A 54,943-nucleotide genomic window follows, 5' to 3' on the forward strand; every position below is an offset into this window, starting at 1 on the left:
TCGCCGAGGAACTGCTCGACGCCGACGTCCACGTGCGCGGGAACGAGATCACCCTCTCCGGCGCCCCCGCCGACGTCGCCTTCGCGGAACGCGTGTTCACCGAGCTCGTCACCCTCGCGAGCCGCGGTCAGGCCGTCGACACCAACACCGTCCGCCGCACCGTCGCCATGCTGAGCGCGAACACGGACGAGTCGCCCGCCGAGGTCCTGAGCCTCGACATCATCAGCCGCCGCGGCCGCACCATCCGGCCGAAGACGCTGAACCAGAAGCACTACGTCGACGCCATCGACAAGAACACGATCGTGTTCGGCATCGGCCCCGCGGGCACCGGCAAGACCTACCTCGCCATGGCCAAGGCCGTCCAGGCCCTGCAGGCCAAGCAGGTCAACCGCATCATCCTGACCCGCCCGGCCGTCGAGGCCGGCGAACGCCTCGGCTACCTGCCCGGCACCCTGTACGAGAAGATCGACCCGTACCTGCGCCCGCTCTACGACGCGCTGCACGACATGGTCGACCCGGAGTCGATCCCGCGCCTCACGCAGGCGGGCACGATCGAGGTCGCACCCCTCGCCTACATGAGGGGCCGTACCTTGAATGACGCGTTCATCATCCTCGACGAGGCGCAGAACACGACGCCCGAGCAGATGAAGATGTTCCTCACCCGCCTGGGCTTCGGCTCCAAGGTCGTCGTGACCGGTGACATCACCCAGGTCGACCTCCCCGGCGGCCAGCGCAGTGGTCTGAGGGTCGTCCAGGAGATCCTCGACGGCGTCGACGACGTGCACTTCTCCGTGCTGACCAGCCAGGACGTGGTGCGCCACCGCCTGGTCGGCGACATCGTCGACGCGTACGAGAAGTGGCAGGTCGACCAGGACGCGCTGGACCAGAACGGGCGGCACCAGGGACCCGGTGCACGGCGGGGGAACCAGCGGCGGGGACGATAGGCGCCGTGAGCATCGAGATCGCCAACGAGTCGGGCGTCGGGGTCGACGAGGGTTCCATCGTCTCCGCCGCCCGCTTCGCGCTGGACCGCATGGGCGTGAGCCCGCTGGCCGAGCTGTCCGTCCTGCTCGTCGAGCTGGACGTCATGGCCGACCTGCACGAGCGCTGGATGGACCTGCCCGGTCCCACGGACGTCATGGCCTTCCCCATGGACGAGCTGGACTCGGCCCGCAGGCCCGACGCGGCGGGGCTCGGTCCCGCGCTGCTCGGGGACATCGTGCTGTGCCCGGCGTTCGCCAAGGACCAGGCCAAGAAGGCGGGCCACGGCCTGCTGGACGAGCTGCACCTGCTGACCGTGCACGGCGTGCTGCACCTGCTCGGCTACGACCACGCCGAGCCGGCCGAGGAACGTGAGATGTTCACGTTGCAGAACCGCATCCTCGCGGACTTCCGCGCGGCGCGGGACGAGGCCGAGCGGGCCGCGCACCAGCGCAGTGCGGATGACAAGGTGCTCGGCGCCGTCGGTCTCGACGAGCAGAAGCCGCTGCAGCACCCCGAAGAAGACTGATCGCGCCAAGAGAGACTGAGAATGAGCGAGAGCCCTGCCGGTCTCCTGCTGCTGGCCGTCGTCCTCGTGCTCGCCGCGGGCCTGTTCGCGTGCGCTGACGCCGCGCTGGGCACCGTGTCGAGTGCGCGGGTGGAAGCACTGCAACGGCAGGGCCGGTGGGGGACCGGCCAGCTGTTGCAGGTGCTCAACGACCGGCCGCGGCACGTCAACCTGTTGCTGCTGCTGCGGCTGTTCTGCGAGCTGTCCGCGACGGTGCTGGTCACGGGCGTGTTCCTGCAGTACGTCGAGGAGGACTGGCTCGCGGCGCTGTACTCGTGCCTGAGCATGCTGGTCGTGTCGTACGTGCTGGTGGGTGTCGGGCCGCGCACGATCGGCCGTCAGCACCCGTACGGCGTGAGCTTGGCCGCGGCGGGCACGGTCCGCCAGCTCGGCCGGGTGCTGGGGCCGTTGTCGAAGCTGCTGATCCTGATCGGCAACGCGATCACGCCGGGCAAGGGGTTCCGCGAGGGCCCGTTCTCCTCCGAGGTGGAGCTGCGCGAGCTCGTCGACATGGCGCAGGAGCGCGGTGTGGTCGACGAGGGCGAGCGGGAGATGATCCACTCGGTGTTCGAGCTGGGTGACACGATCGCCCGCGAGATCATGGTGCCGCGCACCGAGATCGTGTGGATCGAGCAGGCCAAGTCGCTGCGGCAGGCGCTCGCGCTGTCGTTGCGCACCGGCTACACCCGCGTGCCGGTGATCGGGGAGAGCGTCGACGACATCCTGGGCGTGGTGAACCTCAAGGACCTGATGCGGGCGACGCTCGCGGAGGACGAGAACCCCGAGCACGTCGCCGAGCTGATGCGGCCGGTGAGCTTCATCCCGGACACGAAGCCGATCGCGGACCTGCTGCGGGAGATGCAGCTGTCGCGGCGGCACATGGCGATCGTGGTCGACGAGTACGGCGGCACGGCGGGGCTGCTGACGATCGAGGACATCCTCGAGGAGATCGTCGGCGAGATCACCGACGAGTCCGACACCGACGACCGTCCGCCGGTGGAGCACCTGCCCGACGGGACGGTGCGGGTGAGCGCGCGGCTGCCGGTCGACGACCTGGACGCGTTGTTCGGCACCGAGCTCGACGACCACGAGGTGGAGACCGTCGGCGGCCTGCTCGCGCAGCGCCTGGGCCGGGTGCCGCTGCCCGGCACGGAGGCGGAGATCGCCGGTCTGCGCATGCGGGCGGAGGGCGGCAAGGACGAACGCGGCCGCATCAGGGTCACCACGGTGCTGGTGCGCCCGCTGCCCAACCAGGAGGAGAAGGATGACTGACGCCGGTGTCGACGGCCTGGGTGCCGAGGACGCGAAGCTCGTCACGCTCGCGCGGTCGGTGCGTGCGCGCAACGGTGCGGCGGAGGGGGCCGCGGTCCGCGACCTGGACGGGCGCACCTACAACGCGTCCACGGTGTCGTTGCCGTCGTTGCGGCTCACCGCTCTGCAGGCGGCCGTCGCGGCTGCGGTGTCGAGCGGTGCGGAGGGCTTGGAGGCGGCGGTCGTGGTGACCGACGCGGGCGGTCTGGACGAGGCGTCCGTGGCGGCGGTGCGGGATCTCGCGGCAACTGCGCCGGTTTTTCGTGCAACTTCGGCCGGAGAGGTCGCGGACGTGGTGCGCTGACCCCGTGGGCGGGGGAGCCCGCCTGGTACGAGGGGGAAGTGCGGATGAGACGTTTGACCGCTTTGTTCAGCGTGCTCGCGATCGCCGCGGGCACGCTGTTCCTGTCCGGGCCGGTGGCGCACGCGGCCTGGAGCGACTGGACCGGGCACGGCGGGCAGGTGTACGGCACGCCCGCCGTCACGACGTGGGGTCCCGGCCGGCTCGACGTGTTCGCCGTGGGCACCGACTACGCGTTGCGGCACCGGGTGTACGAGAACGGCCGCTGGCACGACTGGGAGTCGCTCGGCGGCTACCTCACGACCTCGCCGTCCGCGGTGGCGTGGGGTCCCGGCCGCATCGACGTGGTGGCCGGTGACGCCGCGGGCGGGGTGCAGCGGCTGGTCTACGACGGCGTGTGGCGCCCGTGGGAGACGCTCGACACCGGCACGTACCGCTACGGCGCGGCGATCTCGTCGCGCGGTCCCGGCCGGCTCGACCTGTTCACCGTCGGCCGCGGCGGCGCCGGGGACACCGGTCTGCACGTGAAGAGCTTCGCCGACGGCACCTGGTCGGGCTGGACCGCGCTGGGCGGCGACCTGGCCTCGACGCCAGCGGCGGTGTCCTGGGACGCGAACCGGGTCGACGTGTTCGCCAAGGGCGCCGACAGCTCGCTGCACCACACGTGGGCCGACAACGGCGTGTGGGGGTCGTGGGAGTCGCTGGGCGGGGGCATCGACCAGGCACCGGGTGTCGCGTCGTGGGCGCCCGGCCGGCTCGACGTGTTCGCCCGCGGCACGGACAACTCGCTCTACCACAAGGCGTTCGACACGGTCTGGCACGCGTGGGAGTGGCACGGCGGGGTGCTGTCGTCCGGTGCCGCCGCGGTGTCGTGGGGCCCGAACCGCATCGACGCCTTCGTGACCGGCAACGACAGCGCGGTGCACCAGAAGGCCTGGTCCTGACGGTCGTGTGTGGCGTGGAATAGCAGATCCCGGGACCGGCGACAACCCCGTTGCCGGTCCCAGGGACAATGGCGGGATGGATGGTTACCGCTCCGGGTTCGCGTGCTTCGTCGGCCGCCCGAACGCAGGGAAGTCGACGCTGACGAACGCGCTGGTGGGCACGAAGGTCGCCATCACGTCGAGCAAGCCGCAGACGACCCGGCACACGATCCGCGGCATCGTGCACCGCGAGGACGGCCAGCTGGTGCTGGTGGACACGCCGGGGCTGCACCGGCCGCGCACGTTGCTGGGTCAGCGCCTGAACGACCTGGTGCGCGAGACGTGGTCGGAGGTCGACGTGGTCGGCTTCTGCGTGCCGGCCGACCAGAAGGTCGGGCCGGGCGACAAGTTCATCGCCGCCGAGCTGGAGAAGGTCGCGAAGCGCACGCCGGTGGTCGGCATCGTCACCAAGACCGACCTGGTGTCGCAGCAGCAGGTGGTGGAGCAGCTGCTCGCGTTGCAGAAGGTCATGGAGTTCGCCGAGATCATCCCGGTGTCGGCGGTCGACGGCTTCCAGGTCGACAAGCTCGGTGACCTGCTGCTGGGCAAGCTGCCGGAGGGCCCGCCGCTGTACCCGGACGGCGACCTGACCGACGAGCCGGAGCAGACGCTGGTCGGCGAGCTGATCCGCGAGGCCGCGCTGGAGGGCGTGCGCGACGAGCTGCCGCACTCCATCGCCGTGGTGGTCGAGGAGATGCTGCCGCGCGAGGGCCGCGACGACCTGATCGACATCCACGCGTTCGTGTTCGTGGAGCGGCCGTCGCAGAAGGCGATCATCCTGGGACACCGGGGTGAGCGGCTCAAGCAGGTCGGCACGGCCGCGCGCAAGCAGATCGAGGCGCTGCTGGGCACCCGCGTGTACCTGGACCTGCACATCAAGATCGCCAAGGACTGGCAGCGCGACCCGAAGCAGTTGCGCCGCCTGGGCTTCTGATGGCGAACCTGTACCGCGACACCGGGATCGTGCTGCGCGTGCAGAAGCTCGGTGAAGCGGACCGGATCATCACCTTCCTGACCCAGCGGCACGGCAAGCTGCGCGCCGTGGCCAAGGGCGTGCGCCGCACGACGTCGAAGTTCGGCGCGCGGCTGGAGCCGTTCTGCCACGTCGACGCGCAGTTCCACCCCGGCCGTTCGCTCGACATCGTCACGCAGGTGCAGACGCTCGACGCGTTCGGCGTGGGCATCGTGGACGACTACCAGCGCTACACGGCCGCGTGCGCGGTGCTGGAGACCGCCGACCGCCTCACCGCCGAAGAGGGCGAACCGGCCGTGCGGCTGTACCTGCTGGTCGCGGGCGCGCTGCGGGCGTTGGCGGCGGCTGAGCGCGATCCGTCGCTGGTCCTGGACGCGTTCCTGATGCGGGCGATGTCGTTCGCCGGGTGGGCGCCCGCGGTCAACGAGTGCGCGAAGTGCGGTGACCCCGGTCCGCACCGCGCGTTCAGCGTCCAGGCCGGTGGGTCGGTGTGCCCGAACTGCCGTCCGCCGGGGTCCGCGTCGCCGTCGAGCGACACGCTGTCGTTGCTGTCCGCGTTGCTGCACGGGCAGTGGGACGTGGTCGACGGGATTCCGCACCTGGCCCGCCGTGACGCGAGTGGGCTGGTCGCGGCGCACCTGCAGTGGCACCTGGAGCGGCAGCTGCGGTCGTTGCCGTTGGTCGAGCGCAAGGCCCGTGCCGACGAAGGCTAATGTGGCGCCTACCGACAACGGTTTTCGCCCGAGAGGATGCCTGGTCCAATGCTGCGTCGACGTCGTGCCGAGGCTGAGAAGCGCGTGCCGCGCCCGCCGGAGCCGCACCCGTCCGGCGCTGTGCCCCCGGCGATCCCGGCCGAGTTCGTGCCCAAGCACATCGCGATCGTCATGGACGGCAACGGCCGCTGGGCCAACCAGCGCGGCCTGTCCAGGGTCGAGGGCCACAAGCGCGGTGAGCAGGTCGTCGTCGAGGTCGCCAAGGGCGCGATCGAGATGGGTGTGAAGTGGCTGTCGTTGTACGCCTTCTCCACGGAGAACTGGCGCCGCAGCCCGGAAGAGGTCCGCTTCCTGATGGGCTTCTCCCGCGACGTGATCCACCACCGCACCGACGAGCTCGACGAGCTGGGCGTGCGGGTGCGCTGGGCGGGGCGCCGGCCGCGGTTGTGGCGCAGCGTCATCAAGGAGCTGGAGGTCGCGGAGGAGCGCACCCGCGACAACGACCGGCTGAACCTCGCGATGTGCATCAACTACGGTGGCCGCGCCGAGATCGGTGACGCCGCCCGCGAGATCGCGCGGCTGGTCGCCGCCGGGCAGCTCAACCCGGAGAAGGTCGACGAGAAGACCCTCGCCCGCTACCTGTACCAGCCCGAGATGCCGGACGTGGACCTGTTCATCCGGCCGTCCGGCGAGCAGCGCACCTCGAACTTCATGCTCTGGCAGTCCGCGTACGCCGAGCTGGTGTTCCAGGACATCCTCTGGCCCGACTTCGACCGCCGCGACCTGTGGCGCGCCTGCGAGAAGTTCGCCGAGCGCGACCGGCGCTTCGGTGGTGCGGTCGACAAGCCCGACTCGGAGGTCTCGTGAACGCCACAGGTGACGCCCTGGAGTCCGCCCGCAAGGCGCTGGAGCTGTTCCACGACGTCGCGGTCGACGACGACGGCGCGCTCAGCTTCCGCCACGGCGACGTGCCGTGCGCGGTGCAGGGCATGGAGCTGGCCGACGGCCTGACCGTTCTCTCGCTGACGTGCGTCGTCGCGTGGGACCTGCCGGCCGACGCCGCCGTCTGGGTGGCGGAACGCGCTGGTCAGGGCCTCTTCGGCACGCTCGGCGTGATCGCGTCCCAGCGCGGTGTCGACGTGATGCTGCGGTACGCGTTCCCGGCGGACGGGCTCAAGCCCGAGCCGCTGAGCACGCTGCTCATGCTCGTCGTCTCGACCGCGTCGCAGGTGCGCGGCGAGCTGCTGTCCCGCTTCTCCTAGCTTTTCAGAAAGGAACCCCTTCCATGGGTGGCGTGATCATTTACGAGCCGGAAGAGGACTCCGAGGTCAACGAGTTCCCGTGGACGGTGACGTTCGAGCCGTCCGGCGGGGAGGAGTGGGACTCCTTCATCTGCGGGCCCTACGAGCGCGACCACGCGGTGGCGCTGGCCGAGGCCGTGGCGCTCGACGACACCGAGGGCGGCGTGCTGGCCGTCGTCGCACCGATGCTGCCGGCGCTGAGCGCGGCCGACGTCATCGCGACGATCGAGGACCTGCGTGAAGCCGCGGCCGAGGAGGACGAGGCCGAGGACGACACCGTCAACGGCACCGCGGTCGACTTCGACGACGAGGAGCTCGTCGAGGAGGAGGCCGAGTTCGCGGAGCCGCCCTCGCCCGAGGAGATCCGCGCGGGCATGGAGCGCACCTACCGCAGGCTGCTGGACGCGGAATGACGATCACCGGCGAGATCCGCTCGCCGAAGCGCCGCTCCGGCCCGCCTCGGCTGAAGATCACGTCGTTGGAGGTGCTGTGCGGGGTGCTCGTCCTCGCACTGCTCTTCCAGTCCCGGCTCGTCGACCTGCTCGACGTGCCGAAGCTGCGCACCGCCTCGACGGTGTTCGTCGCCATCTGCGTGCAGGCCATGCCGTTCCTGGTGCTGGGCGTGCTGATCTCGGGCGCGATCGCGGCGTTCGTCCCGGCCTCGGTGCTGCGCAGGGCGCTGCCGTCGAAGACGGCGCTGGCGGTCCCGGTCGCGGGTGTCGCGGGCGTGGCGCTGCCGGGCTGCGAGTGCGCGTCGGTGCCGGTGGCGCGGCGGCTCATGCAGCAGGGCGTGGCACCCGCGGTGGCGCTGACGTTCCTGCTCGCGGCCCCCGCCGTGAACCCGATCGTGCTGGTCTCGACGGCGGTGGCGTTCAACGACACCCCGATGATGGTCGTCGCGCGGTTCGCCGGCTCGCTGCTCACGGCGATGGTCATGGGCTGGCTGTGGGTCCGCTTCGGCAAGGCCGAGTGGATCGCGGAGCGGGCGCTGGCCCGCATGAAGGACAACACCGGCGCCAACAGGTGGACCGTGTTCGCCGAGAGCGCGCGGCACGACCTGGTCGACGCCGGCGGGTTCCTCGTGCTCGGCGGCCTGTTCGCGGCGGCGTTCAAGACGTTCGTGCCGGTGGCCTGGATGGAGACCATCGGCGGCCAGATCGTGCTGGGCGTGCTGGTCATGGCGGTCCTGGCGGTCGTGCTGTCGCTGTGCTCGGAGGCCGACGCGTTCGTGGCCGTCGCGTTCTCCGCGCTGCCGCTGCTGCCGCGCCTGGTGTTCCTGGTCGTCGGCCCCGCCGTCGACGTGAAGCTGATCGCCCTGCAGGCGGGTGCGTTCGGCAGGTCCTTCGCCTTCCGCTTCGCACCCGCTACCTTCGTGGTGGCGATCTTGTGCGCGGTCCTGACCGGGGTGGTGCTGCTGTGAGGCGGGAAACCCAGAACATCCTGCTGGTCCTGCTCGGCGGTGCGCTGCTGAAGATCAGCTTCTCGGGCCTGTACCTGCGCTACGTGAAGCCGGGCCTGTTGCCCCTGCTGATCGCGGGCGGCGTGATCATGATCGGCCTGGCGCTGTTCGCGATCGTCCGCGACATCCGCGCGGCCAGGCCGGTCGAGGCCGCGGACCACGACCACGCCGAACTCGGTCACGAGCACTCGTCGCGTTCGACGTGGCTGTTGCTGCTGCCGGTGCTCGCCGTGTTCCTGATCTCGCCTCCCGCGCTGGGCGGTGACGTCGTGGGCTCTGCCGCCGACACCAACCAGACGCAGCGCGCCCGCAACCTGCTCGGCGAGCTGCCCTCCGGTGACGTCATCCCGCTGTCGATGACCGAGTTCATCACCCGCACGGCGTGGGACGAGTCCGGCACGCTCGACGGCCGCAAGGTCAAGCTCACCGGCTTCCTGACCCGCGCGGAGGGCTCGACGTACGTGGCCCGCATCGCGATCTCGTGCTGCGCCGCCGACGCCCGCCCGCTCAAGGTGAAGCTGCTCGGCGACGTGCCGGCGCTGCCCGACGAGCAGTGGGTCGAGGTGACCGGCCAGGTGGTGCCGAAGTCGGCGTCGGAGCAGACGTCGTGGGTGCCGAGCTTCACCGTCGAGTCGTCCGACCCGGTCGCCGAGCCAGCCGAGCCCTACGAGTCCTGACCGTCCGTTCCCGCGTGCACGCGGGGACCTTTCGTACTCCACAACGGTACGAAAGCTCCCCGCGTGCACTAAGCCGGTGGCCGAGTCGGCCGAGCCCTACGAGAGCTGAGCGGCCGTTCCCGAGTGCACGCGGGGACCTTTCGTACCCCACAACGGTACGAAAGCTCCCCGCGTGCACTGGGCCGGTGGGCTACTTGAGGCCCTTGGCGGTGCACTCCGCGCACGTCCCGAAGATCTCGACGGTGTGCGAGACCTCCGAGAAGCCGTTCTCCGCCGCCACCCGGTCCGCCCACTTCTCGACCGCGGGGCCCTCGACCTCGACGGTGCGGCCGCAGTGGCGGCACACCAGGTGATGGTGGTGGTGGGCGGAGCAGCGGCGGTAGATGGCCTCGCCGGTGTCCGTGCGCAGCACGTCGACCTGGCCCGCGTCGGCCAGCGACTGCAGGGTGCGGTAGACCGTGGTCAGGCCGATGCCCTCGCCGCGGCGGCGGAGCTCCTCGTGCAGTTCCTGGGCGCTGCGGAAGTCGTCGAGCTGGTCGAGCAGGTTCGAGACGGCCGTGCGCTGCTTGGTGGACCTGAGTCCGGTCACAACTTCTCCTCGACGTGCGTCACAGCGTCTACCACTATGTGCGCCAGGTGTTCGTCCACGAGCCGATAGACGACCTCGCGGCCATGCCGTTCGCCGTGCACCACGCCCGCTGACTTGAGCACGCGCAGGTGCTGGCTGATGAGCGGCTGAGCGACGCCCAGCGCCTCGACCAGCTCGTGCACGCAACGGTCGTGTTCCTGCAGTTGGAGCACGATGGCGATGCGCACGGGAGCGGCGAGTGCGCGGAGCAGGTCGCCGGCCGCGGCCAGGGTCTGCGCGGAGCGCGGTGGCAGCGGTGCGGGGGCCGCGCGTTCGGGGGAGTGCTCGCCGTGCAGCTGGACGGTCATGGCGGCACACCTCACCTGGTAGGGATTTTCAGAACCAATTCTAGTGCGATGAGGACGAGTACCAGCAGGACCACCACGCGCAACGTGCGGTGAGCTGGGGAAAGAACCTTCCAGGTGGCGGCCAGGAGGGCGACGGCACCGACGATCAGGACGCCCAGCAGCACCGCGCCGACCGTGCCGCCGACCAGGACGCCCGTGACGAACAGGGCGAGCACGGCGAGGAACGCCACCGCCGGGCGCACGCGGGCGAGCGGGCCGTCGCCGGGCAGGAGAGGGCGCTTGGAGTTCACCGTGCCATCCTTGCACCGTGCTGCTCGTGTGCCGGTTCCGCGTGTCCGACCCAGAGGCGTTCACCGCGCGGGTGAGACGCGCCCTCGAGCTCCTGACCGCCCAGCCGGGATGTCTCAGGGGCACATTGGCGCGGTCCACCGACGAGGACGACCGCTGGGTGCTCACGGTGGAGTTCGAGTCCGTGGTCGCCTACCGGCGGGCGATGTCGCCGTTCCCGGTGCGCGAGCACGTGGTGCCGTTGCTCTCCGAGGCGTTGACCGACGAGCCCGCGATGTACGAGCCGACGCTGACCAGCACCGGCGGTGCGGTCGAGGAGCACACGAGCCTGCTCGCCGAGGACGCGTTCACGGTGCGGCTGGGCGAGGCGGCGGGCCCGGCTACGCCTCGGCGATAGCCCGCATCTCCTCGACCCACTCGTCGTGCGAGTCGTGGGGGAGCAGCTCCAGCGCCCTGCGCGCCGCCGCCGCGGCCTCCTCGGTGCGGCCCAGCGCGTGCAGCGTCTTGGCCTTGCCGCTCTCCGCGTACGCCTCCGGCGTCTTCTCGAACGCCTCCAGCGCCTCGTCGAAGCGGCCGTTCTCGAAGTAGTACCAGCCCAGGTTGTTGTGCAGCGGACCCAGCCAGCGGCCCAGCTCCGGGTTGCCCCCGACCAGCTCCAGGCCCTGCTTCGTCCACTTCTCCGGGTCGTCGACCAGCGACGCCATGTGCGCGGCGTCCACGGCCAGCGACAGGTCACCGCGGGTCTTGGCGAGGATGAACGCCGCCACGAACAGCGGTTGCGCCGCCTGCGGGTCACCGGCGGAGCGGTGCAGCCGGCCGCGTTCGAGCAGCACCCGCACACGGCCGGTGGAGTCGGGTGCGATCAGCGCCTCCGCCTCGTCGACGAGCGCGTGACCTGCGGCGAAGTTCTCCCGCAAACCCTCGGCGCGGGCGAGCTGGGTCAGCACCTCCGCCCGCTCGTCGTCGGTGCGCACGTTCTCCAGGAACGCGCGGAACCGCGCCTCGGTGCCGTCGAGGTCGGCGAAGTCCCACAGCTCCCGCAGCCGGTCTTCCATTCGTGCAGGGTAAGGCTCCGGTCGCCCGTTCGGGGCGCGACGTGACGGGCTAGGCTGTGGCCCCCGATTCTCATTCCCCCGTTGGAGTTCGAAGTTGGCCGCCGATCGCATCGAGACCGTTGTCAGCCTCTGCAAGCGCAGGGGGTTCGTCTACCCGTGCGGGGAGATCTACGGCGGTACCCGCTCGGCGTGGGACTACGGCCCCCTGGGCGTGGAGCTCAAGGACAACATCAAGCGCCAGTGGTGGAACTTCATGGTCCGCGGCCGCGAGGACGTCGTCGGCCTGGACTCGTCGGTCATCCTGCCGCGTGACGTGTGGGTCGCCTCCGGTCACGTCGAGGCGTTCGTCGACCCGCTGATCGAGTGCGAGTCGTGCCACAAGCGGTTCCGCGCGGACACCCTGTCCGAGGAGTACGCCGAGCGCACCGGCAAGGAGGTCGCCGAGGGCGACGTCTCCGACGTGCCGTGCCCCAACTGCGGCGTGCGCGGCAAGTACACCGAGCCGAAGATGTTCAACGGCCTGCTCAAGACGCACCTCGGTCCGGTCGAGACCGAGGAGGGCCTGCACTACCTGCGCCCGGAGACCGCGCAGGGCATCTTCACGAACTTCCTGAACGTGCAGACGACCTCGCGCAAGAAGCCGCCGTTCGGCATCGGCCAGATCGGCAAGTCGTTCCGCAACGAGATCACGCCGGGCAACTTCATCTTCCGCACCCGCGAGTTCGAGCAGATGGAGATGGAGTTCTTCGTCGAGCCCGGCACGGACGAGGAGTGGCACCAGTACTGGATCGACGAGCGCACCCGCTGGTACACGGAACTGGGTGTGTCGAAGGAGAACCTGCGCCACTACGAGCACCCGAAGGAGAAGCTGTCGCACTACTCGAAGCGGACCGTCGACATCGAGTACCGCTTCCAGTTCGGCGGCCAGGAGTGGGGCGAGCTCGAGGGCATCGCCAACCGCACCGACTTCGACCTCACCACGCACTCCAACGCCTCGGGTGTCGACCTGTCGTACTTCGACCAGGCCACGAACTCGCGCTACAAGCCGTTCGTCATCGAGCCCGCGGCGGGTGTCGGCCGGCCGATGATGGCGTTCCTGCTGGAGGCCTACACCGAGGACGAGGCCCCGAACGCCAAGGGCGGTGTCGACAAGCGCGTCGTGCTGAAGCTCGACCGCAGGCTCGCACCGGTGAAGGTCGCCGTGCTGCCGTTGTCGCGCAACGCCGACCTCTCGCCGAAGGCCCGTGACCTCGCGACGGACCTGCGCCGCAACTGGAACGTCGACTTCGACGACGCGGGTGCCATCGGTCGCCGCTACCGCCGCCAGGACGAGATCGGCACGCCGTTCTGCGTGACGGTCGACTTCGACACGCTCACCGACCTCGCCGTGACGGTGAGGGAGCGGGACACGATGTCGCAGGAGCGGGTGGCGATGGACCAGCTGGAGTCGTACCTGGCCGCGCGCCTGGTCGGCTGCTGAGCCGCACACGGGTTCCGCAGAGCGGGTCGGGCGTCGAGCCCGGCCCGCTTTCGCGTTGTACGGGGGTGTTGTGCGCTCAGGCGGGCAACCGGAAACGGCGGGCCGGGTGGGTCGGGGCGGCGGTGAGCGCCGCTGACGCGGGTGGTTGACGTGCACGCCGTGCGCTGCGGGATCGTGCTCGTCCACCTGGTGGTGCGCGAGTGCACCGGGAAGCGGCCCTGGCCGGAACCGGAACGGCTCAGCCGTTGACGCCGAGCTTCGCGAGCAGCGCGGTGGTCACGGCGTCGATGGCTTGGCGCGCGGTGGTCCAGGACCCGGTCGGGCTCGTGGTGAGGACGGCGACGGCGTAGCGGTCGTCGAGCACGCCGGCGCTGTGCAGGTAGACGTCGCTGGGCAGGTAGTACATCCAGCCCTGCTTGGCGTACGCGCCGGTGCCGCCGAGCAGGCCGAACGCCTGGTCGAAGCCGTCGGCCGCGGTGGCGGGCGCCGCGGACAGAGCCGTGACGACCGCGTCGCGCACCGGCGAGCTGAGGACGTACCGGTAGAGCCGCACCATGTCGTCGGCCGTGATGACGACCTCGCCCCACTGCGACGGGTCGTCCGGCGCGTGCGTGCCGGTGAGTCCGGCGGCCGCGGCGACGCGACCGATGGCGCCCACGCCGTCGAACCTGGTCCAGAGCACGTCCATCGCGCTGTCGTCGCTCGCGCTCAACGCGCGATGTATCAGTTCGCGGTCCGCGTCGGTCACGGGCTGCTGGAGCGCGTCCACCGCCAGCAGCAGCTTCGACAACGACGCCGAGTAGAACTGCTGCTCGCCCTGCTGCTCGACGAGCTGACCCGTCTTCAGGTCGAGCACCGCGACGCCGACGTCAGACGCACCGCCCGCAGCTACCGCCGCCGATATGTCAGCTGCTGATATATCGGATATCGCCGACGAACCCGTATCCGATATATCGCCGGTAGCTCCGGAGTCCGGGCTGATATCCAGTACATCAGGTCCACGGAAAACTGATATATCGGATATCGGTTGGCCGTGGGCGAAGCAGGGCGCGGCGTCCGGGACCACGTAGACGGCCGCCGCGATGAGGACGATCAGCAGCCGGCGCACACCTCCAAGGTGTGCCTCACAGCAGGCGGGTGTCGAGCTTTTCCTCCTGTGCGGTTGCTGAAGAAACGTCCCTGGTCACGACGTACGCGCCGCTGCCGGGACGTTCCGCCACGGCCTCGACGAGCTCGGTGCCGCGGTAGAGCAGCCCGGCGCCGTCGTCGGTGCAGTAGGTCGTCGGCAGCACGCCCGCGGCCACCGCCTCGTGGACCTTGGGCCGGCGCTGCTCCTCGGAGTCGTAGTGCACGCCGTTGCCGTAGGGCAGCAGGCCGAGGCCGTTGGTGACGATGCGCAGGTCCGGTCCGAACGAGTCGGTCGCGCCGCCGGTGTGCCAGCAGATCGAGCCCGCGGAGACACCGCTGAGCACGACACCGGCCTCCCACGCCTTGCGGAACACCGGTCCGAGGCCGTGCACCTCCCACACCGCGAGCAGGTTCGCCACCGAACCGCCGCCCACCCACACGACGTCCTGCGCCAGCACGAACGACTCCAGGTCGTCGGTCGGCGGCATCGTGAACAGGTTGAGCACCGACACCTCGACGCCGGCGACGGCACCGGCCTCGACCACGTTGGCGTTCATCGCCCGCTGGTCGCCGCCCGCTGTCCCGACGTGGCAGAACCGCGGCTTGCGCCCCTGCACCCCGGACAGCTCCAGGGCGAAGTGGATCAGCTTGTTGAACTCGAGGTTGGTCCGGCGGCCGGAGCGGTAGCCCCCGGACGTCGCGAGGATGGTCGGCTGCTCAGCAGGCATGACGAAGATCCTCGCAGGGGCGTCAACGCGGGACCCCCGCCGTCTGGGAGCATGCTGGGTGTGCGGACGACCACCCTGAGACCACTCGCCAGGATTCGCCGGATCGTGTTGCGCCTCGTCTTCGGTGCGCTGGTCGTCGGGCTGCTGGTCGTGGGCGGCACGGCGGTCCGCGTGTGGCAGGTCGCGCGGGTGGACGACTGGACGAAGGCCGACATGGCGATCGTCCTGGGCGCCGCGCAGTACAACGGCGTGCCCTCCGACGTGCTCGAAGCCCGCCTGGGACACGCACTCGGGCTCTACCAGGAGGGCGTCGTCCGGTACATCGCCACCACCGGCGGCCGCCAGCCCGGCGACAACTTCACCGAGGGCCAGGTCGGCAAGCTGTGGCTGGTCGAGCGCGGGGTTCCCGAGGACCGGGTGCTGCAGGTCGGCGAGGGCGCGGACACGCTCGGCTCGCTGCGCGCCGTCGCGTCGGTCGCCAAGGAGCGCGACCTCAAGACCGCCGTGATCGTCAGCGACCCGTGGCACTCGCTGCGCGCCCGCACGATGGCCGAGGACGCCGGCCTGCGCGCGTGGACGTCGCCGACCAGGGTCGGCCCGAACGTGCAGACCCGCCAAGCGCAGCTGTTCTACATCAAGCGCGAGACCGGGGCGTTGCTGTACTACCGGCTGATGAAGGCGCACGCAGGCGTGTTCGACGAGCTCAAGCTCCCTAAGATCGGGTGATGGGATACACCGGCCACGACGCGGAGCGCCTGCTCGCGGAAGGACCCAAGAGCGCCGCGCTGCCGGGGGCCCGCACAGAAAAGCGCACCCCGTTCTCCCGCGACCGCGCCCGCGTCCTGCACTCCGCGGCGCTGCGCAGGCTCGCCGGCAAGACCCAGGTCGTCGGCCCTGGTGAGGGCTCCGAGGTCACCGGTGTGCCGCGGACCCGCCTGACGCACTCGCTGGAGGTCGCCCAGATCGGCCGCGGCATCGGCGAGGAGCTCGGCTGCGACCCGGACATCGTCGACACGGCCGGTCTCGCGCACGACATCGGCCACCCGCCGTTCGGGCACAACGGCGAGAGGGCGCTGAACGAGCTCGCGGGCCCGTGCGGTGGTTTTGAGGGGAACGCGCAGACGTTCCGCATCCTCGCCCGCCTCGAACCCAAGTCGCGGCACGGCCTCAACCTCACGCGCGCGGTGCTCGACGCGGCGACGAAGTACCCGTGGCCGCGCACGCCGGGCGTGGTGAAGTTCGGCGCGTACGACGACGACCTCGACGTGTTCGAGTGGATGCGCGCGGGCGCACCGGACCGGGCGAGGTGCATCGAGGCGCAGGTGATGGACTGGTCCGACGACGTCGCGTACTCGGTGCACGACGTCGAGGACGGCGTGCTGGCCCACCGCATCAGCCTCGCCGCGCTCGCCCGCCCCGACGAACGGGCCGCGATCGCCTCGCTGGCCGCGAAGACGTTCTCCGACGAGTCGGTCGCCACGCTGGAGGCCACCGCGCAGCAGCTCGTCGAGCTGCCCGTGATCGCGTACTTCACCGAACACGAGTACGACGGCTCGCTCGGCGCGCAGGTCGCGTTGAAGAACCTCACCAGCGAGCTGGTCGGCCGGTTCGCGAGCGCCGCCGTCACCGCGACCCGCGCCGTGCACGGCGACGGCCCGCTGACCAGGTACGGGGCCGCGCTGGAGGTCCCCGGCCAGGTCGCGGCCGAGGTGGCGCTGCTCAAGGCGATGGCCGTCCGCTACGTCATGAGCGACCCGGCCCGCCTGGCCATGCAGGCCGCGCAACGCGAGCTGATCACCGAGCTCGTCACCCGCCTGCTGCGGCGCCCGGAACTGCTCGACCCCGCGTTCCGCCCGGTGTTCGCCGCCGCCACCACCGACGCGGCCCGGCTGCGCGTCGTGGTCGACCAGGTCGCCCTGCTGACCGACGCGCAGGCCGTGGCCTGGCACCGCGCATCGGCGTAGCTTCGGGGGAACAGGAGACGGGTACCCACCGGGTCCGCGCACCTTGGAGGAGGGTCTTCGTGACCGATCAGGCCGACTTCGCACTGAACCTGCACCGCGTCGCCGTCCCTGATCCCGCCGAGACCGCCTGCTGGTCGCCGTTCTCCGTGGCCAGCGCGCTCGCGCTGGCCCGCGCGGCCGCCGCAGGGCCGACCCGCACCGAGCTCGACGCGCTGCTCGGGGACTTCTCCGACGCCGACTCGCTCGACGTGCCGGAGCTGTCCGTCGCGAACACCCTGTGGGCCGACGACGACCTGACGGTCGACCCGGCCTTCCCGCTGGCGGACTCGGTGCGCCGCACCGCGTTCTCCGACCCGCAGACCGTGCGCAAGCTCGTCAACACCGACGTCGCCGAGACCACCCGCGGCCTGATCCCCGAGCTGCTCGCCGCACCACCGCCCGCGGACGCCGCCGCGATCATCGTCAACGCCCTGTACCTCAAGACCGGCTGGCTGAACGCGTTCCCCGAGGCCGACACCGAGCAGCGCCCGTTCCACGCACCCGGCGGCGACGTCGACGTGCCGACCATGCGGGTCACCGAGAAGTTCCGCTACGCCCACCAGGGCGGCTGGCAGTCGATCGCGCTGCCCGCCGACTCCGGGATCGAGACCGTGGTCCTGCTGCCGGACACCTCGCTCGACCAGCCGCTCGACCCGTCCGTGCTCACCGCGGGCAGCCACGTGCGCCTCGAGCTCTCACTGCCCAAAGTGGACGTCCGGGCGCGGTTCAACCTCAAGGGAACGCTGCGGCGGCTCGGCGTCGAGCGCATGTTCACGCGCGAGGCCGACTTCTCCGGGCTCTCCCCGGACGAGCGGATGTTCGTCGACGACGTGGTGCACGAGGCGGTGCTGCGCCTGGACGAGGAAGGCCTCGAAGGCGCCGCGGCGACCGCGGTCACGTTCCGCACGGTGTCCTTCGAGATCCCGTCCGACCCGGTCGTGGTGACCGTCGACCGGCCGTTCCTGCTCGCCGTCCGCAACGCGCGGTCCGGCGCCGTCTACTTCCTCGCGCAGGTCGCCCGTCCCTGACCAGCCACCCGTGGGCACCATTCGCCCTGTAGGGCGAGCGTTTCGCGCGGCGAGATCATGATCTTGCCCTTACCGTTCTGGCATGACCCAGCACGGTGCCGGTGAGCAGTACGTCGTGCTCGCGGCCGCGGGCGCCACGCGGATCACCTGCTTCAGCGGCGTCACCATCCCGGTCCTGCTGCGCACCGAGTGCTACTCGAAGGCGCTGACGGCCGCGCTCGGGCTCGCACCCACGCCGGAGCTGCTGCGCGACGGCGTGCTGCCGCACTGCGTCTTCTTCATCCACGAGTACGCGCTGCGCACCGTCGTCGGCGGCAACCGGCTGATGGAGGACCAGGTCCTGCACCTGCTGTTCCACGCCCCGTCGATCAGGGTCGTGCCGGCCAGTGCGGGCGGGGCAGCGGCCATCGGGACCGACGTGGCGCTCATCCAGTACGCCCACGAACCTCCGCTCGTCTACCTGGCGAACTGGGTCACGGCCAGCGACACCGCGACCGTCGAACGGTGCGTGTGCGCCTTCCGCCGGTTGCACGACGTGGCGCTCGACAACGAACGCTCCCGCGACCTCCTCATGGAGTACGTGGCCGTCTACGACCGCTAGTTCGGGGTGTTGCGCCGCAGGAAGAGCCGCATCCCGTCCTCGCCGGGCAGCGCGCACAGCAGCAGGCGGACGTTCTGGTGCCGCACCGGGACCGCGCACGAGTCGCCCGCCAGCAGCGTTCCCGCCAGCAGGCCGGCCGACTCGTGGTCGATGTCCAGCACGAAGTCGTTGCTCATGAACTGGACCCTATGAGCTGCCAGGTCCACGACCCAGTCACCCAAAGGTGTCACATTCCGCGGAGCTGCCCCGTCCACCGGCCAGGACGAGGACCAAGGGGGTTCGCCGGTGGGGACGCCTGCCGGACCCCGGCACACTGGGAGACGTGGAGAAGATCACGCTCACCGGTGCGCAGGAGACCATGCTCGCCACGCTGTACGGCAGGGCCCTGGACAGCGAGCGGGCGGCCTCCGTGCTGCACGACGTGGAGGCCCGCCGCGCGGTCGACCGGATCGACTACGACTTCACCAGGACCGGCATGACCACCACCAGCGCCGTCGGCGTCGCCATCAGGGCGAAGGTGCTCGACGACTGGACCGCCGACTTCCTCCGGCGCACCCCGTCGTGCACCGTCCTGCACCTCGCGTGCGGCCTCGACACGCGCGTGCACCGGCTGGACCGGCCCGACACCGTGCGGTGGGTGGACGTCGACCTGCCGGACGTGGTGGCGTTGCGGCACAAGCTGCTGCCGGTGCCGACCGGCGAGTACCGGCTCGTCGCCGGGTCGGTCACCGACGACGGGTGGCTCGACGCCGTGTCGCCGGCCCGCCCGGTCGTCGTCGTGTTCGAGGGCCTGTCGATGTACCTCACCCGTGCCGAGGGGCACGCGCTGGTCCGGCGCGTCACCGAGCGGTTCGAGACCGGCGAGCTGCTGTTCGACGTCTACGGCACGTGGGGGATCAAGCTCCAGCGGCTCGTCCCGGCCGTGCGCAACGCCGGGGCGACGTTGCACTGGGGCGTCGACGACCCGCGCGAGGTCGAGGCGCTGCACCCCGGACTGACCACGGTGGACGCGCTGCGCAGCGTGGACCTGCCGCACCTGGGCGCGTTGCCCAGGTCCGGCAGGGTCCAGCTGAAGCTCGTCAGCGCGATCCCGAAGCTCCGCGACGTCGGGAAGGTGCTGCGGATGCGGTGGTGATCACCCGTGCGGCCACATCGTCAGCCTTCGACGACGAAGTCGAACTTGGCGGTGTACCGGTTGCCCACCAGCGGCCCGAGCGCGACCTCGCACTCGCGGTCGAGGTAGGCGTCGCGCCGGTTCAGCCAGGCCACGTTCATCCCGTACGCCCGCAGGTTGTCCGGGAAGAACAGCTGCGTGGTGAGGATCGGGCCGCCGCGGGCCTGCACCTTCACGTGGATGTGCGGGGTCCGGCCGGGGTAGTCCTTCGGGATGATCGTCTCCAGCACGTAGGCGCCGGAGGCGTTCGTGAACTGGTGGCCGCGCATCTTGAAGGTCGTGTTGTCGTACACGCCGCGGTCGTCGGCCTGCCAGAAGTCCAGCAGGGCGTTCTGGATCGGCGCGCACTTCATCGTGTACACGAACCCGGTGAGGCTCAGCACGATCCCGGTGACACCGGGCGTGCGCAGGTTCGTGCGCTGCGGGGAGTTGCGCTTGAAGTAGGGGCCTTCGATGTTCGACGGGGTGTCGTCGTCATCGACGCAGGTCGGGGTCAGGGGAAGAGGGGCGCTGCGCGCCGTCGTGGTGCCGGCGGCGGTCAGTGCGACCACGGCGGCCGCGCTGGTGGCGGTCGCCAGGAACGCCCGGCGGGTGGGGATCTCGTCGTGTTCGGGCATGTTCGGACTCCGGTGGTTGCAACCCGCGGCAGGGGGGCTTGGGCTGGCCAACTCGTCCGAACGTAAGCGGCGAAACGATCCAGGGACCAGTTGTGGTCCAGACCAAAAAACGCGGTCAGAACACCACGTGGGCGAGCTTGTCCGGGTTCGCCATGTCGTAGACCGCGTGCACCTTGCCGTCGTGCACGGCCATGGTGATCACGCGCCGGGACGCCTCGCCCGTCGCGGCCATGACCACCCCCAGCTCGCCGTTGACGAGCGTGGGCCGCAGCTCCGGCATGCCGTCCCGGTCGAAGCCGTACTTGCGCATGAGGCCGAAGAAGAAGCGGGCGATCTTCTCCGCGCCGGTGACCGTGTGGACCGCGGTGCGCGCCTTGCCGCCGCCGTCGCCGACCATGACCGCCTGCGGGTGCAGCAGGCCCAAGACGGCGTCGATGTCACCGCTCGACATGGCGTGCAGGAACTTCTCCAGCACCTCCTGCTGCTCGGCGAGCGCCGAGCGGGGCGGCGGTTCGGCACCGGCCACGGCCTTGCGCGCACGGGAGGCGTGCTGGCGAGCGGAGGCCTCCGAGACGCCGAGCACGTCGGCGATCTCGCTGAACGGCAGGGAGAACGCGTCGTGCAGCACGAACGCCACGCGCTGGTCGGGCGTGAGCCGGTCGAGCACCACGAGCGCGGCCATGCGCACGCCGTCCGCCTGCACGACCGACGCCAGCGGGTCGTCCGCCTCACCGGTCGTGAGCAGCGGCTCGGGCAGCCACGAGCCCACGTACGTCTCCCGGCGCACGGCCGCCGACCGCAGCCGGTCCAGGCAGATGCGGCTCACGACGGTGGTGAGCCACGCGCGGGCGTCGTCCAGACCCACGGCCTTGGCGAACTTCGGCCACGCCTCCTGCACCGCGTCCTCGGCGTCGGCGACGCTGCCGGTCAGCCGGTAGGCCACGCCGATCAGGTGCGTGCGGTGCAGTGCGAAGACGTCGGCCGCGGTCACGGGTGCAGTCTGCCACTGCCGGATTTCGGCAGGCCGTAGACTCGGGGTGTGGCAGGACGCATCAGGGAAAGCGACATCGCGTTGGTGCGTGAACGCAGCCGCATCGACGAGGTCGTGGGCGACCAGGTGTCGCTCAAGCGGGCCGGCGGGGGAGCGTTGAAGGGCCTGTGCCCCTTCCACGACGAGAAGACGCCGTCGTTCAACGTGCGCCCGTCGCACGGCACGTTCCACTGCTTCGGCTGCGGCGAGGGCGGCGACGTGATCGCCTTCGTGATGAAGGTCGAGCACCTGTCGTTCGTGGAGGCCGTCGAGCGGCTCGCCGACCGGGCGGGCATCCAGCTCACCTACGAGGGCGGCGGCAACACGATCCAGCGCGACCGGGGCACGCGCAGCCGGCTCATCGAGGCGCACAAGGCGGCCGCCGAGTGGTACGCGGAGCAGCTCGCGACGCCCGAGGCCCAGCCGGCCCGCGAGTTCCTCGCCGAGCGCGGGTTCGACGAGGCAGCGGCGCGCCAGTTCGGCTGCGGCTACGCCCCCGGCGGCTGGGACAAGCTCACCAAGCACCTGCTGGGCCGCGGTTTCGAGCTGGCGGAGCTGATCAAGTCGCAGCTGGTCAAGGAGGGTCGCCAGGGCCCGATCGACCGGTTCCACCGGCGGCTGCTGTGGCCGATCAGGGACATCGGCGGCGAGGTCGTCGGCTTCGGCGCGCGGCGGATCTTCGACGACGACCCGATCCAGGCGAAGTACCTCAACACCAGCGAGTCGATGATCTACAAGAAGTCGCAGGTGCTGTTCGGCCTCGACCAGGCCAAGCGGGAGATCGCCAAGCGCAAGCAGGCCGTGATCGTCGAGGGCTACACCGACGTGATGGCCATGCACCTGGCCGGCGTCCCGACCGCGGTCGCCTCGTGCGGCACGGCGTTCGGCACCGACCACATGAACGTGCTGCGCAGGCTGCTGATCGACGACGACGTGAACGGCGAGGTCATCTTCACCTTCGACGGCGACGAGGCCGGCCAGAAGGCGGCGCTGAAGGCGTTCGAGGGCGAGCAGCAGTTCTCCGCGCAGACCTACATCGCGGTGGCGCCCGACGGCATGGACCCGTGCGAGCTGCGGCAGGCCAAGGGCGACGTGGCCGTGCGCGACCTGGTGGCCCGCCGCACGCCGTTGATCGAGTTCGCCATCAAAGCCCAGCTGCGCTCCTACGACCTCGACTCGGTCGACGGCCGCGTGGAGGCGCTGAAGAAGATGGTGCCGTTCGTCGCGCAGATCAAGGACCGCGCCAAGCGCGACGGCTACGCCACGCGCCTGGCCTGGTGGGTGGGCTGGGACGACGAGGCCATGGTCGTGCGCCGGGTGCGCCAGGTCGCGGGCGGCAAGGCCCCGGCCGTGGCGCCGCGCGCGGACCCGAACCAGATGGCGCTGTCCGTCGACGTCGACGGCCCCGCGCGCCCGAACCCGCGCGATCCCCGCCTGGTGCCCGAACGCGAGGTGCTGAAGGTGGCGCTGCGGCTGCCCGAGTACGCGGGCCCGCTGTACGACTCGCTGCCCGACGAGGCGTTCACCGACCCGGCCTACGTGGCTCTGCACCGCGCGATCCGCGCGGCCGGCGGCGCCTCGTCCGGTCTGGCGGGCACGGCGTACCTGGACGCGATCTCGCAGAACTGCTCGCACGCGTCGGTGCGGTCGGTGCTGACGGAGCTGGCCGTGGAACCGCTGGCGGTCAAGCAGGACGACGAGTTCCGCTACGTGTCGATGGTCATCGCGCGCCTGCAGGAGGTGCAGGTGAGCAAGCAGATCGAGGACGTGAAGTCGCGGCTGCGGCGCCTGTCCCCGATCAAGGACGCCGACGAGTACCGGGCGCTGTGGGGCGACCTGGTGGCGCTGGAGGAGTACCGCAAGGCACTGCTGCAGCAGAGCGCCGGGGTGCTGTAGATGGGCTTGTGGAAGCGGTTGTTCGGCTCCGGAGCGCCGGACGGGTTCGACGGGACGTTGGAGCCCGAGGAGACCGTGGTGGCGTGGGCCGCCGTCACCGGTGGCGGGCACCTCGTCGTGACGTCGCTGGGGCTGTGGGTGCCGGGACCGCGGCGGATCGGCTGGCACCTGGTCAGCAAGGTGAAGTGGGAGAGCTCGCTGCGGGTCGTGGAGGCCCGCGAAGCCGACGTCGTCGAGTCCGTGGTGCTGCTGGAAGACCTTGCGCCGCAACGGTTCGCGCTGGAGGAACCCGGCCGGGTGATGCGCGCGATCTCGCAGCGGGTCGAGGGGTCGATCCGGCACCGGGAACGCGTGGACCCGCCCGGGGTGTGGGTCCTGCAGCGGAAGATCCCGGGACGGGACGGGTCGGTGTGGCAGGCCCGCGGTGACGCCGGGGTGGACGAGGCGGCGGTGCGGGCGGCGGTGACGGCGTTCGTCGAGAAGCAGCCGCGTTAGCGCTGTTCACGCAAGAGCTGGCGCGCTAGCAGTACGCGTGTACTGTAAGCGGCATGTGGGATCCGGCGCAGTACCTGGCCTTCGCCGATCACCGGGCGCGGCCGTTCTACGAGCTCCTGGCGCGCGTGCGGGCGGAGTCGCCGCGGCGCGTGGTCGACGTGGGCTGCGGCCCCGGCAACCTGACGGTGTCGCTGCGCGAGCGGTGGCCGGGCGCCGTGGTCGAGGCGTTCGACTCGTCGCCGGAGATGGTCGAGGCCGCGCGGCGGGCCGGTGTGGACGCGCGGGTGGACGACGTCACGACCTGGGAGCCGCCGCCCGACACCGATGTCGTGGTGTCCAACGCGGTGCTCCAGTGGATTGCGTCACACCCCGTGATCGCGCAGAGGTGGGCGGCCGTGCTGCCCGAGGGGGCGTGGCTCGCGTTCCAGGTGCCCGGCAACTACGCCGACGCCTCGCACCGGTTGATCCGGGAGGTCGCGGGTGAGCGGCTGGCGCACGTCTTCCGGGCCGAGCAGCCGGTGCTGCAGCCGGTCGAGTACGCCGAGCTGCTGACCGGCTGCTCCTCCGTGGACGCCTGGGAAACCACGTACGTGCAGCGGCTCTCCGGCGCGGACCCCGTGCTGGAGTGGGTCTCCGGCACGGCGTTGCGGCCGGTGCGGGCCGCGCTGTCCTCTTCGGACTACGACGCGTACGTCGCGGAGCTGGCACCGCGGCTGCGCGAGGCCTACCCGCGGCGAGCCGACGGCACGACGTGGTTCCCGTTCAGGCGGATCTTCGTGGTCGCTCAGGTGTGACGACCGTCTCAGGTCACCGGCTGTCCGTTGGACCAGGTGGTGGTCTTCTCCTTGGTCCAGGGCGCCTTCTCCTTGGCGACGTGCGCGGCCTCGACCGACTTCTCCTTGGCGATGTGAGCCGCCTCGAACGCCTTGTCCTTGGCCGTACCAGCGGCTTTGCGCACGGTCGGGCTTTCGGTGAGCCGGTGCCAGGCGCGCACGATCTGGTCGTAGCGCTCCCGCCCGGCCTTCGCTCCGAGCACGTAGCCGACGGCCGCTCCGATCAGCATGGCCTTCATCATCCGGTTCCCTCCCGTAACAGGCCTGGTCAGTGGTGTTCCTGGGCTAAACGGGGGGTGCCTGCAGAACCCGTTTCCAGCCTCATGTAGAGTTACCCACTGTCAGGAGGAACCAAGCCTGACGGAGACAACAGAACATTCCCCCATAGCTCAATTGGCAGAGCATGCGACTGTTAATCGCAGGGTTACTGGTTCGAGTCCAGTTGGGGGAGCTTCTCAAGACCCTGGTCATCCGACTGGGGTCTTTTGGTTTCGAGGCCCATGCGTGACCTTGGGGCCATGCGCTTCGCGAACCTCCGCCGCATCACCTCGCTGGACCCGGTGGCCGACCACCAGGAGGTCCTGCGCATCTCCGCCGGCCTGGAGTTCCCGTGGGACTACCAGAAGGCGCTGGAGTTCGCGCTGTTCCGCACCTACTGCGTCCCCACGATCTCCGGTCTGCTGGAACGCACCGGCGAGTTCGAACGCCGCCCGCAGAAGCGCTACGACGACACCGCCGTGCTGATGGCCGAGCTCGTCGAACACGGCTACGACTCCCCGCGCGGCCGCGAGGCCCTGCGGGTCGTCAACCGCCAGCACGGCCGTTACGACATCTCCAACGACGACATGCGGTACGTGCTCGCCACGTTCATCTACGACCCGATCGACTGGCTCACCCAGTACGGCTGGCGTCCTCTCTCACGCAACGAGCAACTGGCCGCGTTCCACTTCTACCGCGCGGTCGGCGCGCGCATGGGCATCCGCGACATCCCCGCGGACTTCGACGAGTACCGCGCGTTCAAGAAGGCCTACGAGGACCGGCACTTCGTCTACGCGCCCTCGAACCGCCGCATCGGCCAGTACACCCTGGACCTGTTCTGCTCGTGGTACCCGGCAGCGGTCCGCCCGGCGGTCGCACGGGCCGTGGTCGCGCTGCTCGACCAGCCGATGATCCGCGCGTTCGGCTTCACCGCGGCCCCGGCGTGGCTCAGCGCCCTCGGCCGCTTCGCCCTGCGCACTCGTGCCGCCGTGGTGCGCCACATGCCCGTGCGCCGCACCGTGAAGCTCACGAACGCCCGCAACCGCACCTACCCCGGCTACCCGAAGGGCTACCGGCCCTCGAACCTCGGCGCGAGCTCCAGCACCGCCCGCTGACCGTTCAGCACGAACCCCATCGCCCTCAGGAACTCGACGCCGGGCTCGAAGTCGCTGAGCCCGGCCTGCACCCGCGTGACCTCCGGGAACCGCTCGCGCAGCGCCCTGACCATCTCGCTGCCGATGCCCCACCGCCGCAGGTCGCCCGGCACCAGGAAGAACCCGATGCTCGCGTGCCCCGGCTCCGGGTGGTCGACCACCAGGTCCACGAACCCGATCATGCCCTCGGCCTCGGCGACCAGCAGGTGCTTCTGCTCGAACGCGGCCCCCTCCGGCAACGCGTAGAACAACCCCTGCACGTCGCCGGGCCCGGACGGGTGCCCCGTGGCGGCCTGGAACCAGTCGTCGCAGGCGGCGAACAGCCGCAGCACCTCGGCCTCGTCCGCCGGCGTGAAGTCGCGGAGGGTCAAACGCACGCGTGCAGCCTATGTGGCGCTCGCCACGGGGGCGCGCAAGGCCTGATCGGCGTGATCGGTATCCTCCTTCACGCAGTGCGCAGCCGTGCGGACGGCCGCTGCGCAGGGGGCAGTAGCTCAACCGGTCAGAGCAGCAGACTCATAATCTGTCAGGTTGTCGGTTCGAATCCGACCTGCCCCACCGGTTCGTCTGGCGCGGATCTTCTGGCGCGGTCGGGTGCTGGTCGGCGCCGGATGGCGTGGAAGGTGGATGACTCCGTGGATGTCCTGGAACCGCGGGAAGAGCAGGTCGACGAGCTGGTGGCCGAGTTCGGTGACTGGGCTGCCGGGCGGGGGCTCGAGGTCGACCTCTTCGTCGTCGAGGCGGCGCTGGACGCACGGGTTCCGCACGTCGAGGTGCTCCTGCTCGAATGGTTCCCGCGGAAGGCCACGCTGGAGCGGCCGCACTGGCCGGGTGTGCTGACCACGCTGCACCACTGGGCCGACTTCCTGACCGCGACCCGCGGTGACGAGGAGTGGAACGGGGGCGAGCTGCACGCGGCGATCGACCGGAGCGCTCCGGAGTTCCTGGCCAGGATGGCGGACGAGCGCAACTACGGGCCGGCGAAGTTCTGGGCGACCCGGATGATCGAGCACGGCGTCGACCCCGAGGACGAGGACGACGTCCGCGACTTCCTGCTGGCGGTTCAGGCCGGTGCGGTCGAGTACGACGAGGACGTGCTGGCCGAGATCATGCGCAGGCACGCGGACGGTGGTGGAGCCGACCTGCTCCTCCCCGAGTTCGGCGGGGGTGCGCCGGGGCCGTTGCCGCCGGTGCCCGTTCCGCCCGATGGCGAGCTCGCGGCACTGGCGGAGGCCACCGGGGTGGTGACCCGGTTGCGGACGCTGGTGGCGTGGGTGGGTGCCGGTCGTGCGGTGACGACCACGAAGCACCTGCTCGTTGCGGACGCCCGTGAGCTGGCAGTGCTGCTGGGACTGGACGAGCCGGGTGCGGAACGGGCGCGCGGCAGCGAGGACCTGCCGGAGGTGTCGCTGCTGGTGGCCTGGGCCAGGGCCGTTCGCCTGGTCCGGGTGGTCAAGGGCAGGCTCGTGGCGGTCAAGAGTGCGGCCGGCCTCCTGGACCGGCCGGTGGAGCTGTGGTGGCGGGCGTTCGAGGCGTACGGCGGGCTGGGGCCCGAGGCGTGCGCGCCCGCGAGCCGGCACGAGGCACCCTCTCCGCTCGGGCTGGCGCTGCGGGAGGTGCTGCTGGACCTGTGGCTGGGCCTCTACCCGGCAGGCGGGGCACCGGTACCGGTGGAGCTGCTGGCGGAGAGCGCTCACCACGCGGTGTCCGCGTGGTTCGAGGTCGGCGGGTTGCCGGCCGGTGCCCGGGAGGTGATGTGGCGGCGGGATTTCGCCGCTGTGCTCGGGGCCCTGGCGGTGCTGGGGGTGGTCGAGCTGGCGGTGTCCGCGGACGCGGAGGAGCACGCCGAGATCATCGAGCTGTCCGGCAACGATGATCCCGACCTCACCCTCGCCCGGCTGACACCCCTCGGCCGGTGGGCTGTGCAGCGGGCGTTGCGCGCGGAGGGGTTCGACGCGCCGTCCGTGGAGGAGTTCGCACAGTTCCCGCTGGAGGAGGTGTGCGAGGCGGTGGAGCCCTGCGCACCGGAGGTCGCCGAACCGGTCCTGGCTGTCTGGGTCGCGGCCAGGGACGCCGGGGAGGCGGCGGCCGAGCTCGCGGCGTTCTGCGTGGACGGGCCGTCCGCCGAGGTGCGGCTGCTGGCGTGGGCCGCGCTGGAGCACGCCGGTGCACCGGGTGCGGAGCAGGCCCGCCGGCTGCGCTCCGCAGGAGTGGTGCCGACCGAGTGGCCGGCCGTGGCGAGCTGACCTCCCGGCCGCAGCGCGATGGGAGTCCACTGAGGACGGACCGTCCGCCTGACCAGGCCCGTCACCCGGCTCCATGCGGGCTCCAGGGCTTGTGACTACCGTGGTCCCGGTGCGAGTGGCGACCTGGAACGTGAACTCCGTCAAGCAACGCGTGCCGAGGCTCTTGCCGTGGCTGGACCAGCGGCAGCCGGACGTGGTGTGCCTGCAGGAGACCAAGCTGGCCGACGACGCCTTCACCGCCCTGCTCGGCGCGGAGCTGGAGCAGCGCGGGTACCGGGCCGCGGTGTTCGGCGAGACGCAGTGGAACGGGGTTGCGATCCTGTCGCGCGTCGGGCTGGAGGACGTGGAGGTCGGTGTCGCCGGTGCGCCGGGGTTCCCGCACCAGGAGGCACGGGCCGTGGCCGCCACGTGTGCTGGTGTGCGGGTGCATTCGCTGTACGTGCCGAACGGGCGTGAGCCGGAGTCGGACCACTACAAGTACAAGCTGGAGTGGCTCGCCGCACTCAGGGACGTGCTCGCAGCCGGGCCGGCGGACGCGCTGGTCTGCGGTGACATCAACATCGCGCCCGCCGACGCCGACGTGTTCGACCCCGACGCCTTCGCCGGGCACACGCACGTGACGGAGCCGGAACGGGCGGCGCTGCGGGCGATCGAGGCGCTCGGGTTCCACGACGTCGTGCGCGAGCGGTGGCCGGACAAGCGGATCTTCAGCTACTGGGACTACCGGGCCGGCATGTTCCACCGCGACCTGGGCATGCGGATCGACCTGGTCCTGGCGAGCGACGGGGTGGCGCCGCGGGCGAAGGCCGCGTGGATCGACCGGCACGCGCGCAAGGGCACCGGGCCGAGCGACCACGCGCCGGTCGTCGTCGACCTCGACGAGGCGCCGGACGGTGACATCGGGCCCGTCGTGCCGCCGCCGTCGGCTCCGGGCGCGAAGAAGAAGGTCAAGCTGCCCCAGGCGAAGTGAGCGGCAGGGCCACGGTGAACGCGGCCCCGCCCTCGGGTGCGGGGCCCGCCGTGATCGTGCCGCCCATCCGGGTGACCAGGCCGTGCACCAGCGCCAGGCCCACACCGGTGCCGACCGGGCGGGTCTGCTGGTAGCGGGCGTGCAGCACGCCGCGGTCGAACGCCACGGGGTAGTCCTCCGGTGCGAGGCCGGGGCCGCCGTCGCGCACCTCCAGCACCGACGACACCGCGAGCACGACCGGGTGGCCCGCGGGCGTCACGCGCAGGGCGTTCTCCAGCAGGCCGTCGATCACCTGGCGCAGCCGCCGGGGGTCCGCGCGCACCACCGGGGAGGCCGTGACGTCGACCGAGAACCGCACGCCGGCCGCGTGGCAGCGGGCGTGCCACACCTCGGCGGCCGAGCGGACCACGGGGACCAGCTCGACGGCGGCGAGGTCGAGGCGGAAGTCGTCGGCGCCCAGGCGGGCCAGGTCGAGCAGGTCGGACACGAGCCGGTCCAGCCGGCGGGCCTCGGACAGGACCACCGCGCCGACCGGGGCCACCTGCTCGCCGGTGACCACGCCGTCGGCCAGCGACTCGGCGAACCCGGTGACGGCGGTCAGCGGCGTGCGCAGCTCGTGCGACACCGACAGCAGGAAGTCGCGCTGCCGGGACTCGCTGCGCTGCAACGCGTCCGCGAGGTCGTTCACCGACCTCGACACCTCGGCCAGCTCGTACGGGCCGGACACCGGCACGCGCAGGTCCCGCCGGCCGCCGCTCATCGCGTGCGCGACCCCGGCGACCCGGCGCAACGGCCGTGCCAGCACCGTGCCCAGCGCCAACCCGGCCACGCAGGCCACGACCAACCCGATGGCGAGCGCGAACAGGACGTTGCGGACCAGCGCACGCGCGTTGCCGCCCGTCTCGGTCTCCTGCACCAGCGCGAACCCGCCGCCACCGGACGGCCGCGCCTCGACCAGCAGCCGCCCGCTCGTCTTCGACACCGGTTTCCCGGTGAGGACCTCCTCGGCGTGCACGGCGCGTGCGGCCCGCGCGGCAGCCTTGTCCTGGCCGGACACCTCACCGGCCGCGGACACCGTGACGATCGCGATGCCCTGCCCCTCCAGCACCTGCTCGACCCGCCTGTTCGACACCTGGCCCGCGACGACGTCGGCCTGGTTCGCCAGGATCTCGCGGCTCACCTCGCGGGAGGTGCTCAGCACCAGGCGCGTGGACACGAACCCGGCGACGAGGACCGCGACGAACGCGACCCCCAAGCACAGCAACGCGATCCGGGTGGCGAGGTTCACGACGCGTCCGCCGAGTAGCCGACGCCGCGCACCGTCCGGATAGGACTGGAGGCGCCGAACTTCGCGCGCAGCTGGGCGATGTGCACGTCGACCGTGCGCGTCCCGGCCGCGGACGAGTACCCCCACACCGCGCTCAGCAGCTGCTCGCGGGAGAACACCCGGCGCGGGTGCCGCATCAGGTGGGCGAGCAGGCCGAACTCCGTCGAGGTCAGGGCGACCTCGGCGGAGCCGGCCCACGCGCGGCGTTCCCCGACGTCCAGCCGCACGTCACCCACCCGCAGCGCCTCGGTCGCGGTCGCGGCGGGCGTGGCCCTGCGCAGCACCGTGCGGACCCGCAGCGCGAGCTCGCGCGGGCTGAACGGCTTGGTGACGTAGTCGTCCGCGCCGAGCTCCAGCCCGAGCAGCCGGTCGACCTCGTCGTCGCGCGCGGTCACGAACAGCACCGGCGTCCAGTCGCCCGCCGCCCGCAGCGCGCGGCAGACCTCGATGCCGCTCATCCCCGGCAGGCCCACGTCCAGCACGACCGCGACCGGCGCGAGTGAGCGGACCGCGGCCAGTGCCGCGTCCCCCGCTGCCTCCAGGTGCACGCCGAACCCGTCGCGCCGCAGGTAAAGGGCCACGAGCTCGGCGATCGCCGGTTCGTCCTCCACGACGAGAACCAGGCCACGTTCCACTGCTCACCCCGGTTGGTCGATCTCGGACTCGATGCTGTTCAGCGTCGATTCCACAGCATCGAGGTCGGGGGCCGGCTCCTCACCCCGGCACGCCGTCAGCGAGACCAGCAACGCGAGCGCGGCCACCCACCTCACTTGGCACCGCAGTGCTCGGACTTGAACCTCGCCACCCGCTCGCCGGCCTGGCCGAGCCGCACGAGCTGGGCCGCGCGCAGTTTCACCCGCGCGTCCAGCACGTCCGCACGCGCCGTGTTGCCGGCCTTGCGCGCGTCGGCCGCCTTCTGCTCCAGCCACTTGGTCGAGCCGAGCGTCTCGGGCGTGCCGTTGATCCTGTCGGTCAGCGCCTTGACCTTGGCCTCGACCCGCGGCACGCGCTGCTCGCAGATCTTGCGCACCTTCTCCGGGCTGATCGTGACCGGTTCCTGGGCCGACGCGGTGCCCGCGCCGAGCAGCAGCAGTCCGGCGACGACCACGCCGATTCGTGAAATGTCCATGACGCAGAACGATGGCGGCCCGCCGTCAGAGGCAGGTCCGGCGGATGTTCGGGTTCTGCAAAGACCCGGAGGGGTTAGGCCGGGTGGGTGAAGGCGACGGTCTCGCCGAACGCGGCGGGACGGCGCCGGCTGTCCTGCGGCACGTCGAGCAACGCCCAGATGACGTGCCGTCCGCCCCCGGCCGGCGTCTCACCCATGGTGAAGTTGCAGACGGCGATGGACGCGACGTTGCGCCGCATGGTGTTCCACTGCCTGAGGTCAAGCCGTGCGGTCGTGCGCACCGCCACGGACAACTTGTCACCACGCATGCGCAGCAACAACGAGACCGGCTGCTCGTCCTCGACGTGCGACACGAGCTCCACGGCCAGCTGCGGCGCCACGTCCAGCAACGCCTGCACGCCCCACCGTTCGCACGCGCGCTCGGTGATGCGCTCTGCCACATGCGGCGCACACCGGCATGTGGGCAGCACGGCGTCCACTCGGTCCTCGTGCTGCAAACGGGTCACGTTCGCGAGTGCGGCCTCCGTGGTGGCGTGCAGCGGGATGTGCCGCGGCAGACCGCGCGCCCCCAGCGTCGACCGCAACCGGTGGTCGCCCACGACGAGGCTCAGCGAGATGCCCGGCCAGCGCGCCGCCGACAGCCACACCACGTCGAACACCACGAGCAGCGCGGGCGACTCGGCCACGAGGCCGTCGAGCTCGACGACGACGCCGACCAGCTCCCTGGTGGCGCAGTCGAGCAGCACGTCCTGCACGCGCAGGTACGTGGACCAGTCCAGGCGGCCGGTGAAACGCACCACCAGCACGCCGTTCTGCTCCCGGAGGCCGACGTCGAGACCGTGCGCGGCGGTGTCAGCGGTCATGGTCCTTCCCTCCCCGGAACGCGGGCTCCCACCTCCCACACTGGCTGTCACGACCCGGTCGCCCTAGGGGGTAACTACCCGTGTTCCGGCGTTGGTACCTCCGGGGGACCGCGTTGCAGCGGCCGATCGCACCGACCTAGGGTGCGGTGTGGGCAGCGCACTTTCCCCGAGTCGCAAAGGCAACCTGCCTGCCGACACCACTGCTTTTGTGGGCAGGAAACAGGATGTCGCCGAGGTCAGGAGACTCCTGGCGGAGTCGCGCCTGGTCACCCTGACGGGGGTCGGCGGGGTGGGCAAGACCCGGCTCGCGCTGCGGGCGGCGGCCGAGCTGCGCCGGGCGTTCCCCGACGGCGTGTGGTTCGTGGAGCTGGGCGGGCTGAACGACCCGGACCTGGTCGTGCACACCGTGCTGGAGTCGTTGGGGGTGCACGACGACACGGTCCGCCGGCACCGGACCGTCCTGGTGGAACACCTGCGCGACCGGCAGGTGCTGGTGGTGCTGGACAACTGCGAGCACGTCGTCGGCGCGATCGCCGACCTGGTGGACGGGCTGCTGCGCGGTGTGCCCGGCCTGCGCGTGCTCGCGACCAGCCGGGAACGCCTCGGCGTGGACGGTGAGCACCTGTGGCAGGTCGCGCCGCTGCCGCGGGACCCGGCGCTGGACCTGTTCGCCGAACGCGCGGCCGCCGTCGAGCCGGGGTTCGCGATCACGGCGGCCAACCACGCCGCGGTGAGCCAGATCTGCGCGCTGCTGGGTGGAATCCCACTGGCCATCGAACTGGCCGCGGTGCGGTTGCGGGTGCTGACGCTCGACCACCTGCTGTCCAGGTTGGACGACACGTTCCGGGTGCTCGGCGACGGACGGCGCGGGGGCGACCCGCGGCACCAGACGCTGCAGGCGGCGGTGGACTGGAGCTTCCACCTGTGCACCCGCGCCGAACAGGTGCTGTGGGCGCGCGCGTCGGTGTTCTCCGGCACGTTCGACCTGGAGGCCGCGGAACGGGTGTGCTCCGGTGAGAGCGTGGACACCCACGAGGTCATGCGGTCGCTGGCCGGTCTGGTCGACAAGTCCGTGGTGGTGGCCGAGCAGCACCCGTCCGGCACCCGGTTCCGGTTGCTGGAGCCGTTGCGCCAGTACGGCTTGGACAAGCTGCGCTCCGCCGGGTGCGAGCAGGTGCTGCGCGAACGGCACCGCGACCACTACATCGAGTGGGCCCGGCGGCGCGAGGAGGAGTGGTTCGGCCCGGCCCAGCCGCGGATCTTCGCGCTGACCCACCTGGAGAACGCGAACCTCCGGTCCGCGCTGGACTTCTGCTTCTCCGCCGCCGGTGACCACTGCGTCCACCTCGCCGGCACGCTGTGGTTCTACTGGGCGGGCTGCGGGATGCTCGGCGAGGGCCGGCACTGGCTCGACCGCGCCCTCCAGACGTCCGCGACCGGCCCGGTGCGGGCCAAGGCCCTGTGGGTCAACGGCTACGTGGCCACGTTGCAGGGCGACATCGCCACCTCGGTGCGCATGCTCGACGAGTGCCGCGACTACGCGCGCACGGCCGGTGACGAGTCGGCGCTCGCCTACGCCACCCACCGGCTGGCCTGCACCCACCTCGTCGGCGACGACCTGGACCTGGCCGACGAGCTGTTCGAGGAGGCCAGGAGGCGCTACCGCAGCCTCGGCGCGGTCAACAGCCACACCATGCTCGCGGGCATCGAGCTCGCGATCTCCGCTATCTTCCGCCGCGACTTCGCCACCGCGGAACGGCTCTGCGTCGAGGCGAAGGCCGTGGGCGAGGAGCACGGCGAGCTGTGGGCGCAGGCGTACGCCATCTACGTGCTCGCGTTGTGCGCGTGGGCCAGCGGCGACCTCGCGCGGGCGGACGCGCTGGGCCGCGACTGCCTGCGGATCAAGCGCACGTTCCACGACCTGCTCGGCATCGTGCTCGGCATGGAGGTGCTGGCCTGGATCGCCGCCTCGCAGGGCAACGCCCGGCGCGCGGCGACGCTGCTCGGCGCGACCAGCGAGATCTGGCGGTCGGTCGGCTACCCGATGTTCGGCTCCCGCTACTTCGGCACGCCGCACGGGGAGTGCGAGTCGGCGGTCGTCACGGCGCTGGGCGAGGCGGAGTTCCGGGTGGCGTTCCGGCACGGCATGGACCTGGAGCTGGAGGACGCGCTCGCGTTCGCCATCGGTGAGGAGCCGGCGGTACCGGAGCCGGTCGAGCCGCCCACCCCGCTGACCCGCCGCGAGCAGCAGGTGGCCGACCTGATCGCCGGCGGCATGTCGAACAAGGAGATCGCGGCCCGGCTGGTGATCGCGCGGCGGACCGCGGAGGGCCACGTCGAACGCATCCTGCAGAAGCTCGGGTTCACGTCACGGGCGCAGATCGCGACGTGGGTGACCGAACGCCGCACCTGAGCAGCACGGGGGCGCGTTAGTCGACGCAGGGGACGCCGTCGTTCGGTGGGGGTGGTGGGGGAGCGGTCGCCAGCTCGGTGACCTTCGCCCGCACCTTCTCCTGGTCGACGCGGTTCACGTCCTGCCCGCCGACGTGCGCGCCGCCCTCGACCGGCAGCGTGTCGAACCGGACCTCGGACGGCAGCTTCCCGGCCAGCTCGGCCAGGTCTAGGCCCGCGTCGAGCACCACGTCCTGCTTGGCCGTGTCGATCATCGCCGGGACCGCCGCCGGGTCCTTCAGCCGCCGCGCCACGGCCGACAGGAACGCCTGCTGGCGCCGGGTGCGGGCGAGGTCGCCGCCGGGCAGCCCGTGGCGCTGCCGCACGAACGACAGCGCCTGGCCCGCGTCGAGGTGCTGCGGGCCCGCCGGGAAGTCCGCACCCGACAACGGGTCCGCCGTCGCGTTCCGCAGGCACACGTCCACGCCGCCGAGGCCCTCCGCGATGTGGAAGAAACCGATCAGCGAGATCTCCACGAGGTGGTCGATCGGCTGGTCGAGGAACGCCGACACGGTCTGCACCTGGGCCCGCCGACCGGCTTCGCGGCCCGCGCGTTCCAGCTGGCGCTTGTCCGCCATGCCCGCGGCGCGCAGCCGGTCCTCCTCGGCGATCTTCGCGCGCCCGTAGGCCTCCTTGACCTTGCCTTCACCGCCGGAGGCCAGCGGGACGAGGTTGTCGCGCGGCACGGACATCGCCACGGCCGGACCGGACGCCGGCAGGTGCAGCAGGATCAGCGTGTTCGCGTTGTACCCGCCCCGGTCGCTCTCGCCGGCCTGCAACCGCCGCAGCACGTCGTCGGGCAGCGGTTCGCCGTGCAGGTCGAGCCGGGTGGTCAGGCCCATGATCAAGACATTGCGCCCGGACACCGACCGCGGCGCGTCGGCGGCGATGGCGTGGGAGCGCTCCACCCCGGTCGAGATCGTGGTCACCGTCGACCACGCGACGCCCGCCACGACGAGCACCGCGGCGCACACCAGCACCCACGCCGTGCGCAGGATCACGTGGCAGGCACGCCGGAAGCGGCCGGCAGAACTCATGAGATCCCCCATCCCCTCGACTATTCTACGTGCTCATGGGGGTGCAGCTGCCGGGTTTGGCGGCGCTCGCGATGCTCACGGTGTTCGCCCAGGTGGGTCTCTGGGTGGACGGGGACAACCTCGGGTGGCCCTTCGGCGTCTGGCTGGTGGGGGGCGCCGTGGTCGCCTCGGCGCTCGTGCGCCGGGTGGGGTTGTGGACGGTGGCACCGGCGCCACCGGTCGTCTTCGTCGTCCTCGCCGCGGGCAACGCGGCGTGGCAGCGGCTGGCGACGGGGCAGTCGTTCTGGGGAAGCAGCGAGGAGGTCGCCGCGGCAGCGGTCCCGTGGTTCGTCAACGGGTTCCCGTGGCTCGCGGCATCGGTCGGCGCGGCCGTGGTGGTCGCGGTCGTCCGCACGGTTTCTGGGGGGAATCGGACATGCAGGTCTTCGTCGACGGCAACGGCGGCAGACGGGTAGTGGCGAAGCTGGTCAGCGTGACGCTCGCGGGCGGGCTGGTGGTGTTCGCCGCGGTGGTCGGCGGCACGCTGCTGGCGGTGTGGTGAGGCGCACGCCCCGGTTGCACTGGCTGTCGATCCTGCTCGGGCTCCTGGTGCTGCTGTGCGTGGTGTCGTTCCACGCCCACGCCGCGCTGAGACCCGAGCCGGTGCCCGCACCGCACGCGGTGCACGAGCTGCCCGATCGCACGGTCGCGCTGGCGTTCCACGGCGGCCCTGATCCGAAGTGGACACCGCACCTGCTCGGCGCGTTGCGGGAGGCCGACGTGAAAGCGACCTTCTTCGTGCTGGGCACGCAGGTCACCCGCAACCCGGAGGTGACGGCCAGGATCGCGGCAGAGGGGCACCGGATCGGCATCGACGGCTTCCGCACCGAGGGCGACTGGGTGAACCCGCTCGACCTCGCGTTCGCGCAGGCCGCGCTCGCCGACGTGCTGGGTGTCCACACGCGACTGGTCGGCGCGCCGGTCGAGGTCGACAGCGGTGACCGCGAGCACCAGGACATCGGCACGCTGGTGCGGATGTCGCTGGCGCAGGGCCGGGGCGTGGTCCGGCTGCACGACGACGGCAGCATCGGCGCGGACATCGCCCGGCAGCTGGCGCGCACCCCCGGCCTGCGGTTCGCGCAGCTCGGGGACGGCGTGACCGCGGCAGGCCCGGCCGAACGCTTCACCGGCGCCGTCACCGGGTGGGCGCAGCGCAACGGGGGTGTGGTCGTCGCGGTGATGGGCACGGCGATCGCCGTGGCGGCACTGCTCGGCATCCTGCGCACGCTGATGCAGCTCGGCCTCGCGCACACCGACCGCCGCCTGCGCCGGGAGAGCGAGCACGCGCCGCCGCCGTGGACAGCGCCACCGGTGTCGGTGATCATCCCGGCGTACAACGAGGCCGTGAACATCGCGGCCACCGTCCGGTCGATCGCCGCGAACGACCACCTCGCCGACGTGGAGGTGGTCGTCGTCGACGACGGCTCGACCGACGGCACCGCCGACCGCGCCGAGGAGCTGGGCCTGCCCGGCGTCACCGTCCTGCGCCAGGACAACCAGGGCAAGCCGGCCGCGCTGAACGCGGGTGTCCGTGCCGCCCGCCACGACGTGCTGGTGCTGCTCGACGGCGACACGGTCTTCGAACCGGACACGATCGGCCAGCTCGTGCAGCCGTTCGCCGACAGCGGGGTCGGCGCGGTGGCGGGCAACGCGAAGGTCGGCAACCGGCAGGGCCTGCTCGGTCGCTGGCAGCACCTGGAGTACTGCGCGGGGTCCAACCTGGACCGGCAGATCCTGCACGCGCTGCGGTGCATCCCGACCGTGCCCGGTGCGGTGGGGGCGTTCCGGCGGTCGGCGCTCACCGACGTCGGCGGCGTGCCGGAGCACACGCTGGCCGAGGACACCGACCTGACGATGGCGGTCACGCGGGCGGGCTGGCGGGTGGCGTACCGGCCGCAGGCCAAGGCGTGGACCGAGGCGCCGGTGACCGTGCACGGGCTGTTCCGGCAGCGGTACCGGTGGTCCTACGGCACGTTCCAGGCGATGTGGAAGCACCGCGGCGCGTTGCTGGAGAACGGGCCGATGGGCCGGTTCGGCCTGCTCTACCTGCTGGCGTTCCACCTGCTGCTGCCGCTGCTCGCACCGGTGATGGACCTCTACGTGCTGTACGGGTTCATCGTCGCGGACGCGCCGCTGGCGTTCATCGTGTGGACCGTGTTCCTCCTGCTGCAGACCGCGAGTGCGGGGTACGCGCTGCGGCTGGACGGTGAGTCGGTGAAACCGTTGTGGGCGTACCCGTTGCAGCAGGTGGTGTACCGGCAGTTGATGTACGCGGTGGTGATCCAGTCGTTGGTCACGGCCCTGCACGGAACTCAGCTCAGGTGGATGTCGGTCCGGCGCACGGGTCGGCTCGCGGACGCACCCGGCGGTAGCGTGGCCCGCACTTGAGACCGGAGGGGACCAGGGTGGGCCGCACGCCTCTCGACACGCCTGCGCGGCAGCAGGAGGTGTTCGCCGCCGTGCTCCACGTGTTCGCCGACGTCGGCTACGCCCGGTTCAACATGGACCTCGTCGCGAGCCGCGCCAGGGCGAGCAAGGCGAGCCTGTACCAGCGCTGGCCGTCGAAGGCGCGGCTGATCGTCGACGCGCTGAGGGCGAACATGCCGGTGCTCGCCCAGCCGGACGAGGGCTCGTTCGTGGAGGACGTGCGGGCGATCATGCGGTCGTGGGGCGAGCCGAGGCCGTTCGACCTGACGGGGATCTTCCTCGGGCTGCTGGAGGGCAGCCGGCAGGACGCCGACCTGGTGCGCCTGCGCGAAGAGCACGTCGACCGCGTCTACACCGAGCAGCTGCAGGTGGCCGTGGTGCGGGCGAAGGACCGCGGTGAGCTGCCGCGCGACCTCGACGCCGACGTGCTCATGACGGCGCTGGTCTCGACGTTCGTGCTGCGGTCGGAGGAGGCCGACGTGGTCGGCGGGATCGTCGACGGCCTGCTGCGACCGCTGATCGGCAGGTCCTTCGCCACCGAACCACTCGTCAAGGAGTAGCCGCTGCGCTACGTTCGGTCGTGGATCCAAAAGAACAGATTTGTTCTGTTGAAGGGAACACCCGTGACCGAAGCTGCCGTCTGCCCCGTCCACCACGAACGCGACCACCCCCTCCAGTCGCCGACCGGCTTCGCCGACGCCGTCTCCGGCGGCCCGGTCAGGATGCTGTGGCCCAACGGCGTCGAGGCGTGGGTCGTCTCCAGCTACTCCGGTGTCCGCAAGGTGCTCTCCGACCCGCGCTTCAGCACCCGCAAGGGCGGTCAGCCGGAGATGCGCACCGACGAGGGCGAACCCGTCCTCGACGCCGACCAGCCGGGCAACATCAACGGCATCGACGGCGACGCGCACCTGCGCCTGCGCCGTCCCCTCTCACGCGGGTTCATGGTCAAGCGGATGAATCAGCTGCGGCCGCGCATCCAGGAGATCGTCGACGAGCACCTGGACGCGATGGAGGCCAAGGGCGCACCGGCCGACCTGGTCACCTCGCTGTGCCTGCCGCTGCCGTCGCTGGTGATCGCCGAGCTGCTGGGCGTGCCGCCGGAGCACCAGGAGCTGTTCCAGGCCACCGCCGGCGACCTGTTCGGCAAGAACGGCTCCAAGGACGAGTACATCGCGCACGCGACCAAGCTCTCCCAGGTGCTCGCGCCGATCGTCGCCGCGAAGAAGGCTGCGGGCACGAACGACGACCTGATCGGCCTGATGGCCAACGACACCGACTTCAGCATGGAAGAGCTGATCTTCCTCTGCATCGGGCTGCTCGCGGCCGGGCACGAGACCACGTCGAACTTCCTCGGCCTGTTCACGCTGCACCTGTTCGAGCGCCCCGACCAGCTGGCGGTCCTGCAGCGCGACCCGAGCCGCGCCGACGTGGTCGTCGAGGAGCTCATGCGCTACACCGTCGGCTCCCTCGGCGGTCCCGGCCTCACCCGGCGGGCGACCGAGGACGTCGAGGTCGACGGCGTGCTGATCAAGGCCGGTGAGTGGGTGAGCGTGTCGCTGATGGCGAACCTCGACTAGGAGCTCTGCCCGCGCGCCGACGAGCTCGACCTCGAACGCGACGCCGTGTCGCACCTCGGGTTCGGCTTCGGCCCGCACCAGTGCCTGGGCGCGAACCTCGCCCGCGCGGAGCTGCAGATCGGCCTGCGGTCGTTGTTCGAGCGGTTCCCGAACCTGCGCCCGGCCGTGCCGGTCACGGAGCTGACCTACCGCAACGACATGATCACCTACGGCGCGGCAGAGATCCCGGTGGTGTGGTGAGCGCGGTCGTCCGGATCGACCAGACCAGGTGCATCGGGGCGGGCCAGTGCGTGCTCGCCGCACCGGACGTGTTCGACCAGCGCGACGACGACGGCATCGGCGTCGTGCTGGTGCCCGAGCCGTCGGCCGGTCTGCTGCCGGGGGTGCGTGACGCGGTGGAGAGGTGCCCCGCCCAGGTGGTGACCCTGCAAGAGTGACCTGATCGGCCGTTCCGGTGAGCCGTCGTCACCGGGAATGGATTCAGCCGCCGACCGCTGACACCTCGTTGGCCCCTTCCCGGTCATGCCGTCCGTCCAGAATCGTGAGCGCGACCGCCACAACGTCGTGGCGGTCGCGCTCACGCCGGTCCAGGGAGCCGAAAGACCCTTCCCGACCAGGCCGGACAGCGAGATGGTGGCGGCGGCGCGGTGAGTACCGGCGGTGTGCGACGGGTACCTGGCGACAGGTGGCCGGCGCACGTCAGGAGGGCCAGCGATGTTCAACGGCGACGCAGTTCCCGTGCGCGTGGACAAGACCGACGCACGGCACGTGGAGGCACTGACCGGTGCGCTGCGGGCACTCGACCACGAGCACGGCGGCGGTGCCTGCCGCGACGCCTGCGTGGCGTTGCTGAGCTGGGCGAACCCGCTGCTCGACACCGGGCCGTCCAGCCGGGTGCTGCACCGGTTGCAGGTGGCCATCGCCGACCTGCACAACCTGGCCGGCTGGGCGTCGTTCGACATGGGCCTGCTGGAGTCCGCGCACGTGCACTTCGGCCGTGCGATGGACCTCGCGCGCGCGTCCGGCAACAGCGCGTTGCAGGCCAACATCCTCTACCGCATGGGACGCGTGCACCTGCACTACGACCTCGCCGAGGACGCCTTGGCGTCGTTCCAGCGCGGACTGCCCATCGCACAGGCCAGCGGTTCCACCTTGGCCGTGTCCATTCTGCACGCCAACGAGGCGTGGGCGTTCGCGAAGATGGGCGCCGAAAAGCACGCCTTGCGCCAGCTCGCGCGTGCAGAAGAAGAGTTCGACCGTGCGTCCAACGAAGACGCACCGCCGTGGGCTCGTTTCTTCGACCAGGCCGACCTGGTGTCCATCGGCGGGATGGTGCACACGGAACTGGCGCGCACGTGCGACGTGAAGTACGGGCGGACCGCGATCCCGTTGCTGACGCGCGCGATCGCCTCCGGCGGTGAGGACGCGGCGCGCAGCCAGTCGTTCCGCCTGGCCGCGCTGTCGATGAACTACCTGGTGCAGAACGAACCCGAGCCGGCGCGCGCCGCCGGCGTGCGGGCGATCGAGGTGTCCTGGCCGATCCGGTCGGTGCGCACGCGGGACCGGATGCGGCCGTTGCGGCAGGAGGTCGAACGGCTGCGGGGCAACGAGGCCGCCGACGAGCTGTCCGCGCGGCTGGGGACGTTCATGTCGGCGTCGCGCGGCGCCGCCTGAGCGGAAGGCGTCGCCGGGCCCGAGGAGAGGTTCGGGCTTCGGGCCCGGCGACGACAAGGCAGGAGCGGCACCCGGCTGGGGGGCCACAGGAACCGCTCCCGGTCACGGGATCAGCGGCCGACGACAACGCGCCGGAGGCACCGGAGGTTGACCGCTTCCTGGGCGAGAAGCATCACGTCACCCGCTGACATTTCGCTGACACCCCGGGTTACCGGCTGGTTAGGATCTGCGCCATGCCGCGGTGGGAGTTCAAGGTTCTCGGATCGTTGCAGGTCCTCGACTCGGGCCGACCGGTGGAACTGCGCTCGGCCAAACAGCGCGTTCTGCTCGCCGCGTTGCTGATGAAGCCCAACGCGCCCGTGTCGTTCTACGAGCTGATGGAACACCTGTGGGGCGAGGAGCCTTCCGGTTCGGCGCGGGCGACGTTGCAGACGTACGTCATGCGCTTGAGGCAGTCGTTGGACGACTTCGCGGACCGCAAGCTCGTGCGCACGTGGCCGACCGGCTACTCGATCCACGTCGGGGACGACCAGCTCGACCTGCTGACGTTCCAGCGGTTGCGGGCCGAGGCACGCCGGGCACCGGACCTGGAGACCGAGGCGCGGCTGCTCGGCGAGGCGGCGGCGCTGTGGCGGGGACCGGCGCTCGACCAGCTGTCGTCGCTGCGCGTGGAGCAGACCGACGTGCAGCGGCTCAACGAGCAGCGCTGGGAGGTGCTGGAGCGGCGCAACGACGCCGAGCTCCAGCTGGGACGGCACGACCAGCTCGTCGACGAGCTGCGGTCGCTGGTCGCGCACCACCCGCTGCGGGAACGCTTCTGGTACCAGCTCATGCTCGCCCTGCACCGCACCGGCCAGCAGGCGCAGGCGCTCGACGTGTACCGCAGGGCCGGCGAGGTGCTGGCGGAGGAGCTGGGCATCGACCCGAACGCCGAGCTGCGCGCGCTGCACATGGAGGTGCTGGCGGGGTCTTCCGCACCGGTGGCCGTCCAGGCGGGACCGTCGTGGCTGCCGCCCGCGGTCGGCGACTTCTCCGGCCGCGCGGACGAGGTGGCGCGGCTGACGACCGGGTTGCGCGGCGGTGGTACGTGGACGGTCACCGGGTCCGGCGGCGTCGGCAAGACCTCGCTGGCGGTGCACTGCGCACACCTGGTGCGCGACGCGTTCCCGGACGGCCAGCTGTACCTGAACCTGCGCGGCGGTGAGCAGAAGCCGGTGGAGCCCGCGGCGGCGCTGGACCGGTTGCTGCGCGGCCTCGGCGTGTCCGGCGGCGCGATCCCGTCCACTGTGGACGACCGGGTCGACCTGTACCGCGATCTGCTGTCGGACCGGCGGGTCCTGGTCGTGCTGGACAACGCGGTCAACGAGGCCCAGGTGCGGCCGTTGTTGCCAGGCACGACGTCCGGTGCGGCGCTGGTGACGTCACGGGCCGCGCTCGCGGGCCTGGAGGCCGCGCACGTCGTCCCGCTGGACGTGCTGCCGCCCGCGGACGCGCTGGGCCTGCTGCGGTCCGCGCTGGGGGACGTCAGGGTCGCCGCGGAACCCGGTGCCGCGCAAGCGATCGTGACCTACTGCGGGCGGCTGCCGCTGGCGTTGCGGGTCGCCGCGGCCCGGCTGGTCGCCCGCCCGCACTGGCAGCTCGCGAAGCTCGCGGGCCGCCTGTCCGACGAACGCCGCCGCTTCGACGAGCTCTCGCTGGGCGACCTCGACGTGCGCGCGTCGCTGGCCCTGTCCTACGACGGTCTCGACGAGACGCACCGCCGCGCGTTCCGGCTGCTGTCGCTGGTCGACACACCGGACTTCCCGGCCTGGGTGGCGGCGCCGTTGCTGGGCCTGGACCTCGACGACGCGGAGGACCACGTCGAGGCCCTCGTCGACGCCCGCCTCGTCGACTACGCGGGCCGTGACGCCCTCGGCCAGGTCCGCTACCGCCTGCACGACCTGCTGCGCGCGTTCGGCCGGGAAGCCGCCGACGAGGACCCGGCCACCGCGCTGAAGCCGTTGGTCGAACGCTGGCTCGACCTCGTCACGCGTGCCGACGCCGACCTTCCGCACCAGGGCGTCCGCCTGGCCCCGCGGGCGCTGGAGCCGTTCGACCTGGGCGACGCCGCCGAGTGGTTCGACGCGGAGTGGCTGAACATCGGGGCGGTCCTGACCCAGGCCGCCGCGCTGGGCCTCGGCGACCTGGCGGCACAGCTCGCGATCCGCTCGTCGGCGTTCTGCGACCTGCGGGCCCGCTTCGACGACTGGGAGCAGATCAACGACATCGGCCTCGCATGCGGTTCGGCCGCGCTGAAGCCGGTGCTGCACCAGCAGCGCGGAATCCTGCGCGCCCGGCTGCACGACTACGCCGGCGCGTCGGCGGAGTTCCGGTCGGCGCAGGAGGGCTTCGCGGCGGCCGGGGACGTGTGGGGCGAGGCGTACGGCTGGTACGGCATGGGGTGGATGCACGAGTGGAGCGGCCGCTCGCGGGAGGCCCGCGCCGCGCACCGGGAGGCGATGACCCGGTTCGTGGCCGCCGGCAACCCGCACGGCGAGGTCGAGGTGCTGTGCTCGCTGGGCGCCATCGAACGCCGGGCCGGTGGTCTGACCGCGGCGCAGGACTACCTGGAACGGGCGCGGCGCGTGGCCGGGCAGCTGGGGGACGAGCAGAGCGAGCTGATGGCGACGCTGGAACTGGGGCGGCTGCACCAGTTCACCGGCGAGCTCGACCTGTCGGCGGCGTTCCTGCGGTCGTCGCTGGCCGCGGCGCAGAAGCTCGGCGACCCGGACATGGCGGCGAACATCCGGTTGTTCCTGGCCGACACCCTGGTGCGCTCCGGTGCCGTCGCACCCGCGCAGGAGCAGCTGACGGCGGCGTGGGAGTTCTTCGAGGAGCACGACGACCGGCAGGGGCGCATCTGGGTGTGGCGCCTGCGGTCCGGCCTCGCGGCCTCCGCCGACGAGGCGCTGCGACTGGCCGGGCTGGCGCTGAAGGCGGCGCGCGAGATGGACTCGCCGCCGGAGCTGGGGCGGTCGCTGCGGGTGATGGGCGACGCGCTGGAGCGGTGCGGGCGCGGCGACGAGGCCCGCGAGCACTGGCGGCAGGCGGAGGAGACGCTGACCGCGGCCGGGTTCCAGGCAGAGGTGGACGAACTGCGGCTCACGACGTCCTGATCCTGGCTCGACGTCGTCGTGGTGCGGCGCGGTGGTGCCAGGCGACGGGGCACGGATGTCGCCTGGCAGCTCCCAACGGCTACCGCGCGCGGATCAGCTGACCGTGATCGCGCCCGCCGGGCAGAGGCCGGCCGCTTCCTGCGCGGTGGCCTCGTGCGCGGCGTCGGGGTGCTCCTGCAGGAGCACCACCGTGCCGTCCTCTTCGTTCTGGTCGAAGAGGTCCGGGTCGGTCAGGACGCACATCCCCGAACCGCAGCACTTCGACTGGTCGACGGAAATCTTCATGCTCACCACGCTACTGGCAACGAGTGGACCCCGTAGATGCCCATGTCGGTCCGCAGCGGCACCTCCTCGGGCGCGACGTCGAGCCGCAGGTCCGGGAACGCCGCGAACAGCCGGCTGAAGCCGATCCGCATCTCGATGCGGGCGAGCTGCTGGCCCAGGCACTGGTGGATGCCGTGGCCGAACGCGACGTGGCCGGAGGCCGGGCGGCGCAGGTCGAGCTCGTCGGGGTTGCCGCCGAACTTCTCCGGGTCCCGGTTCGCGGCCGGCACGTGCATCACCACGGTGTCACCGGCCTTGATGAGGTGGCCGTCGATCTCCACGTCCTCCAGCGCCGTGCGCGATGGTCCGAAGTGGATGATCGACAGGTACCGCATCAGCTCCTCGACGGCGTTGTCGACCACGTCCGGCTCGTCGCGCAGGATCTTGAGCTGGTCCGGGTGCTGCAGGAGCGTGAACGTGCCGATGCCCAGCATGTTCGCCGTGGTCTCGTGGCCGGCGAGCAGCAGGAGCAGCGCCATGTTCGACGCCTCCTCGTCGGTCGGCTCACCCGTGGCGATCAGGTCGCTGATCATGTCGTCGCCGGGGTTCGCCTTCTTGCGCTCGATCAGCTCGCGCATGAACTCCTGGATGCGCGCGAACGCCGCCATGGACTCCTTGACGGGGGTCTCCAGCGACAGCATCTTCGCGGTGTCCTCCTGGAAGCGGTGCCGTTCGTCGTAGGCGACGCCCAGCAGCGCACAGATCACCAGCGAGGGCACCGGCAGCGCGAACTCCTTGACCAGGTCGGCCTTCCCGCCCAGCGAGCGCATGTGCGCGATCTGGTCGTCGACGATCTGGCCGATCCATTCGGACAGCTGGTTCATCCGCCGCACGGTGAACTGGCCCTGGAGCATCTTGCGCAGCCGGGTGTGGTCGGGCGGGTCCTGGCTGAGGAACAAGCCCGGCTGGACCTTGCGGTTCTCCGGTGGAGCCTCCCCCTGGAACCGCAGGTCCAGCAGGTGGTGCTCTTCGGGGCGGTTGGTGAACTTGGGGCTGCCCAGCACCTCCCGCACCTGGTGGTGGCCGGTGACCAGCCAGCCGAGGTGGCCGTCGGCGAACTTCAGCCTGCTGATGCGGGCCTTCTCGCGGATGGCGGTGATCTCGGCGGGCGGGTCGAACGGGTTCTGGCGGGTGGTCGGCAGTTGTTCGGAGATCAGTTCGGTCATCTCGCACACCTCCCAGTGCTCAGTAGAGGACCTGTTCCGAAGCTACAGAACTTTCACGACTCCGTGAAGGTGAATTGAGGATCACGGTGCGCCACCGGCCGAAATCTGTCCGCATCTGCCGGTCGTGGGTCGCGACGGCCACGGCGGCCCTCGTCCGCAGCAGCGCCTCGGTCAGCTCGTCGACCAGTGCGATCGACAGGTGGTTCGTCGGCTCGTCCAGCAGCAGCACGTGCGGACCGGCGCTCAGCGCCACCGCCAGCGCCAGCCTCCTGCGCTGACCGGTGGACAGGAGCCGGACCGGCCGCGCGACGTCCCCCGCCGTCAGCAGCCCGAGCTCCGCCACCCGCGGGCAGACCTGCGCCGCGGTGGCGTCCTCGTCCTCGAACGACGACTCCTGCGCGAGCAGCGCGACCCTGCCGGCGTGGTGCACCGTCCCGCGAGCAGGCGCGAGCCGACCGGCGAGGACGCTGAGCAACGTGGTCTTGCCGGCCCCGTTCGGGCCGGCGACGAGCAGCTTCTCGCCCGCGCTGAGCGAGATCGGCTCGTCCAGCACCAGCCGTCCCGGCACCTCGAGCGGCGTCGCGTGCAGCAGGTCGCCGCTCGCCGTCAGCTCCGGTGGCGTGAAGCGCAGCGGGGGCGGGGGAGCGGCCACGCGCTGGTCGTCGAGCTCCTCCAGCCTGCGGGCGACGGTGCGCATCTTGTTCGCCGCACGGGTGCCGCGCTTGTGCTTGAACGCGCCCTTCGGCGGCCGCCAGGCGTCCTGCAACCGGCTCTGCGCGCGTTCGACCCTGTCGGCCAGCTCGTCGTGCTCGGCGGCCTCCTGGGCGAACCGCTGCTCCCAGCGCTGCCGTTCGGCGCGCTTGGCCTCCTTGAACGCCCGGTAGCCGCCGCCGTGCAGGCGCACCTCGCCGTCCGGCGTCGGGTCCAGGTCGAGCAGCTGGGTGCAGACGTCGTCGAGCAGCGCGCGGTCGTGGCTGACCAGCACGGTCACACCGGGGTGCTGCCGCAGGCGCTCGGTGAGGAACCCCAGTGCCGCCGCGTCCAGGTGGTTCGTCGGCTCGTCGAGCAGCAGGACGTCGGCGCGCTCGGCCAGCAGGCACGCGAGCCGCACCCGGTAGCGCTGCCCCACCGACAGGGTCGCGAGCGGCGTGGCCCGGTCGTGGTCCGCGTCGAGCGCCTTGAGCGCGATGCCGGCCCGGCGCTCGGCGTCCCACGCCTCGACGTCCTCCGCGTGCGCCAGCGCCCGCTCGTAGCGCGGCTCGTCGAACGGCTCCGCCGCACTGTCCAGTTCGGACAGTGCGAGCCGGCTCACGCGCAGCGCCTCGTCCAGCAGGTCCCCCACCGTCTCCCGTTCCTGGAACGGCATCTCCTGTCGCACCAGGCTCAACGAACCGTGCCGGGTGACGGTTCCCTGGTCGGGTGCGAGGTCGCCGGCGAGCAGGCGGAGCAACGTGGTCTTGCCACGGCCGTTCTCGCCGATGATGCCGAGGCGCTGCCCGGCGGAGACCTTCAGCGAGACACCGTCGACGACGGGACCGCTCTCATAGCCCTTGGTGAGGTCTTGGGTCGTCAGATGAACATGCGAACGCATGCCGGATCCTCTTCTGGGTACGTGAAATCAGGACGTGTGGCTGGGCGACACGTCCTGGCTCAGAGGTAGAAGACCCCGTACCCGAATCCCATGAGACCCACGGTACCTACGGTCGCAACGCCTTTTCGACGGCCCGGCGCAGGTCCTGGCGGCTCTCCTCGGTGCCCGGCTCCGGTCCCGAGGTGCTGCCGCCGCCGACGAGCCGGTAGAAGAGCAGGCCTTCGAGGAACGCCATGATGTGCCCGCCGGACGCCTCCGGGTCCTCGTGGCCCAGTGCCCGCGCGAGCTCCGTCGCCCGTTCCCGCGGGGAGTGCGCGAGGATCGAGCGCAGCTCCGGGTGGTGCGTGGCCTCCAGCATCGCCGCGTACCGCGCGAGCGTCCGGTTCCGCTCCACCAGCCAGTTGTCGACCGTCCTGGCGAGACCGCCGGCCAGGTCGTCCCGGTCGAGGACGACCTCCTCCTGCTCCTTCAGCGCGAGCCGTTCGACGAACCCCTCGACCAACGCCTTGCGGGTGCGGAAGTAGGCGCTCGTCGACCCCTCCGGCAGCCCGGCCTGCCGGTCGACCGCGCGGTGCGTGAGGCCCCGCATGCCGGAGGTCGCCACCAGGTCGATCGCGGCGTCGGTGATCAGGTCCCTGCGCATGTGCTCCCCGTCATCTCTACAGCTGTAGTCTACAGGTGTAGTGTCCTCTACACCTGTAGAGGAGAGTGGCCGTGAAGGCGATCGTGGTCGGTGGCGGTATCGGGGGACTGGCGGCAGCGGTGTCGTTGCGGCGCGTGGGCTGGGAGGTCGAGGTCCGCGAGCGCGCCGCCGCGTTCGGCGAGATCGGCGCCGGGGTGGGGGTGATGCCGAACGCGCTGCGGGCGCTGTCGTGGATGGGGTTGGAGGACGAGGTCCGGCGGCTGGGGACGCCGCGGGTGTCGGGCGGCGTGCGCGCGTCGGACGGTCGTTGGCTGGTGCACCTGCCCGACGTCGGCCAGGAGAAGATCATCGCGATGCACCGCGCCGACCTGCACGGCGTGCTGCTGCGCGCGTTGCCGCCGGAGGTCCTCTTCACCGACTCCGAGGTCACCGGCGTCGAGGACCTCGACGCGGACCTCGTGGTGGCGGCGGACGGCATCAACAGCTGCCTGCGCGCGCAGCTGTTCCCCGACGCGCCGGGACCGGTGTACGCGGGCGCCACGGCGTGGCGGGGAGTGGCGCCGGGTCCCTTCGAGCTGCCGATCACGCAGACGCTCGGTCCCGGCGGCGAGGCGGGCGTGCTGCCGCTGGGCGACGGCCGGGTCTGCTGGTACCTCGCACGAGTGGCGCCGGCCGCGGCCGACCTCGACCCGGTGGAGCTGTTCGGCGGCTGGCACGACCCGATCCCGGACCTGGTGGCGTCGACCCCGGCCGTGGTCCGGCACGACGTCCACCACCTGCCGCCGCTGCGGACGTTCGTGTCGGGCCGGGTGGCGCTGCTCGGGGACGCGGCCCACGCGATGGTCCCGTACCTGGGGCAGGGCGCGTGCATGGCGCTGGAGGACGCCGTGACGCTGGCGGCCTGCGGCGGTGACCTGGCCCGGTACGACGCCGTGCGACGGCCGCGCACGCAGGCGGTGTGGCGGGGGTCGCGGACGGCCGGGCGGTTCGGGATCGAGCTGCGGTCACCGGTCGCGGTGGCGTTGCGCGATCTCGTGTTCCGCGCGGTTCCGGCGGCGGTGGCGGTGCGCGGCATGGCCCGCTTTTCGTCATGGGAGGTGCCCGCGATGCCCACGCCCGTGGGTTCACTCGACCGGGTCGAACCGGGCGGTGACGTGGATCACTGATAAACGTTCGGTTGCGGCGAGATAACGGTCGAAGACCATTCTTTGTCGCAGGCATCGTCACCCGGTTGCGGTATCAAGTACCCGCTGAGCGTGTCGGATGCGGTCCAATGATCCAACCGGTGTAGCGCGAGAGGCGGTTTTCGCCACACGAAAGCGGCGATACGGTGCCTCGCCATGACCCCCGTCCCGACTGATGTGATGCCCCGTTCCCTCACGGCGTTCCCCCCGGCGCCGGGCGAGACCGCCGGCGAGCTCGACATCGCCGAGGTGGAGGACTTCGTCCGCCTGCACCACGCCGAACACCCCGACCTGGGTCCGGTCGAAGCCCGGCTCGCCGAGGTGCACGCCGAGATCGCGGCGACCGGCACCTACCGCCACACCGCCGCCGAGCTGACCTTCGGCGCACGGGTGGCCTGGCGCAACAGCTCCCGCTGCATCGGCCGCCTCTACTGGCGGAGCTTGAAGGTGCGCGACCTGCGGGAGCTGTCCGCCCCCGCCGACGTGGCCGCGGAGTGCGTCGAACACCTCCGCGTCGCCACGAACGAGGGGAAGATCCGGCCGGTCATCTCGATCTTCTCCCCGGCCGAGCCCGGCATGCCCGCCCCGCAGGTCCTCAACGAGCAGATCATCCGCTACGCCGCCTACCGCGGGCCCGACGGCGGGGTGCTCGGCGACGCCCGCAACCTCGCGCTCACCGAGCTCGCCGTCGAGCACGGGTGGCAGCCGCCCGCGACGCGCGGGCCGTTCGACGTGCTGCCGCTGCTGGTCTCCTGCGAGGGCCACGAGCCCGCGCTGGTCGAGATCCCCGCCGACGCGGTGCTCGAGGTGCCGCTGTCGCACCCCGACCTGCCGTGGCTCGCCAAGCTCGGCGTGAAGTGGCACGCGGTCCCGGCGATCAGCAACATGCGCCTGCGCATCGGTGGCATCGACTACCCGTGCGCCCCCTTCAACGGCTGGTACATGGGCACCGAGATCGGCGCCCGCAACCTGGCCGACCACGACCGGTACGACCTGCTGCCCTACCTCGCCAAGCGGATGGGCCTGGACATGTCGTCGGAGGCGACGTTGTGGCGCGACCGGGCCCTCGTGGAGCTCAACCGCGCCGTCCTGCACTCGTTCGCCCAGGCCGGTGTCACGATCACCGACCACCACACCGAGTCGAAGAGGTTCCTGACGCACCTGGAGAAGGAGGAGGCCGCCGGACGTTCCTGCCCCGCGGACTGGTCCTGGATCGTGCCGCCCGTGTCGGGCGGGCTGACGCCGGTCTACCACCGCTACTACGACACCGGTGAACTGCTGCCGAACTTCTTCCCCTCGGCGGCCCCCGGGAAGTGCCCTGTCGCACACTGACCACGTGCAGCTCGCCAGAAGCCTGACCCTCACCGACGCCGTCTTCGTCGGGCTCGGCTCGATGATCGGCGCCGGTGTCTTCGCGGTGTTCGCCCCGGCCGCGGCGGCCGCCGGGTCCGCACTGCTCGTCAGCCTGGTGATCGCGGGCGTGATCGCCTGCTGCAACGCGTTGTCGAGCGCCTGGCTCGCGGCGCGGTACCCGCGCTCCGGCGGCACGTACGTCTACGGCCGGGAACGCCTCGGGCGGGTGTGGGGCGACCTGGCCGGGTGGGCGTTCGTGCTCGGCAAGACGGCGTCGTGCGCGGCCATGGCGCTGACCGTCGGCACCTACGCCGGCGCACCGAAAACCGTTGCCGTGGCGGCGATCGTGGCGCTGACGGTGCTCAACCTGACTGGTGTGCAGAAGTCCGCGCTGGTCACCAGGGCCATTGTGGTCGCGGTGCTGCTGGTGCTCGTCGCGACGACCGTGACCGCGCGTGAAGCCGTGCAGCCGGCGGAGTTCCTGTCCGCGGGAATCCTTCCCGCCGCCGCGCTGCTGTTCTTCGCGTTCGCCGGCTACGCGCGCATCGCGACCCTCGGAGAGGAGGTCAAGGAACCGGAGCGAACCATTCCCCGTGCCGTGGTCATCTCGTTGGCGATCACGCTCGTCGTGTACGCGGCCGTCGCGGTCACCGCGCTGAGCGCGCTGGGCAGCGACCTCGCCACGAGGACGCTCGCCGACGTGTCACCCGCGCTGGCGCCGGTGATCCGGGTCGCCGCCTGCCTGGCCGCGCTCGGCTCGCTGCTGTCGTTGCAGCTGGGCGTCAGCCGGACCGCTCTGGCGATGGCGCGCGACCGCAGGCTGCCGGGTCTGCTCGCGGACCTGCGCGCCGCCGAGGTCGCCACCGGCCTGGTCGCGATCGTGTTGGTGCTCACCGTCGACGTCACTCGGGCGATCGTGTTCAGCTCGTTCTGCGTGCTGCTCTACTACGCGATCGCCAACGCCAGCGCGTGGACGCTCGGTAAGCGGTTCGTGCCCGCCGTTGGGCTCGTCGGGTGCCTCACCCTCGCCGGTGCGGTGCTCTGGCAACTGTGATGTGGCCCAGGTCACCTTTGATCGCGTAACGTGCGTACGGTGAAAGTGGGAACACCCGCAGAGTCGCGGCCCGCCGAGCGTCGCGTCGCCTGCGTACCGGAAACGGTGTCGTCGCTGGTCGATGCCGGTCTGACCGTGCACGTCCAAGAAGGTGCGGGGCGCCACGCGCACGCTCCCGACGCCGCCTACCGGGCGGCCGGGGCGGCCGTGACGTCCGAGGACCCGACCGCCGAGTCCGACGTCGTCGTGTCCGTCCAACCGCTGACCCCGGAGCAGGCGTCCCGGCTGAAACCGGGCGCCGTCACCATCAGCTTCCTGCAACCCGCCACCGACCAGGACCTGATCCGCGTGTACGCCGAGCGACGGGTCACGTCCTTCAGCTTCGACCTCCTGCCCCGCGTCACCCGAGCCCAGAGCGCGGACGCGTTGTCCTCGCAGGCCCTGGTCTCCGGCTACCGCGCGGTCCTGGTCGCCGCCGAACGACTACCGCGCTTCCTGCCGATGTTCACCACCGCGGCGGGCACCGTCCCCCCGGCCAAGGTCCTCGTGCTGGGCGCCGGGGTGGCGGGCCTGCAGGCCATCGCGACCGCACGCCGCCTCGGCGCCGTCGTCGAGGCCTACGACGTGCGCAAGGCCGCGGGCGAGGAGGTCCGCAGCCTCGGCGCGAAGTTCCTGGAGCTCGACCTGGAGACCCAGTCCGGCGTCTACGCCTCCGTGCAGTCCGAGGAGTTCCTGGAACGCCAACGGGAACTGATCGGCGCCCACGTCGCCGCCTCGGACGTCGTCATCACCACGGCCGCGATCCCCGGCCGCAAGGCGCCGGTGCTCGTGACCACCGACATGCTCAAGGCGATGCCGCCCGGTTCCGTGCTCGTCGACCTGGCCGCGGAGTCCGGTGGCAACTGCACCGACACCGTTGCCGGGGAGGAGAACTGGGTCGGCGAGGTGCTGGTGCACGGCGTGCGGAACCTGCCGTCCTCCATGCCCGTGCACGCGAGCCGCCTGTACTCGCGCAACGTCCTCAACCTGCTCAAGCTGATGGTCGTGGACGGCGTCGTCCTGCCGGACCTCGACGACGAGGTGCTCGCCGGCTGCTGCGTGACCCACGACGGCCAGATCCGCAAGGAGTTGCCGTGATCGACCTGCTGACGATCTTCGTGCTGGCCGTGTTCGTGGGCTTCGAGGTGGTCTCGAAGGTCTCCACGATCCTGCACACGCCGCTGATGTCCGGCGCCAACGCCATCCACGGCGTGATCCTGGTGGGCGCGATCCTCATCACCGGGTCCGCGGAGAGCACGCTGGAGCTCGTCCTGGGGCTGCTGGCGGTGTTCCTGGCGACGGTGAACGTGGTGGGCGGGTTCGTGGTGACCGACCGGATGCTGGAGATGTTCAAACGATGACCGTCCAGTTGATGTACCTCGTCGCCGCGCTCTGCTTCATCCTGGCGCTGAAGGGCCTGAGCTCGCCGAAGTACGCGCGCTACGGCAACTTCATCGGCGCGTTCGGCATGCTGGTCGCCGTCGTCACCGCCTACGTCCACGGCGTCGTCCACAACGGACTGTGGATTCTGCTCGCCGTCGCACTCGGTGTGGTGGTGGGCATCCCGGCCGCGCGATCGGTGAAGATGACCGCCATCCCGCAGATGGTGGCGCTGTTCAACGGTGTCGGTGGCGCCGCCGCGGCACTCGTGGCGCTGGCCGAGTTCTTCGCGGTGCCCGACCCGGGGTTCCTGTTCAGCCTCGCGACGGTGCTCACGGTGCTGATCGGCTCGGTCAGCTTCTCCGGCTCGGTGGTGACGTTCCTGAAGCTGCAGGAGCTGATGACGACCCGCCCGGTGCTGCTGCCGGCCGGTCAGCAGCTCGCGATCGCGGCCGCGGTGTCGTCGATCGCCCTGTGCGCCTTGGTGGTCAGCTCCGAGTCCGGGCTGCTGCTGTGGCTCCTGGCGGTCGTCGGGCTCGCGCTCGGTGCGTTGTTCGTGCTGCCGGTGGGTGGCGCGGACGTGCCGATCGCGATCTCGTTGCTCAACGCGTTCACCGGCCTCGCGGTCGCGGCGTCGGGCTACGTGCTGGCGAACACGCTGCTGATCGTCGCGGGCACGCTCGTCGGCGCGTCCGGCACGATCCTCACCCGGCTGATGGCGCAGGCGATGGGGCGGTCGCTCACGAACATCCTGTTCGGGGCGTTCAAGACGGCAACCGTTGTGGCGCAGGGAGAAGAGCAGCGGCCGGTCAAGTCGGGCACGGTCGAGGACGTCGCGATCCTGTTGGGGTACGCGAACAACGTGGTGGTGGTGCCCGGTTACGGGCTCGCGGTCGCCCAGGCGCAGCACGCCGTGCGTGAGCTCGTGGCGCAGCTCGAACAGCGCGGGGTGTCGGTGGCGTACGGCATCCACCCCGTCGCCGGGCGCATGCCGGGGCACATGAACGTGCTGCTGGCCGAGGCCGACGTGCCGTACGAGCAGCTCAAGGAGCTCGACGACGTCAACCCCGGCATCACGTCGGTGGACGTGGCCGTGGTGGTCGGCGCGAACGACGTGGTGAACCCGGGAGCGCGCGACGAGCCGTCCAGCCCGATCTACGGCATGCCGATCTTCGACGTGGACCGCGCGAAGTCCGTGGTGTTCATGAAGCGGTCGATGCGGCCGGGGTTCGCGGGTGTGGACAACGAGCTGCTGTACAACCCGAAGACGACGCTGCTGTTCGGTGACGCGAAGGACTCGCTCACGAAGCTGCTGGCGGCGGTGAAGCAGTTGTGAGGAGCTC

At 71.3% G+C, this 54,943-nt stretch carries 61 protein-coding genes, 2 tRNA genes and 1 pseudogene (2 of these 64 cut by a window edge); 42 read left to right on the forward strand and 22 right to left on the reverse strand.

Annotated features, from left to right (window positions below):
* From AB0A63_RS30245 to AB0A63_RS30300, 12 genes are all read left to right on the forward strand, one after another.
* A protein-coding gene (locus AB0A63_RS30245; protein WP_360397164.1) for a PhoH family protein crosses the window boundary here: on the forward strand, positions 1-944 show its 3' portion. 106 nt of this gene lie to the left of the window's left edge; 944 of the gene's 1,050 nt are visible here — the last part of the coding sequence; its start codon lies off the left edge, out of view; it ends in the stop codon at positions 942-944.
* A 5-nt stretch (positions 945-949) separates the two neighbouring features.
* Positions 950-1,510 (forward strand): rRNA maturation RNase YbeY, encoded by a 561-nt coding sequence (ybeY, locus tag AB0A63_RS30250; RefSeq protein ID WP_360397165.1) that lies wholly within the window; start codon positions 950-952, stop codon positions 1,508-1,510.
* Positions 1,511-1,531: 21 nt separating this feature from the next.
* On the forward strand, positions 1,532-2,821 hold the full coding sequence (locus AB0A63_RS30255) for a hemolysin family protein (protein ID WP_360397166.1): 1,290 nt from the start codon (positions 1,532-1,534) through the stop codon (positions 2,819-2,821).
* A complete protein-coding gene (locus AB0A63_RS30260; protein ID WP_360397167.1) occupies positions 2,814-3,164 on the forward strand; it encodes a cytidine deaminase in 351 nt (116 codons plus the stop codon). Before AB0A63_RS30255 ends, AB0A63_RS30260 begins: the two co-directional genes overlap by 8 nt.
* Before the next feature lie 44 nt (positions 3,165-3,208).
* Positions 3,209-4,105, forward strand: a complete 897-nt coding sequence (locus AB0A63_RS30265; RefSeq protein ID WP_360397168.1) for a carbohydrate-binding protein — start codon at positions 3,209-3,211, stop codon at positions 4,103-4,105.
* Positions 4,106-4,181: 76 nt separating this feature from the next.
* Complete coding sequence (era, locus tag AB0A63_RS30270; RefSeq protein WP_360397169.1) at positions 4,182-5,078, forward strand: GTPase Era; 897 nt, start codon at positions 4,182-4,184, stop codon at positions 5,076-5,078.
* The gene (gene recO, locus AB0A63_RS30275; RefSeq protein ID WP_360397170.1) at positions 5,078-5,830 is read left to right on the forward strand and encodes a DNA repair protein RecO; all 753 of its coding nucleotides are present in this window, start codon (positions 5,078-5,080) and stop codon (positions 5,828-5,830) included. The genes era and recO overlap by 1 nt, the downstream gene beginning before the upstream one ends.
* A gap of 48 nt (positions 5,831-5,878) precedes the next feature.
* Positions 5,879-6,697, forward strand: a complete 819-nt coding sequence (locus AB0A63_RS30280) for an isoprenyl transferase (RefSeq protein WP_360397171.1) — start codon at positions 5,879-5,881, stop codon at positions 6,695-6,697.
* Entirely contained in the window at positions 6,694-7,092 is a 399-nt protein-coding gene (locus AB0A63_RS30285; protein ID WP_360397172.1) for a hypothetical protein, read from the forward strand. Before AB0A63_RS30280 ends, AB0A63_RS30285 begins: the two co-directional genes overlap by 4 nt.
* Positions 7,093-7,124: 32 nt before the next feature.
* The gene (locus tag AB0A63_RS30290) at positions 7,125-7,544 is read left to right on the forward strand and encodes a hypothetical protein (protein ID WP_360397173.1); all 420 of its coding nucleotides are present in this window, start codon (positions 7,125-7,127) and stop codon (positions 7,542-7,544) included.
* On the forward strand, positions 7,541-8,551 hold the full coding sequence (locus AB0A63_RS30295; protein WP_360397174.1) for a permease: 1,011 nt from the start codon (positions 7,541-7,543) through the stop codon (positions 8,549-8,551). The genes AB0A63_RS30290 and AB0A63_RS30295 overlap by 4 nt, the downstream gene beginning before the upstream one ends.
* On the forward strand, positions 8,548-9,267 hold the full coding sequence (locus AB0A63_RS30300) for a TIGR03943 family protein (protein WP_360397175.1): 720 nt from the start codon (positions 8,548-8,550) through the stop codon (positions 9,265-9,267). The genes AB0A63_RS30295 and AB0A63_RS30300 overlap by 4 nt, the downstream gene beginning before the upstream one ends.
* A gap of 190 nt (positions 9,268-9,457) precedes the next feature.
* Here the strand turns inward: AB0A63_RS30300 and AB0A63_RS30305 are convergent, their stop codons facing one another.
* From AB0A63_RS30305 to AB0A63_RS30315, 3 genes are read right to left on the reverse strand one after another with little or no spacing between them, the layout of a single operon-like run.
* Positions 9,458-9,856, reverse strand: a complete 399-nt coding sequence (locus AB0A63_RS30305; RefSeq protein WP_360397176.1) for a Fur family transcriptional regulator — start codon at positions 9,854-9,856, stop codon at positions 9,458-9,460.
* Complete coding sequence (locus AB0A63_RS30310; RefSeq protein ID WP_065913762.1) at positions 9,853-10,203, reverse strand: metalloregulator ArsR/SmtB family transcription factor; 351 nt, start codon at positions 10,201-10,203, stop codon at positions 9,853-9,855. The genes AB0A63_RS30305 and AB0A63_RS30310 overlap by 4 nt, the downstream gene beginning before the upstream one ends.
* 11 nt (positions 10,204-10,214) lie before the next feature.
* On the reverse strand, positions 10,215-10,493 hold the full coding sequence (locus tag AB0A63_RS30315; protein ID WP_360397177.1) for a hypothetical protein: 279 nt from the start codon (positions 10,491-10,493) through the stop codon (positions 10,215-10,217).
* A 17-nt stretch (positions 10,494-10,510) separates the two neighbouring features.
* Here AB0A63_RS30315 and AB0A63_RS30320 point away from each other — a divergent pair, with 17 nt between their 5' ends.
* On the forward strand, positions 10,511-10,888 hold the full coding sequence (locus AB0A63_RS30320) for an antibiotic biosynthesis monooxygenase family protein (protein WP_360397178.1): 378 nt from the start codon (positions 10,511-10,513) through the stop codon (positions 10,886-10,888).
* On the opposite strand, the gene AB0A63_RS30325 is transcribed toward AB0A63_RS30320, so the two are convergent.
* Entirely contained in the window at positions 10,872-11,546 is a 675-nt protein-coding gene (locus AB0A63_RS30325; RefSeq protein ID WP_360397179.1) for a tetratricopeptide repeat protein, read from the reverse strand. The genes AB0A63_RS30320 and AB0A63_RS30325 overlap by 17 nt on opposite strands.
* Positions 11,547-11,640: 94 nt before the next feature.
* On the opposite strand from AB0A63_RS30325, the gene AB0A63_RS30330 reads away from it, so the two are divergent.
* Positions 11,641-13,026, forward strand: coding sequence for a glycine--tRNA ligase (locus AB0A63_RS30330; protein ID WP_360397180.1), 1,386 nt, complete (start codon positions 11,641-11,643; stop codon positions 13,024-13,026).
* 238 nt (positions 13,027-13,264) lie between these two features.
* Here AB0A63_RS30330 and AB0A63_RS30335 read toward each other — a convergent pair whose 3' ends face one another.
* Together AB0A63_RS30335 and AB0A63_RS30340 are read right to left on the reverse strand one after the other, a co-directional pair.
* A complete protein-coding gene (locus AB0A63_RS30335; RefSeq protein WP_360397181.1) occupies positions 13,265-14,134 on the reverse strand; it encodes a serine hydrolase in 870 nt (289 codons plus the stop codon).
* A gap of 16 nt (positions 14,135-14,150) precedes the next feature.
* Positions 14,151-14,882, reverse strand: a complete 732-nt coding sequence (locus AB0A63_RS30340; RefSeq protein WP_360397182.1) for a peptidase E — start codon at positions 14,880-14,882, stop codon at positions 14,151-14,153.
* Between the two features lie 51 nt (positions 14,883-14,933).
* Here AB0A63_RS30340 and AB0A63_RS30345 point away from each other — a divergent pair, with 51 nt between their 5' ends.
* The 4 genes from AB0A63_RS30345 (at position 14,934) to AB0A63_RS30360 (ending at position 18,514) form a co-directional block, all read left to right on the forward strand.
* On the forward strand, positions 14,934-15,608 hold the full coding sequence (locus tag AB0A63_RS30345) for a YdcF family protein (protein ID WP_360397183.1): 675 nt from the start codon (positions 14,934-14,936) through the stop codon (positions 15,606-15,608).
* Positions 15,608-16,846, forward strand: a complete 1,239-nt coding sequence (locus AB0A63_RS30350) for a deoxyguanosinetriphosphate triphosphohydrolase (protein WP_360397184.1) — start codon at positions 15,608-15,610, stop codon at positions 16,844-16,846. Before AB0A63_RS30345 ends, AB0A63_RS30350 begins: the two co-directional genes overlap by 1 nt.
* Before the next feature lie 59 nt (positions 16,847-16,905).
* Positions 16,906-17,913, forward strand: a complete 1,008-nt coding sequence (locus AB0A63_RS30355; RefSeq protein WP_360397185.1) for a serpin family protein — start codon at positions 16,906-16,908, stop codon at positions 17,911-17,913.
* A gap of 82 nt (positions 17,914-17,995) precedes the next feature.
* Positions 17,996-18,514 (forward strand): Scr1 family TA system antitoxin-like transcriptional regulator, encoded by a 519-nt coding sequence (locus AB0A63_RS30360; RefSeq protein WP_360397186.1) that lies wholly within the window; start codon positions 17,996-17,998, stop codon positions 18,512-18,514.
* On the opposite strand, the gene AB0A63_RS30365 is transcribed toward AB0A63_RS30360, so the two are convergent.
* Positions 18,511-18,690 (reverse strand): hypothetical protein, encoded by a 180-nt coding sequence (locus AB0A63_RS30365; protein ID WP_030472123.1) that lies wholly within the window; start codon positions 18,688-18,690, stop codon positions 18,511-18,513. The two genes, AB0A63_RS30360 and AB0A63_RS30365, sit on opposite strands and share 4 nt — an antisense overlap.
* Before the next feature lie 146 nt (positions 18,691-18,836).
* On the opposite strand from AB0A63_RS30365, the gene AB0A63_RS30370 reads away from it, so the two are divergent.
* The gene (locus AB0A63_RS30370; RefSeq protein WP_360397187.1) at positions 18,837-19,649 is read left to right on the forward strand and encodes a class I SAM-dependent methyltransferase; all 813 of its coding nucleotides are present in this window, start codon (positions 18,837-18,839) and stop codon (positions 19,647-19,649) included.
* Between the two features lie 20 nt (positions 19,650-19,669).
* On the opposite strand, the gene AB0A63_RS30375 is transcribed toward AB0A63_RS30370, so the two are convergent.
* Together AB0A63_RS30375 and AB0A63_RS30380 are read right to left on the reverse strand one after the other, a co-directional pair.
* The gene (locus AB0A63_RS30375; RefSeq protein WP_360397188.1) at positions 19,670-20,305 is read right to left on the reverse strand and encodes a dioxygenase; all 636 of its coding nucleotides are present in this window, start codon (positions 20,303-20,305) and stop codon (positions 19,670-19,672) included.
* A gap of 115 nt (positions 20,306-20,420) precedes the next feature.
* Complete coding sequence (locus AB0A63_RS30380) at positions 20,421-21,296, reverse strand: sigma-70 family RNA polymerase sigma factor (protein WP_360397189.1); 876 nt, start codon at positions 21,294-21,296, stop codon at positions 20,421-20,423.
* Positions 21,297-21,344: 48 nt separating this feature from the next.
* Here AB0A63_RS30380 and dnaG point away from each other — a divergent pair, with 48 nt between their 5' ends.
* From dnaG to AB0A63_RS30395, 3 genes are read left to right on the forward strand one after another with little or no spacing between them, the layout of a single operon-like run.
* Positions 21,345-23,231 (forward strand): DNA primase, encoded by a 1,887-nt coding sequence (gene dnaG, locus AB0A63_RS30385; RefSeq protein ID WP_360397190.1) that lies wholly within the window; start codon positions 21,345-21,347, stop codon positions 23,229-23,231.
* On the forward strand, positions 23,232-23,726 hold the full coding sequence (locus AB0A63_RS30390; protein WP_360397191.1) for a hypothetical protein: 495 nt from the start codon (positions 23,232-23,234) through the stop codon (positions 23,724-23,726).
* A gap of 53 nt (positions 23,727-23,779) precedes the next feature.
* Positions 23,780-24,520, forward strand: coding sequence for a trans-aconitate 2-methyltransferase (locus tag AB0A63_RS30395; protein WP_360397192.1), 741 nt, complete (start codon positions 23,780-23,782; stop codon positions 24,518-24,520).
* Between the two features lie 8 nt (positions 24,521-24,528).
* Here AB0A63_RS30395 and AB0A63_RS30400 read toward each other — a convergent pair whose 3' ends face one another.
* Positions 24,529-24,789, reverse strand: a complete 261-nt coding sequence (locus AB0A63_RS30400; RefSeq protein ID WP_360397193.1) for a YtxH domain-containing protein — start codon at positions 24,787-24,789, stop codon at positions 24,529-24,531.
* A gap of 148 nt (positions 24,790-24,937) precedes the next feature.
* On the opposite strand from AB0A63_RS30400, the gene AB0A63_RS30405 reads away from it, so the two are divergent.
* Both AB0A63_RS30405 and AB0A63_RS30410 read left to right on the forward strand, forming a co-directional pair.
* A tRNA-Asn gene (locus AB0A63_RS30405) sits at positions 24,938-25,010 on the forward strand.
* 67 nt (positions 25,011-25,077) lie between these two features.
* A complete protein-coding gene (locus AB0A63_RS30410) occupies positions 25,078-25,932 on the forward strand; it encodes an oxygenase MpaB family protein (RefSeq protein ID WP_360397194.1) in 855 nt (284 codons plus the stop codon).
* Here AB0A63_RS30410 and AB0A63_RS30415 read toward each other — a convergent pair.
* A complete protein-coding gene (locus AB0A63_RS30415; protein WP_360397195.1) occupies positions 25,887-26,348 on the reverse strand; it encodes a GNAT family N-acetyltransferase in 462 nt (153 codons plus the stop codon). The genes AB0A63_RS30410 and AB0A63_RS30415 overlap by 46 nt on opposite strands.
* A gap of 106 nt (positions 26,349-26,454) precedes the next feature.
* On the opposite strand from AB0A63_RS30415, the gene AB0A63_RS30420 reads away from it, so the two are divergent.
* The 3 genes from AB0A63_RS30420 (at position 26,455) to AB0A63_RS30430 (ending at position 29,187) form a co-directional block, all read left to right on the forward strand.
* Positions 26,455-26,529, forward strand: a tRNA-Ile gene (locus AB0A63_RS30420).
* Positions 26,530-26,606: 77 nt separating this feature from the next.
* On the forward strand, positions 26,607-28,217 hold the full coding sequence (locus AB0A63_RS30425) for a hypothetical protein (RefSeq protein WP_360397196.1): 1,611 nt from the start codon (positions 26,607-26,609) through the stop codon (positions 28,215-28,217).
* 100 nt (positions 28,218-28,317) lie between these two features.
* A complete protein-coding gene (locus tag AB0A63_RS30430; RefSeq protein ID WP_360397197.1) occupies positions 28,318-29,187 on the forward strand; it encodes an exodeoxyribonuclease III in 870 nt (289 codons plus the stop codon).
* Here the strand turns inward: AB0A63_RS30430 and AB0A63_RS30435 are convergent.
* From AB0A63_RS30435 to AB0A63_RS30455, 5 genes are all read right to left on the reverse strand, one after another.
* A complete protein-coding gene (locus tag AB0A63_RS30435) occupies positions 29,165-30,475 on the reverse strand; it encodes a HAMP domain-containing sensor histidine kinase (RefSeq protein ID WP_360397198.1) in 1,311 nt (436 codons plus the stop codon). The two genes, AB0A63_RS30430 and AB0A63_RS30435, sit on opposite strands and share 23 nt — an antisense overlap.
* Complete coding sequence (locus AB0A63_RS30440) at positions 30,472-31,149, reverse strand: response regulator (protein WP_360397199.1); 678 nt, start codon at positions 31,147-31,149, stop codon at positions 30,472-30,474. The genes AB0A63_RS30435 and AB0A63_RS30440 overlap by 4 nt, the downstream gene beginning before the upstream one ends.
* A 3-nt stretch (positions 31,150-31,152) precedes the next feature.
* On the reverse strand, positions 31,153-31,275 hold the full coding sequence (locus AB0A63_RS30445) for a hypothetical protein (RefSeq protein WP_360397200.1): 123 nt from the start codon (positions 31,273-31,275) through the stop codon (positions 31,153-31,155).
* Between the two features lie 5 nt (positions 31,276-31,280).
* A complete protein-coding gene (locus AB0A63_RS30450; protein ID WP_360397201.1) occupies positions 31,281-31,643 on the reverse strand; it encodes a hypothetical protein in 363 nt (120 codons plus the stop codon).
* Between the two features lie 74 nt (positions 31,644-31,717).
* Positions 31,718-32,506, reverse strand: coding sequence for a hypothetical protein (locus AB0A63_RS30455; protein WP_360397202.1), 789 nt, complete (start codon positions 32,504-32,506; stop codon positions 31,718-31,720).
* A gap of 208 nt (positions 32,507-32,714) precedes the next feature.
* On the opposite strand from AB0A63_RS30455, the gene AB0A63_RS30460 reads away from it, so the two are divergent.
* Positions 32,715-34,919, forward strand: coding sequence for a LuxR C-terminal-related transcriptional regulator (locus AB0A63_RS30460; RefSeq protein ID WP_360397203.1), 2,205 nt, complete (start codon positions 32,715-32,717; stop codon positions 34,917-34,919).
* Positions 34,920-34,935: 16 nt separating this feature from the next.
* Here the strand turns inward: AB0A63_RS30460 and AB0A63_RS30465 are convergent, their stop codons facing one another.
* On the reverse strand, positions 34,936-35,994 hold the full coding sequence (locus AB0A63_RS30465) for an LCP family protein (protein ID WP_360397204.1): 1,059 nt from the start codon (positions 35,992-35,994) through the stop codon (positions 34,936-34,938).
* A 35-nt stretch (positions 35,995-36,029) separates the two neighbouring features.
* Between AB0A63_RS30465 and AB0A63_RS30470 the strand changes: the two genes are divergently transcribed.
* From AB0A63_RS30470 to AB0A63_RS30505, 8 genes and pseudogenes are all read left to right on the forward strand, one after another.
* Positions 36,030-36,449 (forward strand): DUF6542 domain-containing protein, encoded by a 420-nt coding sequence (locus tag AB0A63_RS30470; protein WP_360397205.1) that lies wholly within the window; start codon positions 36,030-36,032, stop codon positions 36,447-36,449.
* Entirely contained in the window at positions 36,410-36,535 is a 126-nt protein-coding gene (locus tag AB0A63_RS30475) for a hypothetical protein (RefSeq protein ID WP_360397206.1), read from the forward strand. The genes AB0A63_RS30470 and AB0A63_RS30475 overlap by 40 nt, the downstream gene beginning before the upstream one ends.
* Positions 36,532-38,421, forward strand: a complete 1,890-nt coding sequence (locus AB0A63_RS30480; protein WP_360397207.1) for a glycosyltransferase — start codon at positions 36,532-36,534, stop codon at positions 38,419-38,421. The genes AB0A63_RS30475 and AB0A63_RS30480 overlap by 4 nt, the downstream gene beginning before the upstream one ends.
* Positions 38,422-38,438: 17 nt before the next feature.
* Positions 38,439-39,020: a TetR/AcrR family transcriptional regulator gene (locus AB0A63_RS30485; RefSeq protein WP_360397208.1), complete on the forward strand. Its 582-nt coding sequence runs from the start codon at positions 38,439-38,441 to the stop codon at positions 39,018-39,020.
* Between the two features lie 393 nt (positions 39,021-39,413).
* A pseudogene (locus AB0A63_RS30490) lies at positions 39,414-40,277 on the forward strand (cytochrome P450).
* Positions 40,271-40,474 carry a ferredoxin gene (locus AB0A63_RS30495; protein ID WP_360397209.1) on the forward strand — a complete coding sequence of 68 codons (204 nt, stop codon included), beginning with the start codon at positions 40,271-40,273 and terminating at the stop codon, positions 40,472-40,474. The pseudogene AB0A63_RS30490 and the gene AB0A63_RS30495 overlap by 7 nt, the downstream one beginning before the upstream one ends.
* A gap of 277 nt (positions 40,475-40,751) precedes the next feature.
* A complete protein-coding gene (locus tag AB0A63_RS30500; RefSeq protein ID WP_360397210.1) occupies positions 40,752-41,711 on the forward strand; it encodes a transcriptional regulator in 960 nt (319 codons plus the stop codon).
* 233 nt (positions 41,712-41,944) lie between these two features.
* Complete coding sequence (locus AB0A63_RS30505; RefSeq protein ID WP_360397211.1) at positions 41,945-44,866, forward strand: BTAD domain-containing putative transcriptional regulator; 2,922 nt, start codon at positions 41,945-41,947, stop codon at positions 44,864-44,866.
* 93 nt (positions 44,867-44,959) lie between these two features.
* Here the strand turns inward: AB0A63_RS30505 and AB0A63_RS30510 are convergent, their stop codons facing one another.
* From AB0A63_RS30510 to AB0A63_RS30525, 4 genes are all read right to left on the reverse strand, one after another.
* Complete coding sequence (locus AB0A63_RS30510) at positions 44,960-45,151, reverse strand: ferredoxin (protein ID WP_360397212.1); 192 nt, start codon at positions 45,149-45,151, stop codon at positions 44,960-44,962.
* Between the two features lie 2 nt (positions 45,152-45,153).
* Entirely contained in the window at positions 45,154-46,356 is a 1,203-nt protein-coding gene (locus AB0A63_RS30515) for a cytochrome P450 (RefSeq protein WP_360397213.1), read from the reverse strand.
* A gap of 19 nt (positions 46,357-46,375) precedes the next feature.
* Positions 46,376-47,947 carry an ABC-F family ATP-binding cassette domain-containing protein gene (locus tag AB0A63_RS30520; protein ID WP_360397214.1) on the reverse strand — a complete coding sequence of 524 codons (1,572 nt, stop codon included), beginning with the start codon at positions 47,945-47,947 and terminating at the stop codon, positions 46,376-46,378.
* 106 nt (positions 47,948-48,053) lie between these two features.
* Positions 48,054-48,590 carry a TetR/AcrR family transcriptional regulator gene (locus tag AB0A63_RS30525; protein ID WP_360397215.1) on the reverse strand — a complete coding sequence of 179 codons (537 nt, stop codon included), beginning with the start codon at positions 48,588-48,590 and terminating at the stop codon, positions 48,054-48,056.
* Between the two features lie 71 nt (positions 48,591-48,661).
* On the opposite strand from AB0A63_RS30525, the gene AB0A63_RS30530 reads away from it, so the two are divergent.
* From AB0A63_RS30530 to AB0A63_RS30555, 6 genes are all read left to right on the forward strand, one after another.
* Complete coding sequence (locus AB0A63_RS30530) at positions 48,662-49,756, forward strand: FAD-dependent monooxygenase (RefSeq protein WP_360397216.1); 1,095 nt, start codon at positions 48,662-48,664, stop codon at positions 49,754-49,756.
* A 198-nt stretch (positions 49,757-49,954) separates the two neighbouring features.
* Positions 49,955-51,106 carry a nitric oxide synthase oxygenase gene (locus AB0A63_RS30535; RefSeq protein WP_360397448.1) on the forward strand — a complete coding sequence of 384 codons (1,152 nt, stop codon included), beginning with the start codon at positions 49,955-49,957 and terminating at the stop codon, positions 51,104-51,106.
* Positions 51,107-51,110: 4 nt separating this feature from the next.
* Positions 51,111-52,181 carry an APC family permease gene (locus AB0A63_RS30540; RefSeq protein ID WP_360397217.1) on the forward strand — a complete coding sequence of 357 codons (1,071 nt, stop codon included), beginning with the start codon at positions 51,111-51,113 and terminating at the stop codon, positions 52,179-52,181.
* Between the two features lie 39 nt (positions 52,182-52,220).
* The gene (locus tag AB0A63_RS30545) at positions 52,221-53,318 is read left to right on the forward strand and encodes a Re/Si-specific NAD(P)(+) transhydrogenase subunit alpha (protein WP_360397218.1); all 1,098 of its coding nucleotides are present in this window, start codon (positions 52,221-52,223) and stop codon (positions 53,316-53,318) included.
* Entirely contained in the window at positions 53,315-53,581 is a 267-nt protein-coding gene (locus AB0A63_RS30550) for an NAD(P) transhydrogenase subunit alpha (protein ID WP_053737731.1), read from the forward strand. Before AB0A63_RS30545 ends, AB0A63_RS30550 begins: the two co-directional genes overlap by 4 nt.
* Entirely contained in the window at positions 53,578-54,936 is a 1,359-nt protein-coding gene (locus AB0A63_RS30555; protein ID WP_360397219.1) for an NAD(P)(+) transhydrogenase (Re/Si-specific) subunit beta, read from the forward strand. Before AB0A63_RS30550 ends, AB0A63_RS30555 begins: the two co-directional genes overlap by 4 nt.
* Here the strand turns inward: AB0A63_RS30555 and AB0A63_RS30560 are convergent.
* Positions 54,902-54,943: the 3' portion of a diguanylate cyclase gene (locus AB0A63_RS30560; protein WP_360397220.1), read on the reverse strand. The gene runs 1,929 nt beyond the window's last position; 42 of the gene's 1,971 nt are visible here — the last part of the coding sequence; the start codon falls outside the window, past its right edge; it ends in the stop codon at positions 54,902-54,904. The genes AB0A63_RS30555 and AB0A63_RS30560 overlap by 35 nt on opposite strands.

Origin of the sequence: Lentzea sp. NPDC042327, from assembly GCF_040647275.1 — a bacterium.
Lineage (GTDB): Bacteria > Actinomycetota > Actinomycetes > Mycobacteriales > Pseudonocardiaceae > Lentzea.

What these genes read in the sequence shown, in the direction of transcription:
- AB0A63_RS30325 (WP_360397179.1), bottom strand. Translation starts at nt 11,546, where the DNA reads ATGGAAGACCGGCTGCGGGAGCTGTGGGACTTCGCCGACCTCGACGGC.
- AB0A63_RS30520 (WP_360397214.1), bottom strand. Translation starts at nt 47,947, where the DNA reads ATGCGTTCGCATGTTCATCTGACGACCCAAGACCTCACCAAGGGCTAT.
- AB0A63_RS30265 (WP_360397168.1), top strand. Translation starts at nt 3,209, where the DNA reads ATGAGACGTTTGACCGCTTTGTTCAGCGTGCTCGCGATCGCCGCGGGC.
- AB0A63_RS30410 (WP_360397194.1), top strand. Translation starts at nt 25,078, where the DNA reads ATGCGCTTCGCGAACCTCCGCCGCATCACCTCGCTGGACCCGGTGGCC.
- AB0A63_RS30505 (WP_360397211.1), top strand. Translation starts at nt 41,945, where the DNA reads ATGCCGCGGTGGGAGTTCAAGGTTCTCGGATCGTTGCAGGTCCTCGAC.
- AB0A63_RS30350 (WP_360397184.1), top strand. Translation starts at nt 15,608, where the DNA reads ATGGGATACACCGGCCACGACGCGGAGCGCCTGCTCGCGGAAGGACCC.
- AB0A63_RS30295 (WP_360397174.1), top strand. Translation starts at nt 7,541, where the DNA reads ATGACGATCACCGGCGAGATCCGCTCGCCGAAGCGCCGCTCCGGCCCG.
- AB0A63_RS30345 (WP_360397183.1), top strand. Translation starts at nt 14,934, where the DNA reads ATGCTGGGTGTGCGGACGACCACCCTGAGACCACTCGCCAGGATTCGC.
- AB0A63_RS30365 (WP_030472123.1), bottom strand. Translation starts at nt 18,690, where the DNA reads ATGAGCAACGACTTCGTGCTGGACATCGACCACGAGTCGGCCGGCCTG.
- AB0A63_RS30340 (WP_360397182.1), bottom strand. Translation starts at nt 14,882, where the DNA reads ATGCCTGCTGAGCAGCCGACCATCCTCGCGACGTCCGGGGGCTACCGC.
- AB0A63_RS30470 (WP_360397205.1), top strand. Translation starts at nt 36,030, where the DNA reads ATGGGGGTGCAGCTGCCGGGTTTGGCGGCGCTCGCGATGCTCACGGTG.
- AB0A63_RS30400 (WP_360397193.1), bottom strand. Translation starts at nt 24,789, where the DNA reads ATGCTGATCGGAGCGGCCGTCGGCTACGTGCTCGGAGCGAAGGCCGGG.
- AB0A63_RS30255 (WP_360397166.1), top strand. Translation starts at nt 1,532, where the DNA reads ATGAGCGAGAGCCCTGCCGGTCTCCTGCTGCTGGCCGTCGTCCTCGTG.
- AB0A63_RS30395 (WP_360397192.1), top strand. Translation starts at nt 23,780, where the DNA reads ATGTGGGATCCGGCGCAGTACCTGGCCTTCGCCGATCACCGGGCGCGG.
- AB0A63_RS30260 (WP_360397167.1), top strand. Translation starts at nt 2,814, where the DNA reads ATGACTGACGCCGGTGTCGACGGCCTGGGTGCCGAGGACGCGAAGCTC.
- AB0A63_RS30450 (WP_360397201.1), bottom strand. Translation starts at nt 31,643, where the DNA reads ATGGACATTTCACGAATCGGCGTGGTCGTCGCCGGACTGCTGCTGCTC.
- AB0A63_RS30475 (WP_360397206.1), top strand. Translation starts at nt 36,410, where the DNA reads ATGCAGGTCTTCGTCGACGGCAACGGCGGCAGACGGGTAGTGGCGAAG.
- AB0A63_RS30535 (WP_360397448.1), top strand. Translation starts at nt 49,955, where the DNA reads ATGCCCCGTTCCCTCACGGCGTTCCCCCCGGCGCCGGGCGAGACCGCC.
- AB0A63_RS30525 (WP_360397215.1), bottom strand. Translation starts at nt 48,590, where the DNA reads ATGCGCAGGGACCTGATCACCGACGCCGCGATCGACCTGGTGGCGACC.
- AB0A63_RS30310 (WP_065913762.1), bottom strand. Translation starts at nt 10,203, where the DNA reads ATGACCGTCCAGCTGCACGGCGAGCACTCCCCCGAACGCGCGGCCCCC.
- AB0A63_RS30390 (WP_360397191.1), top strand. Translation starts at nt 23,232, where the DNA reads ATGGGCTTGTGGAAGCGGTTGTTCGGCTCCGGAGCGCCGGACGGGTTC.
- AB0A63_RS30500 (WP_360397210.1), top strand. Translation starts at nt 40,752, where the DNA reads ATGTTCAACGGCGACGCAGTTCCCGTGCGCGTGGACAAGACCGACGCA.
- recO (WP_360397170.1), top strand. Translation starts at nt 5,078, where the DNA reads ATGGCGAACCTGTACCGCGACACCGGGATCGTGCTGCGCGTGCAGAAG.
- AB0A63_RS30360 (WP_360397186.1), top strand. Translation starts at nt 17,996, where the DNA reads ATGACCCAGCACGGTGCCGGTGAGCAGTACGTCGTGCTCGCGGCCGCG.
- AB0A63_RS30555 (WP_360397219.1), top strand. Translation starts at nt 53,578, where the DNA reads ATGACCGTCCAGTTGATGTACCTCGTCGCCGCGCTCTGCTTCATCCTG.
- AB0A63_RS30465 (WP_360397204.1), bottom strand. Translation starts at nt 35,994, where the DNA reads ATGAGTTCTGCCGGCCGCTTCCGGCGTGCCTGCCACGTGATCCTGCGC.
- AB0A63_RS30280 (WP_360397171.1), top strand. Translation starts at nt 5,879, where the DNA reads ATGCTGCGTCGACGTCGTGCCGAGGCTGAGAAGCGCGTGCCGCGCCCG.
- AB0A63_RS30510 (WP_360397212.1), bottom strand. Translation starts at nt 45,151, where the DNA reads ATGAAGATTTCCGTCGACCAGTCGAAGTGCTGCGGTTCGGGGATGTGC.
- AB0A63_RS30455 (WP_360397202.1), bottom strand. Translation starts at nt 32,506, where the DNA reads ATGACCGCTGACACCGCCGCGCACGGTCTCGACGTCGGCCTCCGGGAG.
- era (WP_360397169.1), top strand. Translation starts at nt 4,182, where the DNA reads ATGGATGGTTACCGCTCCGGGTTCGCGTGCTTCGTCGGCCGCCCGAAC.
- AB0A63_RS30515 (WP_360397213.1), bottom strand. Translation starts at nt 46,356, where the DNA reads ATGACCGAACTGATCTCCGAACAACTGCCGACCACCCGCCAGAACCCG.
- AB0A63_RS30375 (WP_360397188.1), bottom strand. Translation starts at nt 20,305, where the DNA reads ATGCCCGAACACGACGAGATCCCCACCCGCCGGGCGTTCCTGGCGACC.